Genomic DNA, 57,671 nt, shown 5'->3' on the forward strand with positions numbered 1-57,671 from the left:
TTGGTCAAGAACTGGCAGCTTAAATACGCGAATATTAGCTAAAATTACAGCCAGAATGAGTGAAAATCCTAACCCCCACGTGGCCATCTCCATGGTGGTGCCAAGATACTTGAGCAGTATCGGCAGCAGCTCCAACATGTAATTAAAATCAAATCCCATACAACTTACCTGGAGATAAGAAAAGGTGGAATACTAAGTTCCACCTTGTCATTGAGTTAATAAGGACGCGAGAAACCGCTCAACGCCCCAAAAGAAGAGAATGGTTACTTTGTGATATCGACATCAAACCATTTCAGTGAAATTTTCTCTACTGTTCCGTCGGCTCGCATAGCGGCAAGGGCTTTATTCACTTCGGCTTGTAGCTTGCGACCTTTTTTGTCATCAATGAATGGCCATGCGTTTTCGATTTCTTCAAACGTTTTGCCTGCTGGTTTGAGCGATAACTTGGTTTTCTTTATCAGTGCTAATGCTGACAAACGGTCCATGATGAAGGCATCTACTCGGCCTAATGCAACATCTTGTTCGATGCCCGTGTCGTACGTTTTGATGTTGATCTTACCGTCTTTGTCGTAATTGCGAAGCAATTGCTCAAAGTTAGAGCCTAAGTTAACGGCAACCGTTTTACCTGCTAGGTCTTCTATCTTTTTGATGCTGTCGTTGTCCTTGTGTACGGTGATTTGTGCACCATCTACCACGTACGGGTCGGCGAATAGGTACCTTGCTTTACGCGCATCGGTCATGGTGATTTGGTTAGAGATGGTATCAATACGCCCCGTTTCTAGTAGACCGAATAGACCAGAGAAGCTCGCGGTGACGTATTCGATTTTGTAATTGTTACGTTTACCTATTTCATCCCACATATCTACTTCAAAACCTTGAAGTTTATCTTGCTTTACAAAGGTAAACGGGAAATAGCGGCCAGACATCCCCACTTTTACTTCGGTCTTCACAGTGTCGGCTATCGCTTGAGTCGTCGCAGCAGACAAAGCAATCGCTGCGATGGCAACCTTAATCCAGTTTTTCATAATACATCTCCATACTTTTATGGATGGAGATACTACTGTCAGCGAGCTCAATTAAATAAATAACCAAGTGCGATAACCTAGACCTCAAAGTAATAAGATCTTATTTGTTGGCCAGAAAAGGCAATATCTAGGAATAAATGATGCAAAAACGCTCGGAGAGAGCAGAAATGATAAGCGAAAAATAGTAACGAGCAGAAATTCATGCACAGAGTTATCACCAATCGCTTGATCTGATCGGTTTGGTCAAAATGTGGATCATTATGTGGGTAAATTAGGGGTAAGGTGTGTTGATCTCACTAAGTCGAGCCGAAATATTGTGAATAACTTGGATCTTATTCACTTGATCGTCGATCAATTACTGGTGATCTTGGTTATCAACAGGTAAAATTGCCAGTCATTCCGATAATATAAATACTCAGTGGGGGCACCGTGTCATCTTCGCTTTGGTTGCAATGTTTGCAGCAGCTTCAAGAAGAGCTACCAGCTACAGAATTCAGTATGTGGGTTCGTCCGTTACAAGCGGAGCTCAATGACAATACTCTCACTTTGTTCGCGCCAAACCGCTTCGTTTTAGATTGGGTTCGCGACAAATATTTGAATAGCATCAATCGTTTACTGCAAGAGCATTGTGGCCACGATTTACCTAACCTGCGCTTTGAAGTAGGCAGCCGTCCAGTCGCAGCACCAAAACCGGCTCCGACACGTACGCCGGCAGATGTGGCAGCAGAGTCATCCGCGCCTGCGCAACTGCAAGCTCGTAAGCCAGTACACAAAACGTGGGATGACGACGCACAAGCGATCGCGAACATCAACCACCGCTCAAATGTGAACCCAAAACACAAGTTCAACAACTTCGTTGAAGGTAAGTCGAACCAATTGGGCCTTGCCGCTGCACGTCAAGTATCAGATAACCCTGGTGCGGCTTACAACCCACTATTTCTATACGGTGGCACGGGCTTAGGTAAAACCCACCTTTTGCACGCAGTAGGTAACGCGATTGTGGATAACAATCCAAACGCAAAAGTGGTGTACATGCACTCTGAGCGCTTCGTGCAAGATATGGTGAAAGCACTGCAAAACAACGCGATTGAAGAGTTTAAACGCTACTACCGCAGTGTTGATGCGCTACTTATTGATGACATTCAATTCTTTGCCAATAAAGAACGTTCACAAGAAGAGTTTTTCCATACCTTCAATGCACTGTTAGAGGGTAATCAGCAGATCATTCTCACATCTGACCGTTATCCAAAAGAGATCAGCGGGGTAGAAGATCGGCTGAAATCACGTTTTGGTTGGGGTTTAACGGTTGCGATTGAGCCGCCTGAGCTAGAAACTCGTGTAGCGATCTTGATGAAGAAAGCAGAGGCACACCAAATTCATCTAGCGGATGAAGTGGCGTTTTTTATTGCCAAGCGTTTACGATCCAACGTTCGTGAATTGGAAGGTGCACTGAACCGCGTTATTGCGAATGCAAACTTTACTGGCCGTCCGATTACGATTGATTTTGTTCGTGAAGCACTGCGTGATCTGCTTGCCTTGCAAGAAAAGCTGGTGACGATCGACAATATTCAAAAGACAGTCGCTGAATATTACAAGATTAAAGTTGCTGACCTACTGTCTAAACGTCGCTCACGCTCGGTTGCGCGTCCTCGTCAGTTGGCGATGGCATTGGCAAAAGAGTTGACCAACCACAGCCTGCCGGAAATTGGCGATGCATTTGGTGGTCGTGACCATACCACGGTGCTGCATGCATGCCGCAAAATTCAGCAATTGCGCGAAGAGAGCCACGATATTAAAGAAGATTACTCTAACTTGATTCGTACCCTGTCTTCGTAATCGGTTAGAATGACAGTATTCTAAGTAAACCATTAACTGATCTGACAGCGTAAAGAGCCAAGCATGAAATTTACCATTGAACGTAGTCATTTAATCAAACCGCTACAACAGGTTTCGGGTGCATTAGGTGGCCGACCAACTCTACCAATTTTGGGCAACCTACTGCTGAAGGTAGAAGATAACGTGTTATCCATGACGGCGACCGATTTGGAAGTGGAATTGGTGAGCAAAGTGACGCTAGAAGGAGATTTTGAAGCGGGTAGTATTACCGTTCCTTCTCGTAAGTTTCTTGATATCTGCCGTGGTTTACCCGATGACTCTATCATCACTTTCGTACTAGAAGGCGACCGTGTGCAAGTGCGTTCCAGTCGTAGCCGCTTCTCACTCTCGACACTGCCTGCGAACGACTTCCCCAATATTGAAGATTGGCAAAGTGAAGTGGAAGTATCATTGACTCAGTCTGACTTACGTTCGCTGGTAGAAAAAACCCAATTCTCAATGGCGAACCAAGATGTTCGTTATTACCTAAATGGCATGTTGTTTGAAATCGACGGTTCGACACTTCGTAGTGTGGCAACCGATGGTCACCGTATGGCGGTATCACAAACTCAGTTGGGTGCGGACTTCGCTCAGAAGCAAATCATTGTGCCACGGAAAGGGATACAAGAGTTGGTGAAGCTCATGGATGCGCCGGAGCAGCCTGTTGTGCTACAAATCGGCAGTTCAAATGTGCGTGCGGAAGTGAACAACTTCATCTTTACTTCAAAGCTTGTTGATGGTCGTTTCCCAGATTATCGCCGCGTATTACCGCAAAGTACCAACAAGACGTTGGAAACAGGCTGTGATGAATTACGTCAGGCTTTCTCACGCGCTGCGATTCTTTCTAACGAAAAGTTCCGTGGTGTTCGTGTGAATCTTGCGGGCAGTGAAATGCGCATTACTGCCAACAACCCAGAGCAAGAGGAAGCGGAAGAGATACTCGATGTAACCTTTGAAGGGGACGCTATCGAGATCGGTTTTAACGTAAGCTACGTGCTTGATGTTCTAAATACCCTGCGTTGCGACAAAGTGCGTGTGTCGATGTCGGATGCCAACGCCAGTGCGTTGATTGAAAACGCCGATGACGACAGTGCAATGTATGTGGTAATGCCAATTCGTTTATAAGTTATCTGAATGCCACTTTCTCGTCTCATCATTCAGCAGTTTAGAAACATTAAAGCCTGTGATATTGACCTATCAGCAGGCTTTAACTTTCTTATAGGGCCAAACGGTAGCGGTAAAACCAGTATTTTAGAAGCGGTTTATTTACTCGGACATGGGCGCTCTTTTAAAAGCTCTCTGACAGGGCGAGTTATCCAAAATGAGTGTGATGAACTGTTTGTCCACGGCCGTTTTTTGAACTCTGATCAATTTGAGCTACCTATTGGCATTAATAAGCAGCGTGATGGCTCAACAGAGGTTAAAATAGGCGGTCAATCTGGGCAAAAACTGGCACAACTGGCTCAGGTGTTACCTCTGCAGTTGATTCACCCAGAAGGGTTTGATTTACTCACGGATGGTCCAAAGCATCGTCGTGCTTTTATAGACTGGGGCGTTTTTCACACTGAACCTGCTTTTTATGATGCATGGGGACGCTTCAAGCGCCTAAACAAGCAACGCAACGCGCTGCTAAAAACCGCTAGGAGTTATCGCGAGCTGAGTTATTGGGATCAAGAGATGGCTCGTTTGGCTGAAAACATCAGTCAATGGCGGGCACTGTACATTGAACAGATGAAAACGGTCGCGGAAACCATCTGCCAGACATTTTTGCCAGAATTTGAGATCCAATTAAAGTATTATCGTGGATGGGACAAAGATACGCCTTATCATGAGATACTAGAAAAGAATTTCGAGCGTGATCAGTCGTTGGGCTACACCTTTAGTGGGCCGAATAAGGCTGATCTGCGCATTAAAGTGAACGGAACGCCAGTTGAAGACGTTCTATCACGCGGTCAATTAAAGCTTATGGTGTGTGCATTGCGTGTTGCGCAGGGACAACACTTGACTGAAATGACCGGAAAACAATGTATTTACCTAATTGACGACTTTGCGTCGGAATTAGACAGCCAACGTCGTAAGCGTCTTGCTGATTGCTTAAAAGAGACGGGCGCACAAGTATTTGTAAGCTCTATCACTGACAACCAAATCGCCGACATGTTGGACGATACGGGTAAATTGTTTCATGTGGAACATGGCAGGATAGAGTCAAACTAGAAGAGAGAAACTCATGTCTGAAAATTACGATTCATCGAGTATTAAGGTACTAAAGGGTCTGGATGCGGTTCGTAAGCGTCCAGGTATGTACATTGGCGACACGGACGACGGCACCGGTCTGCACCACATGGTCTTTGAGGTGGTGGATAACTCAATTGATGAAGCGTTGGCAGGTCACTGTAAAGACATCGTTGTGACAATTCATGAGGATAACTCGGTTTCAGTTACGGATGATGGTCGTGGCATTCCAACAGAAATGCACTCAGAAGAAAAAGTATCGGCAGCTGAAGTTATCATGACAGTACTTCACGCTGGTGGTAAGTTCGATGATAACTCATACAAGGTATCGGGCGGTCTTCACGGTGTAGGTGTTTCGGTAGTCAACGCCCTGTCTGAAAAAGTGGTATTGACGATTCATCGTGGCGGTCATACCCATACACAAACCTACCACCATGGTGACCCTCAAGCGCCGTTGGCGGTTGTGGGTGACACAGACCAAACCGGGACACAAATCCGCTTTTGGCCAAGTGCTGAAACCTTCACAAATATTGAGTTCCATTACGACATCCTAGCAAAACGTCTGCGTGAGCTTTCTTTCCTGAATTCTGGTGTTTCTATCAAGCTAGTTGATGAGCGTGAAGAAGATAAGAGTGACCATTTCATGTATGAAGGTGGTATTCAAGCCTTCGTCGAGCACTTAAATACCAACAAAACACCAATCGTTGAGAAAATCTTCCACTTCGATTTTGAGCGTGAAGATGGCATTGCCGTAGAAGTCGCTATGCAATGGAACGATGGCTTCCAAGAGAATATCTACTGCTTTACCAACAATATCCCACAACGTGACGGTGGTACTCACCTTGCCGGTTTCCGTGCGGCGCTTACGCGTACACTGAATACCTTCATGGATAAAGAGGGTTTCTCTAAGAAAGCGAAAACGGCAACATCAGGCGACGATGCTCGTGAAGGTCTGACCGCGGTTGTGTCGGTTAAAGTGCCAGATCCTAAGTTCTCTAGCCAAACGAAAGACAAGCTGGTTTCTTCGGAAGTTAAATCAGCGGTTGAATCTGCGATGGGTGAGAAACTGTCTGAGTTCCTGATTGAGAACCCAGCAGAAGCCAAGATGGTTTGTTCGAAAATCATCGATGCAGCCCGTGCTCGTGAAGCCGCGCGTAAAGCTCGTGAAATGACTCGTCGTAAAGGCGCACTCGATCTAGCTGGTCTGCCAGGTAAACTTGCCGATTGTCAGGAAAAAGATCCAGCACTCTCTGAACTGTACATAGTGGAGGGTGATTCGGCAGGCGGCTCCGCAAAACAAGGCCGTAACCGTAAGAACCAAGCAATCCTGCCGCTTAAAGGTAAGATTCTTAACGTAGAAAAAGCACGTTTCGACAAAATGCTGTCTTCTCAAGAAGTCGCAACACTGATCACTGCACTAGGCTGTGGTATCGGTCGTGACGAGTACAACCCGGACAAACTGCGTTACCACAACATCATTATCATGACCGATGCTGATGTCGATGGTTCGCACATCCGTACGCTACTGTTGACCTTCTTCTACCGTCAAATGCCAGAGCTTATCGAGCGTGGCTACGTGTACATTGCTCAACCACCGCTTTACAAAGTGAAGAAAGGCAAACAAGAGCAGTACATCAAAGACGAAGACGCGATGACCCAATACCAAGTGGCCTTGGCGCTTGATAATGCATCGTTGCACGTAAACGCACAAGCACCTGCATTGGCAGGGGAAGCGCTAGAGAAATTGGTTAAGCAGTACAACGCGGGCACCAAATTGGCGGATCGCATGAGCCGTCGCTACCCAAGCGCACTTGTTCATGAGTTTGTTTACACGCCGCGTCTAACGGCAGAACAATGTCACGATGCTGCAGCAGTAGAAGCGTGGACCAAGCAGCTCGTTGAGCAGCTAAATGCGAAAGAAGTGGGCGCAAGCCAATACAGCTACGAAGTTGAGCAACACGAAGAGCTAGGTCTAAACCTACCTAAGATCATCGTCCGTACTCACGGTGTGACGCACAACTATGCTTTAAGCATCGATCTACTGAACTCGAAAGAGTACGCTAAGCTAGCGGATCTATCTGAAGCACTAGACGGCTTGCTAGAAGAAGGCGCTTACATCAAACGTGGTGAGCGTACTCAGCCAGTAACAAGTTTTGCATCGGCACTTGAGTGGCTAATCAAAGAATCGCGTCGTGGGCTTAGCCTACAACGCTACAAAGGTCTTGGTGAGATGAACCCAGATCAGCTTTGGGAAACCACCATGGATCCAGAGACCCGTCGCATGATGCAAGTAACGATTGAGGATGCCGTAGGTGCCGACCAATTGTTCACAACGCTAATGGGTGATCAAGTTGAGCCGCGTCGTAACTTCATCGAAGAGAACGCGCTTAAAGTAGCAAACCTAGACGTGTAGTCATATCGGTTCAGTCAAATCATACTACAAACGCCATCTCGCAAGAGGTGGCGTTTTTTATTGGGGGAGAAACGAGATAAAAGAGTCGAGAACGACTGCGCTCTATGGATAGGGGAACGCTTTGAGAGGAACGATCGATTCGGAGAGCTAAAAAATTTTCACTGGAGCCCTTGAAAGCCCATTTTTCGACCTTATATCTAGTTATGAAGAGGGATAGCTGGCTTGCTCAACAAGAGAAGAGTAGCGCCTCAGAATAGCTAAACGAGATCGCTCAGCAGAGGATACTCAGTATTAGCACACAACTTGAACCTAGATTCGACATCATGTCCCCGAACCTAATGAGTAGGTCAGAGGAGTGAATCATCGGATCCCTTAGCTCGGCGCTTTCTTGCATAAAAGTGCCATGTGGATGCCCTTCATCTGAGCTAAGACTATTGCTTAAAAGAGGATAGATTATGCGTAATGTAGATTTCTCACCACTATACCGTAATGCAATTGGCTTCGACCGTCTGTTCAACCTGATGGAAGCAAGTTCGGCGAAGAACACTTCTGGCGGTTACCCTCCATACAACATCGAGCAAAAAGACGAGCACAACTACCGTATTACCATGGCAGTTGCTGGCTTTGCTGAAAATCAGCTTGATTTGACTCAAAACGAAAACATGTTGATCGTGAAGGGCGAGCGTAAAGCAGAAGAAGGCAAAAACTACGTTTACCAAGGTATTGCGGAGCGCGATTTTGAACGTAAATTCCAACTGGCGGATTACGTAAAAGTCGTTGGTGCATCAATGGAAAACGGTCTACTTCATGTTGATTTAGTTCGTGAAATTCCAGAAGCTATGCAACCACGCAAGATTGCTATCGGTGGTAACCTGATTGAAAACAGTTAATCAGCTACTGATGTTTTAGTTAACCACACGGTTATAGAATGAGTAAGAGCGCCTTCCATTATGGAAAAGGGCGCTCTTTTTAGTTTGGGCTTTCAAAGCCTCTATTTCAAAGCCGTAATTTCAAAGAGAACAACGGCTGAGTTTAATCGGTCTATTTACCTTCGTGGTAAGCCTTTTCCACTTCTTCAGCAATAATCGCAATGCCTTGTTGCATCATCTCATCGTCTTGAACGTAGTTCATACGCAAGCATTGATGTGCATGATCCCACTCGTCCTTCTGACCAATAAAGAAGTATTCACCTGGAACAATCAAAACACCACGCGCTTTCAAGCGTTGGTAAAGTTCCATTGTCGTAATTGGCAGTTCATCAAACCATAGCCACAAGAAGATAGCGCCCTCTGGTTTGTGGATACGGAAGCGCTCATCGGTAATCGCTTCTTGAAGCAGTTCAACCGCTCGTTGCGACTTCTGTTTGTAGAACGGCTTAATCACCTCTGAGCTCAGTTTAAGTAAATCACCCTTAGTAATGATGTGGTTTGCCAGCGCTGGGCCAACACTGCCCGGGGCTAGGCTGATGATGCCATTCATATTGGTCAACGCTTGAGTGATTTCTTCACTCGCAATCACAATCCCACAACGCACGCCCGGCAGGCCAAGCTTAGATAAACTCATGCACAGGATGGTGTTTTCATTCCAGAACGGTTCGACATCCTCAAAAATGATGTTTGGGAAAGGCAGTCCGTAAGCATTATCAATGATTAGCGGGATGTTGTTTTCACGTGCTAGCTTGTCCAACTTACGTACTTCTTCGTCTGTCAGTACATTACCCGTTGGGTTAGTTGGACGAGACGCACAGATTGCGGCAACAGAGTCATCGACTTTTAGCTGCTCGAAATCAACGTGGTATTTAAACAGGCCATGATCTAACAACTCGATCTCTGGGTGGTAAGAGACAAAGATATCTTCATCAATTCCTGCGTCACCATAACCGATGTACTCAGGTGCAATAGGTAGTAGCACCTTCTTGTGTGAACCGTCTTGCTGCTTGCCTGCCAGTAAATTGAACAAGTAGAAGAAGCCACTTTGGCTGCCATTAGTTAGGCTGATGTTCTTCTCAGAAATATCCCAGCCGTAAGTTTCACGGAATAACTGAGCCAAGGCTTTAACAAACGCATCTTTTCCCTGCGGGCCATCGTAGTTGGCTAGGGCGGCGACGAGTTCCCCACTGGCGATCATTTCCTCACTGGCTTGGCGAAAGTAATCGAGCATGGCAGGAATGGCAGCAGGGTTTCCCCCACCGAGCATAATGGCACCTGGTGTGCGAAGGCCATCATTCAAATCGTCCATTAACTGCGTGATACCTGAATACTGATTAAACTTTTCACCAAACTTTGAGAACTGCATTTTTCGTAATACCTAATTCATTGTGATTGCTTTGTGTCTTAATACCAGTCTTTGACTGATCAATAGGGTAATCCTTGACCTTACCTTAATGTCCATACGACGCAAAGTGTGAATTAAGCCGAAAAAGAAAAAAGTATGTCATCAGACCAGAGCTAAGAGATAAAAAGGCCAAAAGAGCAACAAAAAAGGGAAGCAGACGCTTCCCTTTTACTTATTTCTTAATCACTTCGAAGAGTAATGAATTACTTTTGAAGTAACGAAATGTCTGCAATTTGTAGGAACAGATTACGCAGGTTGTTTAGCAGTGTTAGACGGTTTTTCTTAAGTGCTTCGTCGTCTGCCATGACCATGACGTTATCAAAGAACGCATCAACGGGTTCACGTAGGTCAGCGAGCTTGCTTAGGGCTTCTTGGTAGTTACCCGTTGCAAATGCTGGCTCTAGCGCTTCTGTCATTACTTCAACGCTTTCTGCTAGTGCTTTCTCTGCGTTTTCTTGAAGCAGTGCTAGGTCGATGTCTGCAGCGAGTTCACCGTCGAATTTCGCTAAGATGTTACCAACACGCTTGTTCGCTGCTGCTAGAGACTCTGCCGCTTCCAGTTCACGGAAGTGAGAAACGGCTTTAACGCGTTGGTCGAAGTCGGCTGGCTTGGTTGGACGGCGCGCGAGTACTGCTTGAATGATATCTATACTGAAGCCTTCGTCTTGGTACCAAGCACGGAAGCGACCCAGCATGAACTCGATAACCTCTTGTTCAACATTGTCGTTGGTTAGGCGACTGGTACCATCTTCTTGGGCAAACAGAGATTTTGCTTTCGCGACTAGGTCAACAAGATCTAGGTGGTAGCCGTATTCAACGATGATACGCAGTACACCCAAAGATGCGCGGCGTAGTGCGAATGGGTCGCTGCCTTTAGGCGCTTGACCAATACCGAAGATACCGACGATAGTGTCTAGCTTATCAGCCATTGCAACCGCTGTTGAAACGCCGTTCGATGGCAGTTTATCACCTGCGAAACGAGGCATGTATTGCTCGTTCAATGCGACTGCAACTTCTTCTGCTTCCCCGTCGTGGCGAGCGTAATGCATGCCCATCACACCTTGAGTGTCGGTGAATTCGAATACCATTGAGGTCATCAGGTCACATTTTGCTAGCAGGCCGGCACGCTTTGATTTCTCGACGTCAGCACCGATTTGCTCAGCGATGTAGCCGGCAAGTTCTGTGATACGGTCTGTTTTGTCTTTGATCGTACCCAGTTGCTTTTGGAAAATCGCTTGCTCCAGTTCCGGCAGGCGGTCGATAAGCGGGCGCTTACGGTCGGTATTGAAGAAGAATTCTGCGTCTGCAAGACGAGGGCGAACCACTTTCTCGTTACCTTCGATGACGTAACGAGGCTCTTTTGATTCGATGTTCGACACGAAGATGAAGTTAGGAAGTAGCTTCCTGTTTTTATCGCCATTCTCATGTGAATAAACTGGGAAGTATTTTTGGTCACCTTTCATGGTGTAAACCAACGCTTCAGAAGGCACTTTTAGGTACTCTTCTTCGAACTTCGCTGTCAGTACGACAGGCCACTCAACCAGAGACGTGACTTCCTCGACTAGATCATCTTCTAGGTCAGCAATACCACCAACCGCTGCCGCCGCTTTTTGTGCGTCAGCAAGGATGATGGCTTTACGCGCTTCGTAATCGGCCATGACTTTACCGCGCTCTTCGAGGAGCGTAGGGTATTGCTCAGCAGAGTCGATAGTGAACTCTTGCTCACCCATGAAGCGGTGACCACGGATGGTGCGCGCAGAGGCAACACCAAGGATCTCACCTTCGATTAGGTCGCTGCCCATTAGCATGGTTAGTGTCTTAACTGGGCGGATAAATTGCGTCGTTTTGTTACCCCAGCGCATTGGTTTTGCGATAGGTAGGTTTGCTAGTGCTTTCGCCGCAAGTTCAACGACAATCTCAGACGTTGGTTTGCCTTTCACTTCTTGTTTAAACAGTAGCCATTCGCCTTTGTCGGTAACCATGCGATCTGCTTGGTCAACCGTGATACCACAACCGCGTGCCCAGCCTTGAGCTGCTTTGGTTGGGTTGCCTTCTGCGTCAAACGCTGCAGAAACTGCAGGGCCACGCTTTTCAACGATTTTGTCAGACTGGCTATCCGCGAGTGCTGCGACTTTAAGTGCAAGACGACGAGGTGCTGCGAACCATTTCACGCCTTCGTGAGCAAGCTCAGCGCCTTTTAGTTCCGCTTCGAAGTTTGCTGCGAATGCTTCCGCTAGCGTGCGAAGTTGCGTTGGTGGTAGCTCTTCTGTACCCAGCTCGATTAAAAATTCTTTTGCCATGTTTCTTTACCCCTTACGCTTGTTCTTTTTTACACATCGGGAAGCCAAGTGCTTCACGCGATGCGTAGTATGCTTCTGCAACGGCTTTCGTCAGATTGCGGATGCGCAGGATGTAACGTTGGCGTTCAGTTACTGAGATCGCTTTACGGGCGTCGAGTAAGTTGAATGCATGGCCTGCTTTAAGGATGCGCTCGTAAGCAGGTAGCGGCAGTGGCTTTTCAAGCTCAAGCAGCTCTTTACACTCTTTCTCACACTGTTCGAAGAAACCAAATAGGAAATCCACGTCTGCGTGCTCGAAGTTGTAAGTCGATTGCTCTACTTCGTTTTGGTGGAAGATATCACCGTAAGTCACTTTGCTGCCGTCTGGTGCGATGTTCCAAACTAGGTCGTATACAGAGTCTACTTCTTGAATGTACATGGCTAGACGTTCGATACCGTAAGTGATCTCACCAGTGACTGGTTTACACTCCAGACCGCCAACTTGCTGGAAGTAAGTAAATTGAGTCACTTCCATGCCGTTTAGCCAAACTTCCCAGCCTAAACCCCATGCGCCTAGTGTTGGGTTTTCCCAGTTGTCTTCTACGAAACGGATGTCGTGAACAAGAGGATCGACACCAAGAACTTCTAGAGAACCTAGGTACAACTCTTGGATATTGTCTGGCGATGGTTTTAGCGCTACTTGGAATTGGTAGTAGTGCTGAAGACGGTTAGGGTTTTCACCGTAACGGCCATCAGTGGGGCGACGTGAAGGTTGTACGTAAGCTGTAGACATTGGCTCTGGGCCAAGTGCTCGTAAACAGGTCATAGGGTGAGAGGTACCTGCACCAACTTCCATATCCAGTGGTTGAACAATGGTACAACCATTTTGAGCCCAATAATCCTGCAGCGCGAGGATCATTCCCTGGAAGGTTTTGATATCGTATTTTTGCATAAGTCAGGTTCGCGCGATTCTCTTATTTACTCGTGAAGTCGTCTCTCTCGCTGGGATTATCGCCCCCAACAATGGTGATTCAGAGTAATTACGGTTGAATAAATTAACGTTCAAGTATACCCAGATATTGAGCATGGGAGTAGAGCTAATCTTGATTAATTCGTGGACAATTTCTTCCTTGAAGGTTTTTTAGCGCGTTATCTGCGGAATTTTTTCTGTCTGGGTGTTTTCACTGACTTTGACTCTTGAGATGGCCGCAAAAGGTGGCTAGAATTGCGTCTGTCTTTGGGGAGTAGCTTACCCGGTGGAATGTCTGTTTCATCAGGTTCGTTCGTCAACATAATTGGTGCTAAATCACCATGGCGCTCGAGACTCATCAACCTGATGAGTTTAGCAAGACCTTAGACAAATCATCATGAACCGGGGCGGGGCGTGAGATTTGTCTTAGGTTAAATATAATAATCCCGCCTCAATGAGCATGTCGTGAGCGTTTTAGCTATTTCAATTACTACGGTAGCGCTAGCAGAAATTGGCGATAAGACCCAATTGCTATCTCTATTGCTTGCCAGTCGTTACCGCAAGCCTCTTCCTATCATTACTGCAATCCTTTTGGCGACGATTGCCAACCACGCTTTGGCAGCATGGTTGGGGGTGGTGGTGGCTGATTACTTGTCACCAGAGGTCCTAAAATGGGTACTGGTGGTCAGTTTCGTTGCCATGGCAGCTTGGGTACTGATCCCCGATAAACTGGATGATGACGAGCAGATTTCCAACCGAGGTCCATTCATTGCCAGTTTTATTGCTTTTTTTGTTGCTGAGATTGGCGATAAGACTCAGATTGCCACTTCTATCTTGGGGGCGCAGTACGCCGATGCGTTGAGCTGGGTGATCCTTGGCACAACAATGGGGATGCTGCTTGCCAATGTACCTGTGGTTGTTATTGGTAAATTATCCGCCAATAAATTACCTTTGGGTGCTATTCGTAAAGTCACCGCTTTTTTGTTTATTGTCCTTGCAGTAGGCGCTGCATTGTTTTGATTTTATGCATATAAATAGTGATAATTATCAATGACTAGCAAAGCTATGCTCGAGCTCAGAATCTGACTAAAATTCATTCAATACCGTGACGGATGGCATATTAGTGTCATACTTGTCATGGTACTTTAACGGTGTGAATAATAGCGAGAGGGCAAGGTTATGCTTACACGTTACACGGGGATGGCCCCAAAAAGTCAGAGTTATTTATTCACCTTTGGTCTGGCGCTTTGTTTACTTGCGATGGTGCTGACTGATATGTGGCTGCCGATTGTGGCAGGGACCTTTATTCTTACTGGTCTGACAGTCGAGTCTTGGATTCGGGTTGCTCATATTATTCCGATGCACGAAGAGATGCGGGCAATGCGGAAACAATTGAATAAACTGCAATCAGAAGTGCGCACTTTAGAATACGATGAATAAACAAACGGCAGCCCAAAGGCTGCCGTTTTTGATCGTGCCGAGGTTATTCCAAGCCTTTCTTGATCAGGTATTGATAGGGCTGTTGTTCCGTTTGTGCCGCAATCAATTGGTGATCCATAAATCGACAGAAACTCGGGATATCTCTGGTCGTAGATGGGTCGTCTGCGGTCACTAGCAATATTTCACCCTCTTGCATGTTTCGAATTGTCTTCCTGACCATCATCACAGGCTCTGGGCAGCGTAATCCTTCCGCTTCTAATGTTGTGTTCGCCAGTTCAGGATTAAAACTCATAGTGTGATTCTCGTAACTAACTGAGCATTGAATTTTACTTTCGTTGAAAAAATATTCAATAACCACTTGGCAAAGTTGAATTTTTGATTTACCTTGTGTTAACAATTTGGCAACATTTCGGCGGAGGTACGATGTTAACAGCGTTAGACAGACTAACCATTTATTCGGTTTTTTGTTTTATCTCGTTTTGTGCATTGGTCTTAAGGACGCCAAATGATACCTCATTGATGCCTGTTATCGGTATGATTGCAACAATTTTGGGTATTTGGATTGAGATGCGCAAGTGGTCAGATGTATCTGAGCATGAGCATTAATGCTTTTCGAAGCAACCTGAATCCATCGACTCACCAATCACCAAGTTTAACGATACTTCATTCCGACACTATCCCCCATTTTTCTTGGGCTTCCCCGCTGAAAGGCGGGATTTTTTTTGCCTGAAGAGTACAATTTATCTAAATCCCCTAAATTTGATAAGCGACAAACTGTGGAATTAGAAGATATCTATCGTCGAGACCTGAATTTGTTGGTTGCATTACGAGTGTTGATCGAAGAGAGCAGCGTAAGTAAAGCGGCAACACGTCTCAGTTTGAGCCAATCGGCAATGAGTCGAGTATTGGGGCGTCTGCGTGATCTGCTCGGCGACCCATTGTTCACACGCCAAGGGCAACGCTTGATTCCAACGCAAAAGGCGTTAGAAATCGATCGATCTCTGGGTGAGCCGCTGGAATCGCTGCGCCAACTGCTTTCTCCCCGAGAATTTGACCCGCGCAGTTGTGAGCAAACTTTCAATATCGCCACCACTGACTACGCTATGCAAACTATTTTGCCTTTCGCTTTGCCGCGTATCTATCAAGAAGCGCCGAATGTGTCATTGAACTTCTTACCGCTGCAACACGATCGCTTATCTGACCAATTGACTTATGAGGGTGCGGACTTAGCGATTTGTCGCCCTACAGGACCGATTGAACCATTACGCAGTGAAGTGTTAGGGCGAGTTGGGGTGCTGTGTTTGCTCTCCAAGCAACATCCATTAGTCGATAAAGAAATGAGCTTGGAGGATTACCTTTGCTATCCACATGCAATGATTGCTATTAGTGATGGAGTGAAGGCGTTGATTGAACAAGTGTTAATGGAAAAGCCAAAGCGTAAGATGGTGCTCCGTGCTTATCATTTAGAAGCGGCACTGGCGATCGTTGATACACTACCAATCATTATTACTGTTCCTGCTGACTTGGCGTATTTGGTCGCTGAACGCTACGACCTAGTGATTAAGCCATTACCCTTCCATTTTACTCCGCTTGAATATTCGATGATTTGGCATGCGCGCTGTGAGCATTCTCCTGCTCAAGAGTGGCTACGTGCGGTGGTTCGAGAAGAGTGTAGTCGTCTGATTGCTAAACGAATTGAAGACATGAAACTGGATTAACGTGATTTTCGACAGCGGCAATAGCAAAAAGCCGGGCAATCACCCGGCTTCGTTTATTCCATCAAGGATACTTGTTTTCTAGAGCTTGATGACTACGCGACCCGTTACTTGGCCGTTGGTGATGTCTTCAGCGTATTTTGGTGCTTCAGCCAGCTCGACTTCAGTACATGCTTGCTCAAAGTAGCTATCTGGTAGCAGTTCAACCAACTTTTCCCATGCAGCTGTACGTTTCTCAAATGGGCATGAAACAGAGTCAACACCTTGTAGACGAACGTTACGAAGGATGAACGGCATCACTGTTGTTGGTAGATCGAAGCCGCCAGCAAGGCCACAAGCCGCTACTGCACTGTTGTAATCCATTTGCGCCAATACTTTTGCGAGTACTTTGCTGCCTACTGTGTCAACGGCACCTGCCCATACTTGCTTTTCAAGTGGACGAGTGGGCTCTTCAAATTCAACACGGTCGATGATACGGCTAGCCCCCAGTTTTTCTAGTAGTGGGCCATTTTTCTCTACACGACCTGTCACCGCCGCGACTTTATAGCCAAGCTGCGCTAGGAGTGTTACCGCTACTGAGCCTACGCCACCACTTGCACCCGTGACTAGAATCTCACCATTCTCTGGCTTGATGCCAGCATCAAGTAGTGCCTGAACACACAGCATGCCAGTGAAACCAGCAGTACCAACCATCATGGCTTTCTTGCTGTCCAAACCTTTTGGTAATGGCACTAGCCAATCTGCTTTTAGACGAGCACGTTGAGACATACCACCCCAGTGGTTTTCACCTACGCCCCAGCCAGTAAGGACGACTTTGTCGCCTGCTTGGTAGCGGTCGTCTTCAGAGCTAACAACTGTACCTGCTAGATCAATACCTGGCACCATTGGGAAGTTACGGATGATTTTACCCTTACCTGTAATCGCAAGTCCGTCTTTGTAGTTCAACGATGAGTAATCAACGTCAATTAGAACGTCGCCTTCAGGCAGTTGTGTTTCATCGATTTGCTCGATGTTAGCGATAGTACGTTTGTCTTCTTGATTTAGAACTAGAGCATTAAACATAAGGTTCTCCGAATGTGCGGTAACGTGACTCTGGGTCACATGCAGCAAGATATCAACTGCTGCTAAGTGTATGTCTTCTTAGTCTATGAATAAAATGAAACTTGAGCATCAAATATATGCTTTATATGCATGTAAGCAATGCTTACTACAAAAAGGGCGACATAAAATGTCGCCCTTAAGTGTAAGTTTAAAATTGTTTATTATTGGTGTCCTTGAACGTGATTGTTGGATTGATCACGATAACTCGACATGATTCAAACCATTTAAGGTCGTTCAAATACGGTCGCAATCCCCTGACCTAGGCCAATACACATGGTGGCAAGGCCGTATTTCGCATCTTTCGCTTCCATTAGGTTGATAAGCGTGGTTGAGATGCGTGAACCAGAACACCCAAGAGGGTGACCCAAAGCAATGGCACCACCGTTAAGATTGACCTTCTCATCCATTACGTCAAGCAGGCCTAAGTCTTTGGCACACGGTAGAGATTGCGCAGCGAATGCCTCATTTAGCTCGACTAAGTCCATATCTTCCATCGATAGACCTGCACGCTTGAGTGCTTTTTGCGTGGCTGGTACAGGGCCGTAACCCATAATAGAAGGATCGCAGCCTGCAATGGCCATGGCTTTGATGCGTGCACGAATCTTCAAACCAAGTTGGTTGGCTTTCTCTTCACTCATAATCAACATTGCAGAAGCACCATCAGACAGTGCCGATGATGTCCCCGCTGTTACTGTGCCGTTTGCAGGATCGAACACTGGACGCAGTTGAGATAGACCTTCAACGGAGGTTTCAGGGCGAATCACTTCATCGTAATCGAGCGTAAACAGTGTACCGTCAGCGGCATGACCTTCAATTGGCAGAATTTCATTCTTAAACCGACCTTCAAGCGTTGCTGCTTGTGCTCGAGCATGAGAGCGTGCAGCAAACTCATCCTGCTGTTCACGGCTAATACCATGCAGCTTACCAAGCATTTCTGCTGTTAAGCCCATCATGCCAGCGGCTTTGGCGACGGTCTTTGACATACCCGGATGAAAGTCAACGCCATGGTTCATTGGTACGTGTCCCATGTGCTCGACACCACCAATTAGACAGATTTCAGCATCGCCAGTCATGATGGCTCGTGTTCCGTCATGAAGCGCTTGCATTGATGAGCCACACAGGCGGTTAACCGTCACCGCGCCAATTTCAATTGGTAGGCCAGCAAGCAGCGCTGCATTACGTGCAATGTTAAAGCCTTGCTCTAGCGTTTGTTGTACGCAGCCCCAGTAAATATCTTCAATCTCGCTTGGGTTCACTTGCGGGTTGCGTGCAAGAATACCTTTCATCAGACGTGCAGATAGATCTTCAGCCCTTGTATGACGGAAAGCCCCACCTTTAGATCGACCCATTGGAGTGCGCAGGCAATCGACCACGACCACATTTCTTGTTTGATTCGTCATTTTACAATCCTTCCTTAGATAGAGCCTTGCTGTTGTGCGCTGTAAAAGGTTTTCCCATAAACGGGATGGCCTTTCTCTGCCATATCAATCAGCATTTGCGGCACATGGTACATGGCACCTAGCTCTGAATATTGTTTGGCCATTGCAACAAACTCAGCAATGCCGATGCTATCTAGGTAGCGGAATACGCCACCGCGGAATGGAGGGAAACCAAGGCCGTAGACCAGTGCCATATCCGCTTCTTGAGGCGTGGCAATAATGCCTTCTTGCAGACACAGCACTACCTCATTGATCATTGGAATCATCATACGTTGAATGATGGTCTGATCATCAAAGCGTTCTTTGTCATGGAAGGGTTCATCGGCACAAACGTTAGCGAGCACAGGCAAGATTTCTTCAGAGAAGGTTTTCTTCGGTTTGCCTTTTCTATCAAGGGTGTAGCTGTAGAAACCACGGCCATTTTTCTGACCGTATTTGTTTGCTTCGAATAGTGCATCGATCGCATCACGACCTTGTTTACTCATACGCTCAGGGAAACCTTGTGCCATTACGGCTTGTGCGTGGTGAGCAGTATCAATACCAACGACATCGAGCAAGTAAGCAGGCCCCATCGGCCAACCAAACTTGCGTTCCATGATGTTGTCGATTTTCGTAAAGTCTGCGCCATCACGAAGTAGCATACTGAAGCCGCCAAAGTATGGGAACAGAACGCGGTTAACAAAGAACCCTGGGCAGTCGTTGACGACAATTGGTGATTTGCCCATTTTCGCAGCGTACGCGACCACACGATTAATGGTTTCATCAGAGGTGCGCTCGCCACGGATGATCTCTACAAGAGGCATACGATGCACTGGGTTGAAGAAGTGCATGCCACAGAAATTCTCTGGGCGTTTTAGCGATTTTGCCAACAGGTTAATTGGAATTGTCGAGGTGTTTGAGGTGATGACCGTGTCATCACCGACATGCGCTTCCACTTCCGTGAGAACGGCCGCTTTTACTTTTGGGTTCTCAACCACAGCTTCAACAATCACGTCCGACTCTTCAACACCCGCGTAATGCAGGCTTGGAGTGATAGAGGCTAAAATACCGGCCATCTTAAAGCCATCAATTCGACCGCGAGATAAACGCTTATTTAGCAGCTTAGATGCTTCTGTCATGCCAAGGTCTAGTGACGCTTGCGCGATGTCTTTCATTAGGACTGGCACGCCTTTAAGTGCTGATTGATAAGCGATACCGCCACCCATGATACCAGCACCAAGTACGGCTGCACGTTGTGTCCCTTTGCTAGCGGATTTTGCCGCTTTCTTGGCAATGCCTTTGATGTATTGGTCATTTAAGAATAAGCCGATCAATGATTTTGCTTCTTCTGATTTTGCCAGTTTGACGAAGTGCTTTCGTTCTATGTCGAGCGCTTCATTGCGAGCAAAGCGAGCGCCTTCTTCTATGGTTACCACGGCTGTCATTGGTGCCGGGTAGTGAGGGCCTGCTTTTTGTGCTACCAACCCCTTCGCCATGGTAAAGCTCATCATGGACTCTAGCTTACTTAGCGTAAGGGGTGATGTTTTTTGCTGACGACGAGCTTGCCAATCTAGCTTCTCGTTGATTGCTGATGTCAGTGTTTTAAGTGCTGACTCGTAAAGCGCATCGCCATCAACAACCGCGTCCAGAAGACCAATTTTTAATGCTTCATCTGCTCGGCAAGCTTTCCCTTGGGTGATGACTTCCATTGCGCTGTCGGCACCGACAACACGTGGAAGGCGTACGCAACCCCCAAACCCCGGCATAATGCCCAGTTTTGTTTCTGGTAGACCAATGCTGGTGGTCTTGTCACCAATTCTCATGTCAGTCGCCAGCACACACTCACAGCCGCCGCCTAATGTATGACCTTTTAGTACCGAGATGGTTGGCACAGGCAGGTCTTCTAGTTTGTTGAAGGTACGGTTAGCAAATTGCAGCCACTGATCGAGCTCGGCGTCTGTCTTACTAAATAGTCCCAAGAATTCAGTGATATCGGCGCCAACAATGAACGCGTCTTTATCTGATGTAAGCATCAACCCCTTCAGTCCTTGGTGCGCTGATAGGGCATCAAGAGCTTTATCAAGCGATTCGAGTGTCGCTAGGTCGAGCTTATTTACGGATTTTGGAGAGCAGAAGCTAAGTTCCGCAATGCCATTTTGTACTTCCTTTACCTTTAGGGTTTCGGCTTGGTAAATCATTGTCTATCTCCATGACATACAATCTTGGATTGTCTGTATATCGCTTTGATGCGGGCTGAATGTAGTTGTAGGGCAGCAAATCGATATAGAGGAAAGTCGTCTTATTTGTCGTTCTGGTTTGACCAGTGGAGTCAGTTTGGACCCGAGAATGGTGAATTTCAATACATTTTTTAAACAAGTGTTTAACATTGTGCGCTGATGCAGATCTTATGCGACTCGCCATTCCGTCTCGTGCTAGACTTTGAACAAAGAAATAAGTGATCAAACTCTATGAATGACCAGCCTTATCTGATTCCTGCCCAGTCAGCTCAATTTGAAGAAGAGATCAAAAAGAGTGTCTTTATTACGCATTTAGCCCATACACCCAGTATCGATGCGGCAAAGGCATTCGTTGAACAGGTCAAGGCCAAACATCCTGCTGCACGGCATAACTGCTGGGGGTTTGTTGCTGGCCGACCAGAAGACTCGATGAAGTGGGGTTTTAGTGATGATGGCGAACCATCAGGGACGGCAGGTAAACCTATTCTCGCACAGTTGTCTGGCTCTGGTGTGGGAGAGCTCACGGCAGTGGTCACTCGTTACTCTGGCGGCATCAAGCTCGGTACTGGTGGATTGGTCAAAGCATATGGTGGTGGTGTGCAACAAGCGCTCAAGTTGCTTCAAACAATTGAGAAAAAAATAACCACAAAACTCCGACTGGAGTTAGACTATGGGTTTATGCCAATCGCACAGTCACTCATGCCCCAGTTCGGAGCGGTAGAGGTGAAGGCTGAATACAGCGATCAGGTGGTATTAGTGGTGGAAATTGAGCTACGTGAATTGAGCGCATTTACCCAAGCTATCATCAACAAAAGTGGTGCAAAGGCAGTTGTCATCCCACTAGGCGGTAACAATGAAAAATACAAAGCCACAGGGGCAGCTTAGCTAGTCAATCAATCCATGCAATTTCGTTCAATTATTCGAATCGTCGGGCTATTGCTCGCACTTTTTAGTGTCACTATGCTTGCGCCTGCTCTGGTCGCGCTTATCTATAGAGATGGAGCGGGTGTATCTTTTGTCACGACTTTCTTCGTACTTCTTATGTGTGGTGGGATATGTTGGTTCCCAAATCGCAGGTACAAGCACGAGCTAAAAGCGCGTGATGGTTTCCTCATTGTTGTTCTTTTTTGGACCGTACTTGGCAGTGCTGGCTCAATCCCTTTTTTGCTCTCAGATAACCCCAATGTGTCAGTAACGAATGCATTTTTTGAGTCCTTTTCTGCGTTAACCACAACGGGGGCGACGGTGATCGTTGGACTCGATGAGTTACCAAAAGCGATTTTATTCTATCGTCAGCTGCTACAGTGGTTTGGTGGTATGGGTATCATCGTATTGGCGGTTGCCATTCTTCCTGTCCTTGGTATCGGTGGCATGCAGTTGTATCGAGCTGAAATACCGGGTCCGGTAAAAGATACCAAGATGACTCCGCGTATTGCGGAAACAGCAAAGGCTTTGTGGTACATCTATTTAAGTTTAACCATTGCATGTGCCTTGGCATTTTGGTTAGCGGGCATGACGCCTTTCGATGCTATCAGTCACAGCTTCTCAACCATTGCGATTGGTGGCTTCTCTACCCACGATGCCAGCATGGGTTATTTTGATAACTATGCCATCAATATGATTACTGTCGTCTTCTTACTGATTTCGGCATGTAACTATACTCTGCACTTTGCGGCGTTTGCGTCTGGTGGTGTGCACCCAAAATACTACTGGAAAGACCCTGAGTTCCGTGCGTTTATCTTGATACAATTTATCCTGTTTTTAGTGTGCTTCTTATTACTCTTGAATCATCATTCGTATGAGTCACTATATGACGCCTTTGATCAAGCACTATTCCAGACGGTATCCATATCTACTACGGCTGGTTTCACAACCACAGGTTTTGCCGATTGGCCATTGTTCTTACCAGTGTTGTTATTGTTCTCCTCTTTTATCGGCGGCTGTGCTGGTTCGACGGGTGGGGGCATGAAGGTGATCCGTATTTTGTTATTGACCTTACAAGGAGCGCGTGAGCTGAAGCGTTTGGTTCACCCTAGAGCGGTTTACACCATCAAAGTGGGGGGCAGCGCACTACCGCAACGTGTTGTTGACGCAGTTTGGGGGTTCTTCTCTGCTTATGCATTGGTTTTTGTGATTTGCATGTTGTGCTTAATTGCGACCGGGATGGATGAACTCAGTGCGTTCTCGGCGGTGGCTGCAACGCTGAACAATCTTGGCCCCGGCTTAGGTGAAGTTGCGCTTCACTTTGGTGATGTGAATGACAAAGCAAAGTGGGTGTTGATTGTTTCTATGCTGTTTGGTCGTTTGGAAATCTTTACCTTACTTATACTACTTACGCCGACGTTTTGGCGCAGTTAAGGGGAAATCGTGGCAAAAGTATTATTTCTATATTCTTCCCGTGAAGGGCAGACGAAAAAAATTCTCCACTATATAGACGAGCAACTGACAGACTTCGATTGCGAAATGGTGGATTTGCACAATGCAGAGACGATTGATTTTAGCCAATTCGACAGAGTATTGATCGGAGCCTCTATTCGTTATGGTCATTTTAACAATAAGCTGTATCAGTTTATTGAGCGGAACCTAAACCAACTTGAGCAGAGTAAAGTGGCGTTTTTTTGCGTTAATCTGACCGCTCGAAAAGAAGAACAAGGAAAAGACACGCCTGAGGGTAGCGCTTACATTCGCAAGTTTCTGATTAAGTCACCTTGGAAACCAAGCCTAATTGGTGTGTTTGCTGGCGCACTTTATTACCCTCGTTACAGTTGGTTCGACAAAACCATGATTAAGTTCATTATGTCGATGACAGGTGGTGAGACAGACACAACCAAAGAAGTGGAATACACCAATTGGCAAAAGGTGGCTCTTTTCGCAGATAAATTCAAAGAACTGTAGAAATAACCTGCTCTTTTGGACGCTTTTGATGCAAGTTTATCCGAACGATAAAAAAATCAAAAAAAACGCTAAAAAGCACTTGCCAATGTGATCGCAATCTCTATAATGCCACCTCGCTGACACGGCAACGCTTCGAAGCTTAAGTTTCTAAAGCAAACCGCCAAATTAGCGAGCCAATTAGCCAAGCGGAAACGCTAGAATAAAGTTTGAAAAAAGTGATTGACACTAAACTTTAACTCGCTAAAATGGCCGTCCTGTTTGAGCAAAGCTCAACAGGAAAGCTCTTTAACAATATAGACCTATCAATCTGTGTGGGCACTCGTTGATGATAATCCAATTAGAAGCTTAGGCTTCGAATTCGATTTCAATGAACTGAGTGACCAAACGAGTCGAAAGACTTGGCACAGTCAATTCATTATCGTTCTGTTCTTATTTATTTAAGAAGAGGGGGATAATAGCTTTAGAATTACTTCTTACTTTCGAGTAAGGATGAGTTTTGAAGTCAGTATTCATTGAGTCACAAAAACTTTAAATTGAAGAGTTTGATCATGGCTCAGATTGAACGCTGGCGGCAGGCCTAACACATGCAAGTCGAGCGGAAACGAGTTATCTGAACCTTCGGGGAACGATAGCGGCGTCGAGCGGCGGACGGGTGAGTAATGCCTAGGAAATTGCCCTGATGTGGGGGATAACCATTGGAAACGATGGCTAATACCGCATAACGCCTTCGGGCCAAAGAGGGGGACCTTCGGGCCTCTCGCGTCAGGATATGCCTAGGTGGGATTAGCTAGTTGGTGAGGTAAAGGCTCACCAAGGCGACGATCCCTAGCTGGTCTGAGAGGATGATCAGCCACACTGGAACTGAGACACGGTCCAGACTCCTACGGGAGGCAGCAGTGGGGAATATTGCACAATGGGCGCAAGCCTGATGCAGCCATGCCGCGTGTGTGAAGAAGGCCTTCGGGTTGTAAAGCACTTTCAGTCGTGAGGAAGACGGTACAGTTAATAGCTGTATTGTTTGACGTTAGCGACAGAAGAAGCACCGGCTAACTCCGTGCCAGCAGCCGCGGTAATACGGAGGGTGCGAGCGTTAATCGGAATTACTGGGCGTAAAGCGCATGCAGGTGGTTTGTTAAGTCAGATGTGAAAGCCCGGGGCTCAACCTCGGAATAGCATTTGAAACTGGCAGACTAGAGTACTGTAGAGGGGGGTAGAATTTCAGGTGTAGCGGTGAAATGCGTAGAGATCTGAAGGAATACCGGTGGCGAAGGCGGCCCCCTGGACAGATACTGACACTCAGATGCGAAAGCGTGGGGAGCAAACAGGATTAGATACCCTGGTAGTCCACGCCGTAAACGATGTCTACTTGGAGGTTGTGGCCTTGAGCCGTGGCTTTCGGAGCTAACGCGTTAAGTAGACCGCCTGGGGAGTACGGTCGCAAGATTAAAACTCAAATGAATTGACGGGGGCCCGCACAAGCGGTGGAGCATGTGGTTTAATTCGATGCAACGCGAAGAACCTTACCTACTCTTGACATCCAGAGAAGCCAGCGGAGACGCAGGTGTGCCTTCGGGAGCTCTGAGACAGGTGCTGCATGGCTGTCGTCAGCTCGTGTTGTGAAATGTTGGGTTAAGTCCCGCAACGAGCGCAACCCTTATCCTTGTTTGCCAGCGAGTAATGTCGGGAACTCCAGGGAGACTGCCGGTGATAAACCGGAGGAAGGTGGGGACGACGTCAAGTCATCATGGCCCTTACGAGTAGGGCTACACACGTGCTACAATGGCGCATACAGAGGGCAGCCAACTTGCGAAAGTGAGCGAATCCCAAAAAGTGCGTCGTACTCCGGATTGGAGTCTGCAACTCGACTCCATGAAGTCGGAATCGCTAGTAATCGTGGATCAGAATGCCACGGTGAATACGTTCCCGGGCCTTGTACACACCGCCCGTCACACCATGGGAGTGGGCTGCAAAAGAAGTAGGTAGTTTAACCTTCGGGAGGACGCTTACCACTTTGTGGTTCATGACTGGGGTGAAGTCGTAACAAGGTAGCGCTAGGGGAACCTGGCGCTGGATCACCTCCTTATACGAAATGGATAGTTTGCTTTTACTTTTAAAAAGTGAAGACAAATGAGTCACGATGAGTGTCCACACAGATTGATATGGTTTATATTTCAGAGCAAAAATTGGTTCTGCATAAAGTGCTGAAACGATTTATGTGGGGCTATAGCTCAGCTGGGAGAGCGCTTCGCTGGCAGCGAAGAGGTCATCGGTTCGATCCCGATTAGCTCCACCACTAGCTATATTGTTTCCGCTTTTTGCAAAACATTCTACAGTGTCCCGTTCGTCTAGAGGCCTAGGACACCGCCCTTTCACGGCGGTAACAGGGGTTCGACTCCCCTATCGCCCACCATCTTTAAACATTCTCTCTTGAGAGTTTTTAAAAATGGTTACTTCATTAGAAGTGATTCGCTCTTTAACAATTTGGAAAGCTGACAAATCAAATTTATTCCTAGTGAATAAGATTTGATTGTAAAGTTCTCAAAGTATTCTTAATTGAATACTCCAACTGTTTGTTTTCATTTTTTAAAAATGAAAGTAAACGAACACATTCAAGTGTTCTTGGGTTTTGTCTTACTGTTTAAGTAAAACAAAACATATTTGAGTCCGGCAAAATCGAATGCTATCTCGCTCATTCAAATAATGAGATAGCGACTTTGGTTGTTTAACAGCAATTCGAAACTTCTTCGGGTTGTATGGTTAAGTGACTAAGCGTACACGGTGGATGCCTTGGCAGTCAGAGGCGATGAAGGACGTATTAACTTGCGATAAGCCCAGATTAGGTAGTAAAAACCGCTTGAGTCTGGGATTTCCGAATGGGGAAACCCACGTGCATAAGCACGTATCGTTATGTGAATACATAGCATAACGAGGCGAACCGGGGGAACTGAAACATCTAAGTACCCCGAGGAAAAGAAATCAACCGAGATTCCGAAAGTAGCGGCGAGCGAAATTGGACTAGCCCTTAAGCTATTTATGCGTCAGGTGAAACTTCTGGAAAGTTGTGCGATACAGGGTGATAGCCCCGTAACCGGCAACGCATTTATAGTGAAATCGAGTAAGGCGGGACACGTGATATCCTGTCTGAATATGGGGGGACCATCCTCCAAGGCTAAATACTACTGACTGACCGATAGTGAACCAGTACCGTGAGGGAAAGGCGAAAAGAACCCCTGTGAGGGGAGTGAAATAGAACCTGAAACCGTGTACGTACAAGCAGTAGGAGCTCACTTGTTGGGTGACTGCGTACCTTTTGTATAATGGGTCAGCGACTTATATTCAGTGGCAAGGTTAACCATCTAGGGGAGCCGTAGGGAAACCGAGTCTTAACTGGGCGTTCAGTCTCTGGATATAGACCCGAAACCAGGTGATCTAGCCATGGGCAGGTTGAAGGTTGAGTAACATCAACTGGAGGACCGAACCGACTAATGTTGAAAAATTAGCGGATGACTTGTGGCTAGGGGTGAAAGGCCAATCAAACCTGGAGATAGCTGGTTCTCCCCGAAAGCTATTTAGGTAGCGCCTCGGACGAATACTACTGGGGGTAGAGCACTGTTAAGGCTAGGGGGTCATCCCGACTTACCAACCCTTTGCAAACTCCGAATACCAGTAAGTACTATCCGGGAGACACACGGCGGGTGCTAACGTCCGTCGTGGAGAGGGAAACAACCCAGACCGCCAGCTAAGGTCCCAAATTATTACTAAGTGGGAAACGATGTGGGAAGGCTCAGACAGCCAGGATGTTGGCTTAGAAGCAGCCATCATTTAAAGAAAGCGTAATAGCTCACTGGTCGAGTCGGCCTGCGCGGAAGATGTAACGGGGCTAAGTAGTAAACCGAAGCTGCGGCAATGCACTTTTGTGCATTGGGTAGGGGAGCGTTCTGTAAGCGGTTGAAGGTGTGTGGTAACGCATGCTGGACGTATCAGAAGTGCGAATGCTGACATGAGTAACGATAAAGGGGGTGAAAAACCCCCTCGCCGGAAGACCAAGGGTTCCTGTCCAACGTTAATCGGGGCAGGGTAAGTCGACCCCTAAGGCGAGGCCGAAAGGCGTAGTCGATGGGAAACGGGTTAATATTCCCGTACTTCTTACAATTGCGATGGGGGGACGGAGAAGGCTAGGTGGGCCTGGCGACGGTTGTCCAGGTTCAAGTGCGTAGGCTTAAGAGTTAGGTAAATCCGGCTCTTTCTAAGGCTGAGACACGACGTCGAGCTACTACGGTAGTGAAGTCATTGATGCCATGCTTCCAGGAAAAGCCTCTAAGCTTCAGATTGTAAGGAATCGTACCCCAAACCGACACAGGTGGTCGGGTAGAGAATACCAAGGCGCTTGAGAGAACTCGGGTGAAGGAACTAGGCAAAATGGTACCGTAACTTCGGGAGAAGGTACGCTCTCGACGGTGAAATCCCTTGCGGATGGAGCTATTGAGAGTCGCAGATACCAGGTGGCTGCAACTGTTTATTAAAAACACAGCACTGTGCAAAATCGTAAGATGACGTATACGGTGTGACGCCTGCCCGGTGCCGGAAGGTTAATTGATGGGGTTAGACTTCGGTCGAAGCTCTTGATCGAAGCCCCGGTAAACGGCGGCCGTAACTATAACGGTCCTAAGGTAGCGAAATTCCTTGTCGGGTAAGTTCCGACCTGCACGAATGGCGTAATGATGGCCACGCTGTCTCCACCCGAGACTCAGTGAAATTGAAATCGCTGTGAAGATGCAGTGTACCCGCGGCTAGACGGAAAGACCCCGTGAACCTTTACTACAGCTTGGCACTGAACATTGACCCTACATGTGTAGGATAGGTGGGAGGCTTTGAAGCGCAGTCGCTAGATTGCGTGGAGCCGTCCTTGAAATACCACCCTTGTAGTGTTGATGTTCTAACGTCGACCCCTTATCGGGGTTGCGGACAGTGCCTGGTGGGTAGTTTGACTGGGGCGGTCTCCTCCCAAAGCGTAACGGAGGAGCACGAAGGTGGGCTAATCACGGTTGGACATCGTGAGGTTAGTGCAATGGCATAAGCCCGCTTGACTGCGAGAATGACAATTCGAGCAGGTGCGAAAGCAGGTCATAGTGATCCGGTGGTTCTGAATGGAAGGGCCATCGCTCAACGGATAAAAGGTACTCCGGGGATAACAGGCTGATACCGCCCAAGAGTTCATATCGACGGCGGTGTTTGGCACCTCGATGTCGGCTCATCACATCCTGGGGCTGAAGTCGGTCCCAAGGGTATGGCTGTTCGCCATTTAAAGTGGTACGCGAGCTGGGTTTAGAACGTCGTGAGACAGTTCGGTCCCTATCTGCCGTGGGCGTTGGAAGATTGAAGGGGGCTGCTCCTAGTACGAGAGGACCGGAGTGGACGAACCTCTGGTGTTCGGGTTGTCATGCCAATGGCATTGCCCGGTAGCTAAGTTCGGAATCGATAACCGCTGAAAGCATCTAAGCGGGAAGCGAGCCCTGAGATGAGTCTTCCCTGATACTTTAAGTATCCTAAAGGGTTGTTCGAGACTAGAACGTTGATAGGCAGGGTGTGTAAGCGTTGTGAGGCGTTGAGCTAACCTGTACTAATTGCCCGTGAGGCTTAACCATACAACACCCAAGAGGTTTTGATGGACTCAAAGCAAGAACAGATTGAATGTGTGAGAACGAAAACAGCTTTCCGAATGATTGTTTTTAGGTTGAATTAGACCTGAAGACAAAAAGAATTTGCTTGGCGACCATAGCGATTTGGACCCACCTGATTTCCATTCCGAACTCAGAAGTGAAACGAATTAGCGTCGATGGTAGTGTGGGGCTTCCCCATGTGAGAGTAGAACATCGCCAGGCTTTAATAACGCTTTTAGATTAAACTAAAAGCAAAACTGAGACTTAGCATTATTTAAGTAAGACTAGGCTTAGTAACAATTTGCGGAGAGATGGCTGAGTGGTCGAAAGCACCGGTCTTGAAAACCGGCAACCGTTAATAGCGGTTCTAGGGTTCAAATCCCTATCTCTCCGCCACTATTCAAAAGCCTCGCTAGAAATAGCGAGGCTTTTTTCATGTCTGGCGTTTACAAATAGGTTAAGCTATTTGATACCAATCTGGAAAGTGAACTGGTCAGGGTAACCGACTCTCTTTGATACACCCTTGTTGCCTATTGCGATTTGTCAAAAAGCGATAATAGCGCTACAGCGAGATATATTTACCTTCAGCAACTTCCCATAATGCTTTAACCAATGGGTTTTCTAGTTGACTTTTAATGCAGCAAACACCGAGTTCAAATGGTTTGATTGGGAGAACCTTAAGTCGATTTATCTTTTCCCTGACAGGGCTGTTGTTGATTACCACGTCTGGCGCGATACCGACACCACAACCTAGAGCGACCATACTGACGATGGCTTCGTGTCCCGCTACCTGTGCGTAGATGTTTGGTTTTATCTTCATGTGTTTAAACCAAACATTTGCTCTTTCTCTTGCTGTGCCTTCTTCTGGGACAATAAAAGGTATCGTTGACCAATCCGGACTTTCTTTCTGCAGTTCTTCTACAAAACTGCTGACTCCCACAGGAGCGATCACTGATAGAGGTATTTCGCTGATTGGCTCAAACGCTACTTTGGCAGGCAGTTGATCTGGTTTTGCCGAGATCGCAATATCTGCCTCATCAGCCAATATCTTGTCGACGGCTTGGGCTGGATCGCCAGTAGAGAGTTTAAATTCAATAAATGGATGTTGTATGCGGAACTCAGAAATAAGCTCTGGTAAGTGGCTGTAACTTGCGGTTACTGAGCAAAATAAACGTATCTCACCCTTTAACTCATCTTCAGTTCCTTTGACGTAACTTTGGTATTGTTGCCATTCACTTAAGATCTTCAGCGCAACGGGTAATAGTTTCTTACCTTGTCGTGTTAATTCAACACTTCGGTTATCGCGGAGAAACAGCTGTTGCTGCGTTTCTTCTTCCAATTTCTGGATCTGTCGACTCAGTGCAGAAGGGCTGATATGCATTGCTGCCGCTGTCTTGGCGAAGCTTTTACTATCGCACAGATGAATGAATAGTTGCAGGCTTTTGATGTTCATTAAATCTTCACTTCCATGTTGCATTTATTGCAATAAGTAATTGTGAATATATCACTTTCAGCAACGGAATGTCTGCTTTAGTATGAGTTCATTCGGCAATACTAGTGCCGACCTCTATGGAAGAATGTTAAGGAGCACCCAGATGGCTAACTATTTTAATACCCTAAACTTGCGTCAGCAATTGGACCAACTTGGTCGTTGTCGTTTTATGGACCGCGAAGAATTCGCATCAGAAGCAGATTACCTGAAAGGTAAAAAAGTGGTCATCGTAGGTTGTGGTGCTCAAGGTCTTAACCAAGGCCTGAATATGCGTGATTCTGGTCTAGATGTCGCCTATGCGCTTCGTCAAGCTGCGATTGATGAGCAGCGCCAGTCTTTCAAGAATGCAAAAGACAATGGTTTTGAAGTGGGTAGCTACGAAACGCTTATTCCTCAAGCCGATCTTGTCGTAAACCTTACCCCAGACAAGCAACACACTAACGTGGTAGAGACGGTTATGCCGCTAATGAAAGAGGGGGCAGCACTGGGTTACTCACATGGCTTCAACATTGTGGAAGAAGGGATGCAAATCCGTAAAGACCTAACGGTAGTCATGGTTGCACCTAAGTGTCCAGGTACGGAAGTTCGTGAAGAATACAAGCGTGGTTTCGGTGTACCGACTCTTATCGCTGTTCACCCAGAGAATGACCCTAAAGGCGAAGGTTGGGATATCGCGAAAGCTTGGGCAGCTGCAACCGGTGGTCACCGTGCAGGCTGTCTAGAGTCTTCTTTTGTTGCGGAGGTGAAGTCTGACCTAATGGGTGAGCAAACTATCCTTTGTGGCATGCTACAAGCGGGTTCAATCGTATGCTACGAGAAGATGATTGCTGATGGCATTGATCCAGGCTACGCAGGTAAGCTTCTTCAGTACGGCTGGGAAACCATCACTGAGGCGCTGAAGTTTGGTGGTATTACGCATATGATGGATCGACTCACTAACCCTGCAAAAGTGAGAGCATTTGAACTTTCTGAAGAGCTAAAAGATCTAATGCGTCCGCTATACAACAAACACATGGATGACATCATCACAGGTCACTTCTCTAGCACTATGATGGCTGACTGGGCGAATGATGATGTCAACCTACTCGGTTGGCGCGCAGAAACGGGTGAAACTGCTTTCGAAAACTACCCAGAGGCTAATACAGAAATCTCTGAGCAAGAGTACTTCGACAACGGTATCCTGATGGTTGCTATGGTTCGTGCGGGCGTTGAGCTAGCATTCGAAGCAATGACGGCATCTGGCATCATCGATGAGTCTGCTTACTACGAGTCTCTACACGAGTTACCACTGATCGCGAACACCATCGCACGTAAGCGTCTATACGAGATGAACGTGGTTATCTCAGACACTGCGGAGTACGGTAACTACCTGTTCGCTAACGTAGCAACACCGCTTCTACGTGAGAAGTTTATGCCAGCAGTAAATACCGACGTAATCGGTAAGGGGTTAGGTGAAACTTCTAACCAAGTAGATAACGCAACGCTTATCGCTGTGAATGATGCTATCCGTAACCACCCAGTGGAGTACATTGGTGAAGAGCTGCGTGGCTACATGACGGATATGAAGAACATCGCGGTAGGCGGCTAATCTTCTTAGCTAAGGAGCTTAATTTGTTTGTCGGTAATACTCGCTAACTCAGTGTTACCTTTGATAAATCAAGTGCTTGGATTTGAATGCACAATCTGCGTAATTGCATTAAAGCAAAGCAGTAAGAACCCCAGACAGACAGGGGTCGACAAATACAAAAGAAAACACAACATCTAATTAAAAGGCTTGGTCGCCGTTGACCAAGCCTTTTTGTTTTTATGAAAACGACTTTTTCCTTCAAACTGTGGGGGTAGCTTCGCTGTTAAAATCGGAAATGTTCGTTGGGATAGAATGGAAAGAAACAGAAGCACAGTAAGTGTTGACGAAATTTGCCCTTAAGAAGGCAAAATTGGAGCGAATCCCGAATCCCGAATCCCGAATCCCGAATCCCAAAAAACAAAAAGGGTTGACGAGTACACGCCAACCCTCAAGAATTTTCTCGCTTCTCGCTTCTCGCTTCTCGCTTCTCGCTTCTCGCTTCTCGCTTCTCGCTTCTCGCTTCTCGCTTCTCGCTTCTCGCTTCTCGCTTCTCGCTTCTCGCTTATTTATCAGCGAGCTTTTCTTCAAGCTCAGACAATTTCTTTTCCATTTCTGTCAGCTTTTGACGAGTGCGCAATAGAACTTGAGTTTGTACGTCGAATTCTTCGCGGCTAACAACGTCTAGCTTGTTTAGCTGACCTTGGATTACTTGGCGAACTTTTTGGTCAACATCCGTACCGAGATCTTTTACTGGTTGCGGCATTGATTCGTGAATTTGTTTAGCGATTTGCTCTAATTTCTTTGGGTCAAACATAGTGGCTAAAACTCCTTTTGATTTGCCCACATTCTATGTAAATGATACGGGAAAGTCGCCATTTAGATGGCAAAAAAGAGAGCAGTAATAAAAAAGGTCACCGAAGTGACCTTTTTCTTAGTGCTTTAAGTTTACTTGTTATCAGCTAATTCGCGGTGAGCGGCTTTCGCTTCATCGACTCGAGCTAGCTTTTCCAAGTCTTTGTCTTCAACAAATACTGGTAGTGGCTTGTGCTGCTCTGCTAGGTAGCTGTAAATCACAGGTAATACGAACAGAGTAAACAGGGTACCGATCGCTAGGCCAGCAACGATCACGATACCAATGCTGAAACGCTGTGCGGCGCCTGCCCCTGTTGCGTACATCAGTGGGATCAGACCTGCAATCATCGCTGCTGTAGTCATTAGGATTGGACGCAGGCGAACTTTCGCCGCTTCCGTTACCGCATCAATACGAGACAGTTTATTGTGCAACTGCTCTTCTTTTGCTACCTCACAGATCAAGATACCGTGTTTGGTGATGAGGCCAACCAGAGTAATCAAACCAACCTGCGAGTAAATGTTCATCGATGCCGTACCCCAAGCCAGCGCAATTAATGCACCACATACCGCCAGCGGTACCGATACCATGATAACGAGTGGATCGCGGACAGATTCAAACTGGATCGCCAGTACTAGGAAGATGATTGCCAGTGCCAGACCGAATGTTGCGTATAACGCGCTACCTTCAGTCACGAACTGACGAGCCTCACCCATGTAGTCATGGTTGTAGCCTGATGGCAGTTTGTTCTGTGCTGTGTCTTCGAACCAGTTGATAGCATCACCCATCGCCACGCCCGGAGTAGGAACTGCGCCAACCGTTGCCGAGTTTAACTGGTTGAAATGGGGCAGTGAGCGAGGCTCTGCGACAACATCAATAGTGATTAAGCTGCCCAGTGGGACTGCTTTGCCATCAACCGAACGCACGTAGTAGTTGTTCATCGATTCCGGGTTTAGGCGCCACTTACGTTCAACTTGAGGAATAACCTCGTACGAACGGCCATTTAGGTCGATACGGTTTACGTAACCATCCGCCATCATAGTACTCAGTGTGATACCAATGTCTTGCATGGTCACACCGTAAGCCCCCGCTTTGTCTTTGTCGATACTGATCTTCATCGTTGCTGAATCGTAGTTAAGATCCAGATCCGAGTAGACGAACATTGGGCTAGTCGACACGTCAGACAGGATGTCACTTGCGATAGTGAACAGGCTTTCGAAGCTGTTCGGCGTGGTGATAACAAACTGAATTGGCAAGCCGGAACCAGCACCAGGAAGCTCTGGCATCTGGAATGCAGTGACTGACATGCCCGGAACCTGAGAAATTAATCCGCCGACACGAGTGGTGACGTCTGCTTGACTGGTTTCACGCTCACTCCAAGGTTTCAGTGTTGCTAAGCCAAACGCTTGATTTGAGTTTGGTACACCATTAAACACCTGAGCGTATTCCACTTCTGGCTGATCAGACAGAATTTTATTGACGTCACTCATGGTGTGTTCGATGTAATCCAAGTTTGCATTCGATGGCGCTGTACCCATCAGAACAACAACGCCCTTATCTTCTGAAGGGGCTAATTCACTTGGAATGAACTTAAACAGGATTGGCAGTACAGCGAACACTATGATCGCAAAAGCGATAATAACTGGACGGTGCGCCATGACAGTGGTCAGCATTTTTTCGTAGCGGTTGGTCATACCATCCAATACGTGATGCACTTTTTGCTCAAACTTGCTTGGCTCTGCATTTGCCTTAAGCATTTTTGAGCACATCATTGGTGACAGAGTCAGAGCAATAATACCAGATACAAATACCGCACCAGCAAGGGTTAACGCGAACTCTTTAAATAGCGAGCCCGTGATACCGCCCATTAGCGCTATCGGGGCGTATACCGCGCCGAGTGTCAGCGTCATGGCGATGACTGGAATGGCAATTTCACGGGTACCTATGATGGCGGCACGGAAAGGCGATTCCCCTTCTTTGATGTGACGGTCGACGTTCTCAAGCACCACGATTGCGTCATCGACCACGAGACCGATAGCAAGAACCATTGCCAGAAGCGTCATCAAGTTCCATGAGAAGCCCATCGCTTGCATCACCATCGCAACACCAATCAATGATAGTGGGATAGTAATGATAGGGATGATCACGGCACGAAGTGACCCTAAGAACAGTGTGATAACGACAAGTACTATGATGGCTGCTTCAAGAATGGTTTTCACCACTTCGTGGATTGATTCATTGATCGCAATGGTCGAATCGTACATCACGTTCATGTCGATATTGCTTGGCAAGTTCCGATCAAGCTGAGGCAGCAGCTCTAGAACGTCTGCAGCAATGTTGATTGGGTTTGCACTCGGAGCAGCGTTAATCGCAGCAACCACTGCCTCTTGGCCGTTCGCATTGGCTCGGTAAATATCGTGACTCTTCTCTAGGCTGACTTTTGCAATATCGCCAAGACGAATAACATCGCCTTCACCCGTTTTTACAACCAGCGCTTCGAGTTCAGCAACGTTGGATACTTGAGTATCTGCGCTACCGTTATAAAGTACGAATTCCCCTGTCGCTTGTCCCGTCGCCGACTGATAGTTGTTGGCGTTAAGTACCGTCATCACGTCGGTGGCTGTTAGTTTCAGTGCCCCCATTTTGGCCGGATCTAGCCATACGCGCAGTGCGTACTTCATACCGCCATATAGATCCACCTTAGAAACGCCGTTTACTGTGAATAGCTGTGGGTTGATCACACGCTCTAGATAGTCAGTGATCTGACTTGAAGACAACTCATCACTGGTGAAGCCGATGTACAGCACCGCAGTAGTCGAGCCTGTCGACATGGTTACTGTTGGGTCTTCTGCTTCTTTAGGTAGTTGTGATCGAACCGAGTTGGTCTTCGCTAGAATGTCTGATAGCGCTGAGTTTGGGTCGGTGTTCAACTTCATGTTGACGGTGATGGTTGACTTACCAAGCACCGAGGATGACGTCATATAGTCAATATTATCGGCCTGTGCGACGGCTTGCTCCAAAGGCTGAGTAATAAAGCCCTGGATAAGATCGGCACTTGCACCGTAATAACTAGTGGTTACGGTAACCACTGTGTTTGTCATTTCAGGGTATTCACGGACTTGCATCTTAAATACGGCTTGCAAACCAAGCAACGCAATCAAAAAGCTGATCGATACCGCTAAAACAGGACGTTTAATAAAAACATCAGTAAAACGCATGGTGCCTCCAACTAGAGCATTGGTGTTTCAGCAGGTGGTGAAAGTGCAGCATCTTCAACGATGTTTACTTTCGCGTGGTTGCTTAAACGGACTTGACCTGACGTAACCACAATATCCCCTGGTTTCACGCCTTCTAGGATATGTGCGATGTCTTTAGTACGCTCACCCACTTTTACGACTTGTTGCTTAACTCGTTTTTCGCCGTCTTCTTCAGTCATGATGTACACGTTGTCGCCGTACAGCGTGAACGTGATAGCCGTTTGTGGCAGCGTTACTTGGTTCTCTAGTTTAGGTAGAATGATGTTTGCACGCGCGAACATGCCGCTACGAAGTTGCCCATCACTGTTAGGTATGTCTGCTTGCACCTGGATCAGGCCACTTTGAACGTTAACCGCTGGCTCAATTGCCGAGATAGAACCTTTGAATGGCTTGTCTGGATAAGCATCGACGAAAATATCGACGTCTTGGTTAAGTGCAATGCGAGAGATGTCTGTTTGAGAAACAGTAAAACGTAGGCGCATCACGCTGGTGTCCTCAAGACGAACGATGTCGGTACCCGTTTGTAAGTACTGGCCAAGATAAACATTACGGATACCAACGACGCCAGCAAAAGGTGCTTTGATTTCACGACGGTCAATTGTGGCTTTGAGGCTTTCAATATCCGCTTTCAGTGAAAAATAGTTTGCTTCGGCTTCGTCGTACGCTTCTTTAGACACTGAGCCCTTCTTAAAGAGACCTTGGTAGCGTTTATATTTAGCTCTGGCTGCAGGCAGTCTGGCTTGTGAGCTCTGAAGGTTTGCCTTTTCAACATCAGAATCTAGATGTATCAGAGATTGATCGGCTTCTACTTGAGTACCAGATTCAAATGAAATCTTATCGATAACACCATTAGTCTCGTTGGCAATAGTGACGCCTTGGTTAGGCTCAATAAAGCCAATGGCTTCAATGACAGGTACCCAATCAACCGATTTTACTTCTGTCACGGTGACAGGAAACTCTGGCTCCGGACGATTCGCCATGTATTCAGCAATTTTTTGCTGCTTAAATAAGTTAAAACCTATCACGCTTCCGAACAGGAGAATGGTGATAAGTACCATAAAGAAAGTCCACTTTTTCATTCTATTTAGAACTCCAAGTTAGTGTTTAATAATTGCGTCCCAACTGGCTTCAATGGCTGCATTCACAGCATCATCATCCAGTTGATAAATCCCTTGGGCATGTTTTCTTGCAAGTGCAACACTTGCTTCAAAACTTAACCCCGATAAAACCTCATTCGCGAGAGGTTTAAAAAGTCCTTCCGCTTTTCCTTGATCGAAAAGGCGGTCGACGTGAATGAATAACTGCCGCTCAAGCTCCCTTGTGTTGGCTTGCGTTGTACGTGGGAGTGCGTCGTATTGAAGGTGATTACTCAAAGTATTTACATTTGCTCCGGCTAAGTGCCAGATATTCATCCACATGGTTCCAAAGCGTTGCTTTAAAGGCATGCTGTCGTCGACATTAGCCTGCACCGCTTGTGCAACTCGTGTCGTTACGCTAAGACGCACTTCTTTGAGTAAGTGTTCTTTATCGGAGAAATAGCGATAAATGGTTCCGGCAGCGACACCTGCTTCGTCGGCGAGCTTCTGCATTGAAAGCCCCTGAAATCCTGATTCAGCAATAAGACGTTCAGCCGCGACAACGATCTGTTCGCGTTTGTCGTTACGAATTTGATTAGTAGCCATAGTTCTATAAGCGCAATGAATGAACGTTCATTCATTATAGCGTAAATATTGGGCGTTTACGTTATGCAATAGTGAAGTCTTTGTGTAAAAGTTACGTGAAAATCGGCGTAGCTTTCGTACGGTCACCCCTTTATCATAGGCGCCACAATTTCGATCCGCAGAGAATTTTTATGAAGCTGAACCCTAGACAAGACGAAGCCGTTAAGTATGTTTCAGGCCCATGTTTGGTGCTTGCTGGGGCGGGCTCGGGCAAAACTCGTGTTATTACCAATAAAATTGCTTACTTGGTTCAGCAGTGTGGTTACAAGGCACGCAATATTGCGGCGGTCACTTTTACCAATAAAGCCGCGCGTGAGATGAAAGAACGTGTTGGTCAAACACTAGGTAAAGCGGAATCAAAAGGCTTGATGGTCTCTACTTTTCATACCTTAGGCTTGAGCATCATCAAGCGTGAGTACAAACATCTTGGCTTAAAAGCGGGCTTTTCTCTGTTCGATGATCAAGACCAATTAGCCTTACTTAAAGAGCTGACAGAAAAACAACTCGATGGCGACAAAGATCTGTTGCGTCAGTTACTCAGTTGTATCTCTAACTGGAAGAACGACATGTTAACACCGGAGCAAGCTAAAGCGCTGGCTCAAGGTGAGCAACAACAACTGTTTGCGTTCTGCTTTGAGATGTACCAAAAGCAGATGAAGGCGTACAACGCGCTTGATTTTGATGATCTTATTTCTTTGCCTGTACAATTGCTGCGCAATAATCAAGAAGTGCGCCAGCGTTGGCAAAATCGCATTCGTTACTTATTGGTGGATGAATACCAAGATACCAATACCAGCCAATACGATTTGGTAAAGCTGATTGTAGGTGAGCGTGGTCGCTTGACCGTGGTAGGTGATGACGACCAGTCTATCTACTCATGGCGTGGTGCTAAACCGCAAAACTTGGTGTTGCTGGGTGAAGACTATCCTAACCTTCGTTTGATTAAGTTGGAGCAAAACTATCGTTCGACCAGCCGCATCCTGCGTGCAGCCAACATCTTGATTGCCAATAACCCACACGTGTATGAGAAATCACTGTTTTCGGAAATTCCTGACGGTGAAAAACTCAAAGTGTTGCTGGCAAAGAATGAAGAGCATGAAGCAGAACGTGTAACGGGTGAATTGATTGCGCACAAATTTCTCAATCGCACTGCATATAAAGATTATGCGATTCTCTATCGTGGCAACCACCAATCCCGTTTGATTGAAAAATCACTGATGCAAAACCGCGTACCATACAAGCTGTCCGGCGGTACGTCTTTCTTTGCTCGTGCAGAGATCAAAGACATCATGGCGTACCTGCGAGTATTGGTGAATCCTGATGATGACAACGCATTCTTACGTATAGTGAATACACCACGTCGTGAAATCGGTCCGGTCACACTAGAGAAGTTAGGCAGCTACGCCAACATGCGTGGTAAGAGCTTGTTTGAAGTCAGCTTCGAAATGGGTTTGGAGCAATTCCTTACCGGTCGAGGTTTAGAGAACCTGCGCCGCTTTACTCAATGGCTGGTAGCGATCGCCGATCAGGCTGAACGTGGTGATACGGTTGAAGCGGTACGTTCGTTGGTGCGTGATATTCATTACGAAGATTGGTTATATGAGACGTCAGCCAGCCCGAAGGCGGCAGAAATGCGCATGAAGAATGTCTCTGACCTTTACTCTTGGATTGTGGCTGATCTAGAGGGCGATAACTACGATCAAGAAGAAAAGACGCTAAAAGAGGTGGTTCAACGGCTTACTCTCCGCGACATGATGGAGCGAGGTGAAGAAGATGAGGACAGCGATGCCGTTCAGTTGATGACGCTGCACGCTTCAAAAGGCTTGGAGTTCCCGTTCGTTTATTTGATTGGTTCGGAAGAGGGGATTTTGCCGCATCAGACCAGCATTGATGAAGACAACGTTGAAGAAGAACGTCGCTTGATGTATGTAGGTATTACGCGCGCGCAGCGTGAACTGACTTTTACCATGTGTAAAGAACGTCGACAGTATGGCGAGTTGATCAAACCGACGCAAAGCCGCTTTCTGGATGAACTGCCATTTGATGACGTTGAGTGGGAAGCAAACAAAAAACCAGTATCGGCGGAAGAGCGCATGGCAAAAGGTCAGGCACACATCGCCAATCTTCGAGCCATGTTTAAGAAATAGAGCAGCCTTGCTCCAACTTGCTAAAAATAAAAAGGCTTGCCATGTGGCAAGCCTTTTTCGTTGATATCGTTACTATAGACCTTCAATCATGTGGTTGATGGCTGCGATGATCTCGTCATCAGAGCAGTCCATACATGTGCCTTTTGCTGGCATCGCGTTGAAGCCTTGGATTGCGTGGTTGGCTAATACGTCTTTGCCTTGTGCAATACGTGGTGCCCAATCGCCCGCATCACCTGTTTTTGGTGCGCCATTCACGCCTGATGCGTGACAAGCAATACAGAAAGTGCCGTAAACGGCCGCGCCATCGCGTGGACCAGTTGGTTCTGCTTTTACTGGTTCTGCACCTGCAAGATAAACGTTCCCGACAGGCTTGATGCGTTCTGCGATCGCATCGTATTCCGTTTGGCCAATGTTAGAAGCCAAAGCAGCCGTAGAGAAAGTTAAGGCAGCGAACAAAACGCTAATCATTCGTCGAGACATATCCATTAAACCCACTTCACATTCCGAGGTAAGTGACTTACCTATTTATATAGTTAGAGTATTTAGAGCCGTTGAGGAAGGTTTACGCGATTGCTTCTATCGTGAGCAAAAAACCTCATCTAACAGTCTAGAGTGATTGAACAACCAAGTTGCGGCTGTTAAATCAATGTAAATAATGGGTGATTATATCCCGATAACTTGTTGCAATAAACAACAAGTTATCCATGACAGGGTGTGAATCACATCATCAATTGACTTTTAAGACGGATAACTGTCGAAAAAGAGACCAAACGAGAAAAAAAGTAAAAAAAGTACTAGACGGCATAGTGTGATATCCGTATTATTCCTCTCCGCCGATGGGGCATGCGCCCGTAGCTCAGTTGGATAGAGCGTTGGCCTCCGGAGCCAAAGGTCGAAGGTTCGAATCCTTTCGGGCGTGCCATTCCGGAATACAAATCAACGGCAAAAACGTAGTGGTGGCTATAGCTCAGTTGGTAGAGCCCTGGATTGTGATTCCGGTGGTCGCGAGTTCGAATCTCGTTAGCCACCCCATTATTTGGTAACGTACTACATCACGTTTCCAATTTTGATTCAAATATCCCAAGAGTCAAAATAAAACTCGTCGGTGAATAGCGCAGCTTGGTAGCGCATCTGGTTTGGGACCAGAGGGTCGGGGGTTCGAATCCCTCTTCACCGACCATTATTTAGTTTATGGCTCCAATCGGGCGGTAAGCAAAAAAATTGATGGTGGCTATAGCTCAGTTGGTAGAGCCCTGGATTGTGATTCCGGTGGTCGCGAGTTCGAATCTCGTTAGCCACCCCATTAATTAAGGTGACTTCTTAGTTGAAGTATCCAGTCTGATTTGAGAGAATCAGCGAATACAGTTCGGTGAATAGCGCAGCTTGGTAGCGCATCTGGTTTGGGACCAGAGGGTCGGGGGTTCGAATCCCTCTTCACCGACCACTATTAGAAAGCCTGCTTCTTAGCAGGCTTTCGTCGTTTTAGAGCTTTGTGCATTGTACCCTCAAAAATCTGCATTCCATTTCAATTCAAGTAAAAATGTACAGCTCTGGGCCCTTTTGACCACCTATGATCCAAATGCTTTTTGAGCTGAAAAAAGAAACCCCAGCACGGAGGCTGGGGCGAAATCAGACATCTATTGAGTGAGCGTTTTTAGGATTTCATTCAGCTCAATTGTCTCTCTCACTTCATAGTGTGGTTCGATATCGGTTGGGTTTTCTGTACCTGTTGCATTTACCCACACGCTCAGCATACCCATATTGTTGGCACCCGCGATGTCGGCGGGTAGAGAGTCGCCTATATGAATCGCTTCTTCTGGTGATGCCCCTACTAGGTTGAGGGCTTTATGGAAGATGCTTGCAGCTGGTTTCTCTTCTGGCTCTTCGCCACCCACGATAATGTGATCGACCCATTCACTCATTTGTGTTGCTTTGAGTTTTGGGTGCTGTGAGAAGACAGGGCCGTTAGTGATCACCACCAACTTGTAGTGTTGGCGCAGCTCGGTCAGCATCTCTTTCACCCCAGGAAAGAAGGTGAAGGCCTGCATACGTGCAGAATCAAAGACGTTCTGTGCTTGCTGCGCTTGCTCTGCGTCGATTTCGATACCTTGTTCCGCGAGAATCACTTGGATTAAACCGCAGCGGAAAGCATTCTCATCGGGAAGTAGGGCAATAAGCTGAGGGAATTCCGCATTGAGCTTTTTGTATACGCCTTGTAAGTAGCGTTGCACTAAGGCCACTGAGTCATTGACTTGGGGGTATGTTTGAGCCACCCAAGTGGCAAATTCTTGTCCCGCTACTTTATCGGCTTGAGAAGTGCCGCATAAAGTCTCATCCATATCAAAAAATATCGCTTTAAGCACGTCGGCTCCTTCATTCACTACTCGATATTTTATTATCTCTTATCTCACTTAAAATAACAGCGGAAAGTCACCCGCTCGACGCGCGTTTATGTCGTCTCCACTGGCTAATGAGCCTGGGTGTTCTGCTGTACCAAAATAATTTTAGTCATAAAACCGCATAAAAGACGCATAATCAATGCAAGGTAATCGATTGCATTTTGCCCGCTTTTTTACCTTGTCGTTTCTCTTGAACTGTAGGTATTTTTGTTTTTTATGTATGCGAACTCGTTTGTAAGTAACATTTTATTTCGAAACAACCGAATAAGAACGAAATATTGTTTGGTAAATGTTAATTGTATTGCTTGAATAGCTGTGGGCTGTCATTCATCGCTTCTCCAGTAAAGCCAGAGTATTTTCCTGTTTTTATCAGTATATTGCGCACAATGTGGTGCGTTATGAAAATGGTTAAATACCTTCTGGTGCATTTCTATTCGCTCATTGTGCGTGTAAATAATGTTTTTGCGGGCGAATATACTTTAATTGTTGCTTTTTTGTGTAATTTTTGCCAAATTATTTCCGCATTAATATTTCAGAGTATTATTCTGAATTTGAACGGATTCATTCAGGTGGCGAATAGTGCTTTGGGCGCAATTCAAGACCACAGACAAGGAAGTAGAGGTCTGCAATGTCACTATTAGAGGTGAAAAACCTTCGTATTGAGTATCCATCCCGTCACGGTGTCCACGCGGCCGTGAAAGCGCTTTCTTTCCATATTGATCGTGGCGAAATAGTGGGTGTTGTTGGCGAATCAGGTGCGGGTAAATCCACCGTTGGTAACGCAGTGATTGATTTGCTGAGCCCTCCGGGTCGTGTTGCTAGTGGCGATGTCTACCTCGATGGCGAAAAAATTTCTGGTCTGACACCAGAAGCGATGCGTAAAGTTCGTGGTTCTAAGATTGGCTTTATCTTCCAAGACCCAATGACCTCGCTAAACCCGCTATTCACGGTTGAGCAGCAACTGAAAGAAACCATCCACGCCAACCTTAAGATGTCGGATGATGAGGCGTATCAACGTGCACTTTCTTTAATGCAGCAGGTTGGCATTCCTCAACCGGAAAATCGCCTCAAACAATACCCACACCAATTTTCTGGTGGCATGCGACAGCGTGTGGTCATTGCTATCGCTTTGGCTGGAGAGCCAGACCTGATCATCGCTGATGAGCCAACCACTGCTCTTGATGTGTCTATTCAAGATCAAATCCTGAGTCTTATCCGCGAACTGTGCATCAAGAACAACGTTGGCTGTATGTTGGTGACCCATGACATGGGCGTGGTTTCCAACGTAACTGATCGGGTTGCGGTAATGTACCGCGGTGATTTGGTGGAATTTGGTCCAACCGCTAAGGTTTTGGGTGATCCTGACCATCCGTACACACGCAGTTTGATATCAGCGGTTCCTCGTTCTGATATCAAGCTCGAGCGCTTCCCATTAGTGAGTTACATCGAGGAAGCCACAGAGCTCAAAGAGCTAGATATTAAGAATCACTGGTTGGGGCAAAGCCAGGATGAGCGTGATTACGCTGGGCCTTTACTCGACGTCAAGAACGTAAACCTGCGTTTTGTGACCAAAGATTCTTTGTTTGAAAGCCGCCGTGAGTATGTACAAGCCTCAAACAATGTCAGCTTCGAAGTGCATGAAGGTGAGACGTTTGGTTTGGTTGGTGAGTCTGGCTCAGGCAAATCGACCATTGCACGTGTGATTGCCGGTCTGTATGCACCAAATTCAGGCCAAGTGAGCTTTGAAGGCATCGATTTAACCGCGTTAAAATCTGAAAAAGAGCGTCGCCCACTGCGTCGTCAGATGCAAATGGTGTTCCAAAACCCATACACTTCGATGAACCCGCGGATGAAGATATTTGACATCATCGCGGAGCCAATCCGTTTTCATAAGCTCACCAAAAATGAAGCGGAAACCCGTCAGATAGTCAATGATCTGCTTGAACACGTCGGCTTAGGCAAAATGGCGGGCGTGAAATACCCTCATGAATTCTCCGGTGGTCAGCGTCAGCGTATTTCGATTGCGCGCGCATTGGCGACTCGCCCTCGACTTCTGATTTGTGACGAGCCGACATCCGCATTGGATGTCTCGGTACAGGCTCAGATTCTCAACTTACTCAAAGATCTACAAGATGAGCTAAATCTGACTATGCTGTTTATCAGTCATGATTTACCGGTGATTCGTCAAATGTGTGATCGAGTGGGTGTGATGCAGATGGGTAGGCTGTTAGAGGTGGCGCCAACCGAGCAACTATTTACCGCACCGCAGCACGAGTACAGTAAGCAACTTATTTCCCTTATGCCTGAGTTTACTGGCTTAAGAGAAAACATAAAAACGGCGTAAGTCGTCGACCTTTCCTGACGTAAGCAGAGTCAGGTGTTTAACAGGTACAAATACACAACTAGGGATAGAAATCCCGCATAAGGAGTTATGCAATGAAAACCATGAAAAGCAAGTTAGCAGTGGCTTTAATGGCAGCTGGCCTAAGTTTTGGTGCAGCGGCAGCAGATATTACCGTCGCTTATGATGCAGACCCAGTGTCACTTGACCCGCATGAGCAACTGTCTGGCGGCACACTGCAAATGTCTCACATGGTATTTGATCCGCTTATTCGTTTTGACCAGAAGATGGGATTTGAGCCACGACTAGCCGAGTCTTGGAAGCGTATTGATGACGAGACGATGCAATTTAATATTCGTCAAGGCGTTAAGTTCCACTCAGGTAATGTACTAACAGCAGATGACGTCGTATGGACGTTTAACCGCCTGAAAAGCTCTCCTGATTTCAAAGGTATTTTCGGCCCTATCGTTTCATTCACCAAAACTGGCGATTACACCGTTGAAGTGAAAACAGAGGGGGTTTATCCGCTAGTAGAAAACGTAATGACATACTTCTTCCCAATGGACAGCAAGTTCTACTCCGGGAAGACAGAAGATGGTAGAGATAAAGCGGAGCTAGTTAAACACGGTAACTCTTACGCATCGACCAACGTTTCTGGTACGGGCCCCTTCATTATCACTCAGCGCGAGCAAGGCGTAAAAGTAACGTTTGAGCGTTTCAATGACTACTGGGACAAGGAGTCTGACGGTAACGTAGACAAGCTGACGCTGGTTCCAATCAAAGAAGACGCAACACGTGTTGCAGCTCTGCTTTCTGGTGACGTTGACATGATTGCACCTGTTGCGCCGAACGACTACCAGCGAATTAAAAAAGCGGATGGTGTCGACCTTTACACTATGCCGGGTACGCGTGTCATTACGTTCCAAATGAATCAAAACAGCAACCCTGCTCTGAAGGACGTACGTGTTCGTCAAGCGATTACCTACGCGATAAACAACGAAGGTATTACTCAGAAAGTAATGAAGGGAGCGGCAACGGCTGCGGGTCAACAGAGCCCAGTGGGTTTCGTTGGTCATAATGACGCCCTCAAGCCTCGCTACGATCTCAATAAAGCGAAAGCGCTGATGAAAGAAGCGGGTTACGAGAAAGGCTTCAAGCTGACAATGATGGCACCAAACAACCGTTACGTGAATGACGACAAGATAGCTCAAGCTTCTGCAGCAATGCTATCTAAGATCGGTATTCAGGTTGATCTAAAGACCATGCCTAAAGCTCAATACTGGCCTGAATTCGATAAGTGTGCCGCAGATATGCTGATGATTGGCTGGCATCCAGATACTGAGGATTCAGGTAACTTTACTGAGTTCCTAGCGATGACGCGTAACGTTGACACAGGTAAAGGTCAGTACAACTGCGGCGGCTACTCAAATGCTGAAGTTGACAAGCTAATTGTAGAAACGAATACAATGACGGACTTAACCAAGCGTAGTGATTTGCTCAAGAAAGTCGAGGAGATTCTATATAACGAAGCGGCATTCGTTCCTCTACACTGGCAAGATCCATCATGGGCTGCGAAAGGTAACGTTGAGATTGGTCCAATTATCAACGGCATGAACTTCCCATACTTCGGCGACCTCGTGGTTAAATAATCACCAGTGAGTTAGACCAAGTATTCTTGCTTGAGTGCTTGGTCGAATTTTGGTGCTTAGCTTTGTTTCAGTCGGGCTAAGTACCATTTTTAAGGCTGAAATCTATGGAAAGTTTAAGGGGCAAGGAATGTTTTCGTTTCTGGTTAAGCGCCTGTTTCAGGCACTGATAGTGATGTTTGTGATCAGTCTAGTGGCGTTTGCCATTCAGGATAACCTAGGTGACCCATTACGAGAGTTGGTTGGTCAGTCGGTTTCAGAAGCTGAGCGCCAAGCACTGCGTGATGATCTGGGTTTGAATGATCCCTTCATTACAAAATACACACGCTTTGTCGGCAACGCTCTACAAGGTGATTTAGGTACGTCTTACTTCTTCAAGCGCCCGGCGGTTGAAGTGATTCTTGACAAGCTAGTCGCGACACTTGAGCTGGTATTTGGAGCCACGCTTATTATTGTGTTCTGCTCGATCCCTCTTGGCGTTTACTCAGCCATTCATCCAAAAAGCTTTTTCACTAAAATTATAATGGCAGGCAGCAGTATTGGTATTTCAATTCCGGTGTTTTTGACCGCTATTATGCTGATGTATGTCTTTTCAATCGAGTTAGGCTGGTTACCCTCTTATGGTCGAGGTGAAACAGCGAATGTACTTGGCTGGGAGTCTGGGTTCTTTACTCTTGATGGTTTGGCTCACCTCATTCTGCCGTGCATTGCGCTGGCCTCTATTATGCTACCGTTATTTATCCGCCTAGTGCGTTCCGAGATGCTTGAAGTGTTGAGCTCTGAGTACATTAAGTTCGGTAAAGCAAAAGGTTTAGCGCTCAATAAAATTTATTACCAACATGCATTGAAGAATACGTTACTGCCAGTACTGACGGTAGGTGGTGTTCAGATTGGTACTATGGTGGCTTATACCATCCTGACTGAAACCGTTTTCCAGTGGCCAGGTACCGGCTTTCTTTTTCTTGAAGCAATCAATCGCGTCGATACACCGCTGATCACGGCTTACGTTATCTTTGTTGGTCTGATTTTCGTGGTAACCAATACGATTGTTGACTTGCTGTACGGCATCATTAACCCAACAGTGAACTTAACAGGAAAAGGAGCTTAACTATGAGCCAATCAAATGTAACGGCCGCTCCTGAAGTTGTACCTTCTACGTGGCAACGTTTTAAAAATTCGGACTTCTTGTACTACTTTAAGCGCGATAAAGTTGCCATGACCAGTTTTACTGTGTTCATGCTGTTCTTAATCATGGCACTTGCGGCCCCCGTTTTATCACCGACTGACCCATACGATTTATCATCGATTGATATTATGGACTCAGAGCTTCCTCCTTCATGGATGGAAGAGGGTGATGCGAGGTTCTTGCTTGGTACCGATGAGCAAGGCCGGGATATCTTATCGACCATTCTTTATGGCTCTCGATTATCTCTGACCATAGGCTTTCTTGCGGTTGGGCTTCAGTTGGTGCTGGGTATCATTATTGGTCTTTCTGCGGGTTACTTCGGTGGCCGTATTGATAGCTTTTTGATGCGCTTTGCTGACGTTCAGTTGTCGTTCTCTACTATGATGGTGGCGATCATCGTCTCGGCTATCTTCAAAGCCAGTTTTGGCAGCGATTTTTACAGCCAATATGCGGTAGTCATGCTGGTGGTGATCATCGGTGTGGCAGAGTGGCCGCAATATGCGCGAACTATTCGTGCTTCGGTGCTGGCAGAAAAGCAAAAAGAATACGTTGAAGCGGCACGAGTGATGGGCTTTAAAGCACCGCGTATCATGTTCCGCCATATTCTGCCGAACTGCCTGTCACCAATCTTGGTTATTTCTACGGTACAGGTCGCGAACGCAATCATGTCGGAAGCGGCACTGTCATTTCTCGGTTTAGGTTTGCCAGTCGATCAGCCATCGCTGGGCGCACTCATCAGTATTGGCTTTAACTATATCTTCTCTGGTGCCTGGTGGATAACGGCTTTCCCGGGGGTCGTCTTGGTGACGCTGGTACTGGTTATCAACCTGTTGGGTGACTGGTTGCGTGATGTATTTAACCCGAAAATCTACAAGGGCTAATCCTCTATAGGTGCTAACCCGCCACTAAATAGGCCTATGTAGGTTGCCTATTTGATAGATTTCTTTTTAAACTAAGAGTCGGATGAAATTCCGGCTCTTTTTTTGCTTATTCCCTTTTATTCATGTTTTATTGACGTTTTGTCGCGATAATTTCATCACCTACTGTTCAGAGTGAAGCGTATGGAAATGAAGAAGGCACACAAGCTCTCGCGTCTCACCCAATTAGGCTTGAGCCTAGGGTTGTTGGTGGCGGGCGCACAATTTGCCAGCCCAGTCTTGGCGGAAGACTTCCTTTGCCAAGCCTCTCAGGCGAGTAATAAAGAGTTACCAGTACTTGAACGCGCTTGCCCAATTGGGAGAGGAGTGTGGGGAAAGAAAGTGCCGCAAGGTGGCAATCAATTCTTCTGGATCCAATGTGGTCTGTTGCCAAAGCCGATGTCTTTAGCCAAAGCCAAACCTATCTACAGCAAGATCACCACTGATGTCTGGGTGAAACCGGAACAAAAGGGTTATCGTTGTCTTATTGGTCCTTATACTGAATTTGCCAAGGCTTCACAGGACTTACAGCGAGTCAAAACGCTATCAACCTACAAAGATGCCTTTATTCGTGCAGTTGGCAAAGGCAGCACTGCCCCAGTGAAACAGACGAAGCCGAAACCGCCAGTGGCGACACCAAAACCAGTCGCACCTGCGGTATCAGCTTCTCGTCCTGATACCAGTGCGTTTAAGAGCAAAGGTAAGACATCGCCGAAGCAGGCTCCTCAAATGCCTGCAAGAGCTAGCAAAGAGTCAAAGCCCGCTCAGCCGATGAGGAGTAACGATAATGTACAGGTACGTTTGAAAACAATCCTACAAGGTAAAACCTTTGTCGTGCCGTACTTAGCTGACAATGACAATCAGTTCTACATGGAGTTTGGTAAGCCCTGGAACCGCCTAAACTACGCGAGTTCTAAGCAAGTATGCCGACAGCTCAGTATGGATGTGGTGAGTGTTTCTGAGTTCAAACTGCTGCGCGCATCCGGAGTGATGGAGAAAAACAATTGGCCATTACAGTTGCCGTATTGGGGTAAAGGTAAGAAGGGGTTATTTACTGACCGAGCGTCGAATCAGCTCACGGGCTCGTCATTACTGAATGTGATTTGCGTGAAGTAAGTTAAGGTCACATGCCTTATTTTGATGGGGTTTTGTGTTGCTATTGCTCTGCGGTTTATTGATCATCGTCTTCACCTATTTATTTCTGATCATTCGTTTCTAAAAAGGACACGGCATGCCACACCAACTTGATGCGCTGGATCTTAATTTAATGCGCTTACTCAAAGCCGTGGTGGACAACCGCAGCATCAAGTTAGCGGCGATGCAGCTTGGTATTTCTCAACCCAGTGCCAGCCGCGGGGTGATGAAATTGAAAGGCGTGTTTGATGACCCGCTGTTTGTGCGTAAAGCCCATGGGGTTGAGCCTTCCCCGATGGCCATTCGCTTGGCAGCTGAGTTCGATAATATGCTGTCGCCGATAGAAAAAGTGGTGCAGGAGTTTACGGAATTTGATCCGCTTGAATACCAAGGTCAAATTGCGATTGTGACTGACCCTTATCTCATGGACGAACAGGGGCAGCGCTTGTTGCGCGGCTGTCATAAAGCCTTTCCTCAAGCCTCATTTGCCTTCTCAAGCTGGAATACCTACTCCCAAGCTGAGATGTTAGAAGGCGAACACGATTACTGTATTCTCGACCAAGAGACTGAACTGTCCAAAGACATTTATATACGCCCTCTGTTTGTCGAAAAGCGCGTGATTCTGGCGCGTAAAGACCATCCAAGCTTGTCACAAGCCAGTAATGATTGGGATACCGTGTCGAAACTGCCGCTGGTCTCTTTACCTGCGCCCGCATCTTATAACCCGCTGTGTACGGTGGAATCGGAATATCGACGCATGGGTTACGAGCCTGTTGTGTTGCTCAAGTCCTACAACTTACGAGTGGCTTGCCAAATGCTGCTTGAGACCGATGCCATTATGTACGCAAGCCAAAGCACCGCGCACTTGATGCACGAACTCGCCTCGTACCCAATGCCACTGGTCAACCGTGAGTTCAGCCAATTTGTTGTTTCGGGAGGTTATTTACAAACGTATCGCAATCACCCATTACATCGCCATTTGCATCAAGTCGTCCAGCAAACCCTCAATACACCATTAACGTGATCAGTTAGACAAAGTGTTCTTCTAGATATTCAAAAATGAATATCTCAATTACCTATCTGGATCGTGGAAGAGAGGCTAACCTGACCCAAATATTCAGGAGAAGCGGCTCTTTTTATCGTTTAAATTTTTGGAATGTCTGATTGTTAAGGGGCATTCACCATTCTCCATTATGCAGTTTTTTAATTTCTTGGGAGGATGAATCATGCTCATTGCACGTCTATTTCTGTTGCTCGCCATCATCGCCGAAGTTGCTGGTACCAGTACTATGTCGTTTATTGGTGAAAGTAATACGTGGGAAGGCTATCTGGTGATGTACGCTCTGATCGCTATTTCTTATTATTTCTTGTCGAAAGCGACAAAGAGGATCTCCATTGGTGTGGCGTATGCAATATGGGAAGGTTTGGGCATCGTCTTAATTACGCTGGTTTCTATCGTTTTATTTGATGCTAACTTGAACATTCAACAGCTGTGTGGTTTGGCACTGGCGGTGATTGGTATCGTGTGCGTGACGCTCGGCGAAACCCACGAACAACCTCCACAAAAAAATGAGCAACACTGCTCATCGCATGAGAGGTGTGAATCATGAGTCAATTTTACACGCTTTCCTTTGGATTTGTTGTTATCGCGGCGTTGGTCGACATTATGGCAAACATGGCGCTCACTCGCTCAAAAGGCTTTAAGCACAAAGGATGGGGCATGGCTGCGATTGTGTTGGTGATGCTGGCGTTTACCTTGCTTGCTCAAGCCGTAAAAGAGATTGACCTTGCGATCGCTTATGCCTCTTGGGGGGCGATTGGTATCTTGGGTACTGCGATTGGTGGTGCGGTATTGTTCAAACAAAAACTTAAGCCAATTGGCTGGTTTGGTCTCTTTATTGTGATTGCGGCCGTTGTGGTGATGAAGACGGCTTAATATACTTTGCTCAACCTTTGATATCGTCATTCTGAGTAGCAAGATTACGCTTCATTTTTTAGAGGTGGTCCATGACAACACTTGAACAACGATTAAGAGCAATCAAAATCGTCCCAGTTATCGCAATCAACGATGTAGCACACGCTCTGCCACTGGCAAAAGTGTTGGTAGAAAACGGTTTACCGTGTGCGGAAGTGACATTTCGCACTGACGAGGCGGCTGAGTCGATCCGCATTATGCGTGACGCGTACCCAGAACTGCTGATTGGTGCTGGTACCGTACTGACAACGAAGCAAGTGGACATTGCGATTGACGCTGGTGCGGACTTTATCGTGAGCCCAGGTTTTAACCCAACCACAGTGAAACACTGTCAGCAACGTAACGTGACAATCGTACCGGGCGTGAACAACCCAAGCTTGGTTGAACAAGCGATGGAAATGGGTCTACGCATCCTGAAGTTCTTCCCTGCTGAGCCATCTGGCGGCGTAAACATGATTAAAGCGCTAACCGCGGTTTATCCGGTGGCGTTCATGCCGACTGGTGGTATTAGCCCATCTAACGTGGAAGATTACCTAGCGCTGAAATCGGTTGTCGCTTGTGGCGGTACTTGGATGGTGCCAACCGTAATGATGGACAACGGCGATTGGGAAGGGATTGCAGAATTGGTTCGTGCCGTTAAGGAAAATACGCAAACGGCTTCGAATTAACCCCGAAAATCGGACAACGTGAATAGAAAAAGGGTCATCAAGTAATTGATGACCCTTTTTGTTTATCTGCTCTAATCAACAAAGCGATTCACGCGTGATTAACGCATGGTCACAAACTCTTCTGAGCCCGTTGGGTGAATAGCCACAACAGAGTCGAAGTCTGCTTTGGTGGCGCCCATCTTCATTGCTACGCCGAAGCCTTGAATCATTTCATCAACCGTGAAGCCGATGCCGTGCAGACCAACAACCGTTTCTTCTTCGCCAGCACACACTAGTTTCATCTTACATGGTTGACGGTGCTTAGTGACGGCTGTGTACATCGCAGTAAAGCCAGACGTGTAGACTTTGATGTTGTCTTTGCCGTACTTCTCTTCTGCTTCTTGAGTCGTTAGACCGATAGTACCGATTGGTGGGTGGCTAAATACCACGGTAGGAACCAAATCGTAGTCCATTTTCGCGTTTGGTTTGTTGTTGAACAGACGCTCAGAAAGTTGACGACCCGCTTTTACTGCTACTGGTGTGAGCTCGATACCGCCTTCCATGATGTCACCGACACAGTAGATGCCTTTCACGTTCGTTTCTTGGTATTCGTCTACCTTGATGTAGCCACGATCGTTGGTTGCAACGCCCGTTGATGCTAGGTTGATAGCGTCAGTTGCTGGGTGACGACCGATTGCCCAGATTAGGGTATCGACGTTTTTGCTTTCACCGTTTTCTAGGTGCAGAGTTAGGCTGCCGTCTGCTTCTTTTACCACTTCTTTTGGCACTGAGTGGGTGTGCAACGTTGGGCCTTCGGCGTCCATCACTTCGACTAGCGTTTCGATGATCATTGGATCGAAGCTACGCAGCGGTGATTCTTTACGAACGAATAGGTGTGTTTCTGTGCCAAGTGCATGCAGTACGCCAGCGATTTCTACCGCGATGTAACCTGCACCTATCACTGCAACGCGTTTTGGTTGCTCAGCAAGATCGAAGAAGCCGTTTGAATCGATGCCGTATTCTGCGCCTGGGATGTTTGGAATTGTTGGACGACCACCCACTGCGATCAGGATGTGATCTGCTGTGTAGTGTTCACCGTTTACTTCTACCGTTTTCTCGTCAACGAACTTAGCAAAGCCTTTGATCACATTTACTTTGTTGTTACCAAGAACACGGTCGTAAGATTGGTGGATACGACCGATGTAAGCCTGACGACTCTCAACCAGTTTGCTCCAGTCGAACCCTTTTACATCTACATCGAAGCCGTAGTCTTCTGCGTATAGGTTCATTGCTTCTGCAACTTGCGCGCCGTGCCACATGACTTTCTTAGGCACACAACCAACGTTTACACAGGTACCGCCAAGGTCTTGAGCTTCGATAAGCGCTACTTTAGCACCGTACATTGCCGCACGGTTTGCTGATGCGATACCGCCGCTGCCGCCGCCGATACAGATATAATCAAAATGAGTCGCCATTACTTTCTCCAAGAGCTTATTAATTTTGTCTAACAACTACATTGGGGTGGTGGGTGATGAACTCAACATCCCAACATGAATTGTTACCTGCTCAAGTTTGCCGAAGCTAATTGAGCATGATCCGTTGTCCCTATCATAAATCGAGTCTCGCTATTTCCTAAATGGGAAAAAGTAAGATTGCTTATGACAAATAGCGATGAAAGCATAGCAAAGTGGAATAAGGTGCTATTTCGCCGAGTGTTTTTACGCTTAGGTTTTGAAATTAAGTTGTTTATTCTGGAACAATCCAGTCGACTTTCCAGTGACCTGTTGCTGGTGCGATGGCCTCTTGCAGAAATGGCAGAATTTCTTTCATCTGACTCTCCAGTTTCCACGGTGGGTTAATCACGATCATGCCCGATGCGGTCATGCCACGCTCGTTGGTGTCTGGCGTTACGCCCAATTCGATTTGCAGGATTTTACGAATACCAAGCCCTTCTAACCCCTCAAGCATGTCTTCGATATCACAGCGGTTTACCACTGGGTACCAAATTGCGTAGATACCCGTTGCCCAGCGCTTGTGGCTTTGGAAAATCGCTTGCACGACGTCGCGGTATTCTTTCGCTAGCTCGTATGGTGGGTCAATCAGCACCAAGCCACGACGTTCTTGCGGAGGCAGGCTGCCTTTGAGACGTTGAAAACCATCTTCCTTGTAGATACTTACTTGGCGATCGCGGTGGAACTCTTGCTCTAGTAGCGGGTGATCAGATGGGTGCAGCTCCGTCAGAACCATGCGGTCTTGTGGGCGGATTTGCGCACGTGCAACACGCGGTGAGCCTGGGTAATAGCGCAGCTTCTCACCGTTGTTTAATGTTTTGATTGAATCGATGTAGCTTGCGATGTCTGCAGGCATATTTGGCTTGTCCCAAATGCGCGCGATGCCTTGTTTGTATTCGCCCGTCTTCTCAGACCATTCGTGAGTCAGATCGTAGCGTCCCACACCCGAGTGGGTATCGTGATAAACAAATGGCTTATCTTTCTGCTTTAGTGCATCAAGAATGAGGCTTTGAACGATGTGTTTCACCACGTCAGCGTGGTTGCCAGCGTGGAAGCTGTGACGGTAACTTAACAAAATAAACTCTCGAAACACTCTTTAACCGAGTGTGGTCTGTGATTTTGGCGATATCACGGTATTATACTCAAGTCGCTTGAAGATGTAGAACTTCGATTTAAATCGCTATCCCTGTTTGGGGACGCTATTGAAATTTCTTTAAGTCACCCATACTTAGTATGAGTAAACAAATTAAACCTAGGCGGGATGAGGCAGCCTCAATAGAGCGCGAATCCTAGCTTAGGCATAACAAGACTCAAGGACAGAGTAAGCGCGCTTTGCGCCATTTGGCCATTGTTGCATCGAGAAAGGGAACGGAAATCCCCCCATCCATGTTGTTGGCTTACCTGTGCATTGAGTTCGCCTGTTGTTTTGCAAATACCAATAGGTGCTTTGCAAATGCGAATAGGCAGATACAGAGCCAAAACACAAAAGGAATTATTCATGTCTAATCCACTTCTTACGTTTACGGATCTTCCTCCGTTTTCACAAATCAAACCAGAACACATTAAACCTGCGGTGGAGCAGGCGATTGCAGACTGTCGTGCCAAGATTGACGAGGTACTGAAAGACAACGCAAACCTGAGCTGGGACAGTGTTATCGCACCAATTGAAGAAGCAGATGATCGCTTGAGCCGCATTTGGTCGCCAGTGGGGCACATGAACTCAGTCATGAACAGTGAATCACTGCGTGAAGCGTACGAAAGCTGCTTAGCCATCTTGTCTGAGTACGGCACTTGGGTTGGTCAGCACAAAGGTCTGTACGAGGCGTACAAAGCGATCAAAGCAAGTGAAGAATTTGCAACACTGACGCGTGCACAACAAAAGACCGTTTCGGACTCACTGCGTGACTTCGAGCTTTCAGGCATAGGTCTGCCATCAGACGAGCAACATCGCTACGGTGAAATCAGCAAGCGCATGTCTGAGCTAAGCTCGACATTCTCCAACAATGTGCTGGATGCAACCATGGGTTGGACTAAGCATGTGGCAGACGAAAAAGAACTTGCTGGCATGCCAGAGTCGGCCCTTGCAGCAGCAAAAGCGGCCGCAGAAGCGAAAGAGCTCGATGGTTATTTAATTACGCTTGATATCCCATCTTACTTACCAGTAATGACATACTGTGATAACCAAGATCTACGTAAAGAAGTGTACGAAGCATACGTAACACGCGCCTCTGACCGAGGTCCAAACGCAGGTCAATGGGATAACTCAGAAATCATCACTGAGCAGCTAAAACTGCGTCATGAAATCTCTCGTCTGTTGGGGTTCAACACCTACAGCGAAAAGTCTCTGGCTACCAAAATGGCAGAGAACCCAGCGCAAGTACTCGGTTTTTTGAATGATTTGGCAACCAAAGCGAAACCACAAGGTGAGCGCGAAATCGAAGAGCTACGTCAGTTTGCTATCGCCGAGTTTGGTGTCAGCGAGCTCAACGTATGGGACATCGCGTACTACAGCGAGAAGCAAAAGCAGCACTTGTTCCAAATCTCAGATGAAGAGCTGCGTCCTTATTTCCCTGAATCCAAAGCGGTCAGCGGCCTGTTTGAAGTACTCAATCGTGTGTTCGGTATGACAGTGACCGAGCGCGAAGGTGTGGATACGTGGCACGAATCAGTACGCTTCTTCGACATCTTTGACAGCGAGGGCACACTACGAGGCAGTTTCTATCTTGATCTGTACGCACGTGAGCACAAGCGTGGCGGTGCGTGGATGGATGATTGCCGTGGCCGTCGTATGACGCTATCGGGCGAGTTACAAACACCGGTTGCTTACCTCACGTGCAACTTCAACCGTCCTGTGGGCGACAAGCCAGCACTGTTTACTCACGATGAAGTCGTGACGTTATTCCATGAGTTTGGTCATGGTATCCATCACATGTTGACGCAAGTAGAAACAGGCGCGGTATCGGGTATCAACGGCGTGCCTTGGGATGCGGTTGAGCTACCAAGTCAGTTTCTAGAAAACTGGTGTTGGGAAGAAGATGCGCTAGCGTTCATCTCTGGTCATTACGAAACTGGTGAACCGTTACCAAAAGCAATGCTAGACAAAATGCTCGCAGCGAAGAATTTCCAGTCAGCGATGGGTATCCTTCGTCAGCTCGAATTCGGTTTGTTCGACTTCACTCTTCACACAGAATACGATCCAGAAGTTGGTCCCCGTGTGCTTGAAACCTTGGCTGAAGTAAAAGGAAAAGTTGCAGTTGTGCCAGCAGTGGAGTGGGCGCGTTTCTCAC

42 protein-coding genes, 7 tRNA genes, 3 rRNA genes and 1 pseudogene (1 of these 53 running past the window's edge) are annotated in these 57,671 nt (G+C 46.9%); 34 read left to right on the forward strand and 19 right to left on the reverse strand.

The window, feature by feature from the left end; all coding sequences use genetic code 11:
- Positions 1 to 159: pseudogene (locus tag AND4_RS09770) on the reverse strand (amino acid ABC transporter permease); the annotation flags it as partial.
- A 104-nt stretch (positions 160 to 263) separates the two neighbouring features.
- The gene (locus AND4_RS09775) at positions 264 to 1,025 is read right to left on the reverse strand and encodes an amino acid ABC transporter substrate-binding protein (protein ID WP_009842805.1); all 762 of its coding nucleotides are present in this window, start codon (positions 1,023 to 1,025) and stop codon (positions 264 to 266) included.
- Positions 1,026 to 1,454: 429 nt separating this feature from the next.
- Here AND4_RS09775 and dnaA point away from each other — a divergent pair, with 429 nt between their 5' ends.
- The 5 genes from dnaA (at position 1,455) to AND4_RS09800 (ending at position 8,435) form a co-directional block, all read left to right on the forward strand.
- Positions 1,455 to 2,861, forward strand: coding sequence for a chromosomal replication initiator protein DnaA (gene dnaA / locus AND4_RS09780; RefSeq protein WP_009842806.1), 1,407 nt, complete (start codon positions 1,455 to 1,457; stop codon positions 2,859 to 2,861).
- A 63-nt stretch (positions 2,862 to 2,924) separates the two neighbouring features.
- On the forward strand, positions 2,925 to 4,025 hold the full coding sequence (dnaN, locus tag AND4_RS09785) for a DNA polymerase III subunit beta (RefSeq protein ID WP_009842807.1): 1,101 nt from the start codon (positions 2,925 to 2,927) through the stop codon (positions 4,023 to 4,025).
- A gap of 9 nt (positions 4,026 to 4,034) precedes the next feature.
- Complete coding sequence (recF, locus tag AND4_RS09790) at positions 4,035 to 5,114, forward strand: DNA replication/repair protein RecF (RefSeq protein WP_009842808.1); 1,080 nt, start codon at positions 4,035 to 4,037, stop codon at positions 5,112 to 5,114.
- Positions 5,115 to 5,127: 13 nt separating this feature from the next.
- Entirely contained in the window at positions 5,128 to 7,545 is a 2,418-nt protein-coding gene (gene gyrB / locus AND4_RS09795) for a DNA topoisomerase (ATP-hydrolyzing) subunit B (protein WP_009842809.1), read from the forward strand.
- 455 nt (positions 7,546 to 8,000) lie between these two features.
- Positions 8,001 to 8,435 carry an Hsp20 family protein gene (locus AND4_RS09800; protein ID WP_009842810.1) on the forward strand — a complete coding sequence of 145 codons (435 nt, stop codon included), beginning with the start codon at positions 8,001 to 8,003 and terminating at the stop codon, positions 8,433 to 8,435.
- 151 nt (positions 8,436 to 8,586) lie between these two features.
- Here the strand turns inward: AND4_RS09800 and AND4_RS09805 are convergent, their stop codons facing one another.
- From AND4_RS09805 to glyQ, 3 genes are all read right to left on the reverse strand, one after another.
- Positions 8,587 to 9,840: a valine--pyruvate transaminase gene (locus AND4_RS09805; protein WP_009842811.1), complete on the reverse strand. Its 1,254-nt coding sequence runs from the start codon at positions 9,838 to 9,840 to the stop codon at positions 8,587 to 8,589.
- A gap of 242 nt (positions 9,841 to 10,082) precedes the next feature.
- A complete protein-coding gene (gene glyS, locus AND4_RS09810) occupies positions 10,083 to 12,179 on the reverse strand; it encodes a glycine--tRNA ligase subunit beta (RefSeq protein WP_009842812.1) in 2,097 nt (698 codons plus the stop codon).
- 13 nt (positions 12,180 to 12,192) lie between these two features.
- Positions 12,193 to 13,110, reverse strand: coding sequence for a glycine--tRNA ligase subunit alpha (gene glyQ, locus AND4_RS09815; protein WP_009842813.1), 918 nt, complete (start codon positions 13,108 to 13,110; stop codon positions 12,193 to 12,195).
- A 483-nt stretch (positions 13,111 to 13,593) separates the two neighbouring features.
- Between glyQ and AND4_RS09820 the strand changes: the two genes are divergently transcribed.
- Together AND4_RS09820 and AND4_RS09825 are read left to right on the forward strand one after the other, a co-directional pair.
- Positions 13,594 to 14,148 carry a TMEM165/GDT1 family protein gene (locus AND4_RS09820; RefSeq protein ID WP_009842814.1) on the forward strand — a complete coding sequence of 185 codons (555 nt, stop codon included), beginning with the start codon at positions 13,594 to 13,596 and terminating at the stop codon, positions 14,146 to 14,148.
- A gap of 159 nt (positions 14,149 to 14,307) precedes the next feature.
- Entirely contained in the window at positions 14,308 to 14,568 is a 261-nt protein-coding gene (locus tag AND4_RS09825; protein WP_009842815.1) for a hypothetical protein, read from the forward strand.
- Between the two features lie 43 nt (positions 14,569 to 14,611).
- On the opposite strand, the gene tusA is transcribed toward AND4_RS09825, so the two are convergent.
- Positions 14,612 to 14,860 carry a sulfurtransferase TusA gene (gene tusA, locus AND4_RS09830; RefSeq protein ID WP_009842816.1) on the reverse strand — a complete coding sequence of 83 codons (249 nt, stop codon included), beginning with the start codon at positions 14,858 to 14,860 and terminating at the stop codon, positions 14,612 to 14,614.
- Between the two features lie 131 nt (positions 14,861 to 14,991).
- Between tusA and AND4_RS09835 the strand changes: the two genes are divergently transcribed.
- Positions 14,992 to 15,174 (forward strand): hypothetical protein, encoded by a 183-nt coding sequence (locus AND4_RS09835; RefSeq protein ID WP_009842817.1) that lies wholly within the window; start codon positions 14,992 to 14,994, stop codon positions 15,172 to 15,174.
- A gap of 170 nt (positions 15,175 to 15,344) precedes the next feature.
- The gene (locus AND4_RS09840) at positions 15,345 to 16,286 is read left to right on the forward strand and encodes a LysR family transcriptional regulator (RefSeq protein WP_043991609.1); all 942 of its coding nucleotides are present in this window, start codon (positions 15,345 to 15,347) and stop codon (positions 16,284 to 16,286) included.
- 78 nt (positions 16,287 to 16,364) lie between these two features.
- On the opposite strand, the gene AND4_RS09845 is transcribed toward AND4_RS09840, so the two are convergent.
- The 3 genes from AND4_RS09845 to fadB form a co-directional block, all read right to left on the reverse strand.
- Entirely contained in the window at positions 16,365 to 17,345 is a 981-nt protein-coding gene (locus AND4_RS09845; RefSeq protein ID WP_009842819.1) for an MDR family oxidoreductase, read from the reverse strand.
- Between the two features lie 263 nt (positions 17,346 to 17,608).
- A complete protein-coding gene (fadA, locus tag AND4_RS09850) occupies positions 17,609 to 18,784 on the reverse strand; it encodes an acetyl-CoA C-acyltransferase FadA (protein ID WP_009842820.1) in 1,176 nt (391 codons plus the stop codon).
- 14 nt (positions 18,785 to 18,798) lie between these two features.
- Positions 18,799 to 21,000: a fatty acid oxidation complex subunit alpha FadB gene (gene fadB / locus AND4_RS09855; RefSeq protein ID WP_009842821.1), complete on the reverse strand. Its 2,202-nt coding sequence runs from the start codon at positions 20,998 to 21,000 to the stop codon at positions 18,799 to 18,801.
- A gap of 270 nt (positions 21,001 to 21,270) precedes the next feature.
- Here fadB and AND4_RS09860 point away from each other — a divergent pair, with 270 nt between their 5' ends.
- From AND4_RS09860 to AND4_RS09895, 8 genes are all read left to right on the forward strand, one after another.
- A complete protein-coding gene (locus AND4_RS09860; RefSeq protein ID WP_009842822.1) occupies positions 21,271 to 21,924 on the forward strand; it encodes a YigZ family protein in 654 nt (217 codons plus the stop codon).
- A gap of 15 nt (positions 21,925 to 21,939) precedes the next feature.
- A complete protein-coding gene (locus tag AND4_RS09865) occupies positions 21,940 to 23,397 on the forward strand; it encodes a TrkH family potassium uptake protein (RefSeq protein ID WP_009842823.1) in 1,458 nt (485 codons plus the stop codon).
- Between the two features lie 9 nt (positions 23,398 to 23,406).
- Positions 23,407 to 23,934: a menaquinone-dependent protoporphyrinogen IX dehydrogenase gene (gene hemG / locus AND4_RS09870; protein WP_009842824.1), complete on the forward strand. Its 528-nt coding sequence runs from the start codon at positions 23,407 to 23,409 to the stop codon at positions 23,932 to 23,934.
- 530 nt (positions 23,935 to 24,464) lie between these two features.
- Positions 24,465 to 26,017, forward strand: a 16S ribosomal RNA gene (locus AND4_RS09875).
- A 134-nt stretch (positions 26,018 to 26,151) separates the two neighbouring features.
- Positions 26,152 to 26,227: transfer RNA gene (locus AND4_RS09880), tRNA-Ala, on the forward strand.
- Positions 26,228 to 26,689: 462 nt separating this feature from the next.
- Positions 26,690 to 29,579: ribosomal RNA gene (locus AND4_RS09885) — 23S ribosomal RNA — on the forward strand.
- A 120-nt stretch (positions 29,580 to 29,699) separates the two neighbouring features.
- A 5S ribosomal RNA gene (rrf, locus tag AND4_RS09890) occupies positions 29,700 to 29,816 on the forward strand.
- Together the 16S, 23S and 5S rRNA genes with 2 tRNA genes alongside form the textbook arrangement of a ribosomal RNA operon.
- A gap of 83 nt (positions 29,817 to 29,899) precedes the next feature.
- Positions 29,900 to 29,990: transfer RNA gene (locus AND4_RS09895), tRNA-Ser, on the forward strand.
- Between the two features lie 166 nt (positions 29,991 to 30,156).
- Here AND4_RS09895 and ilvY read toward each other — a convergent pair.
- A complete protein-coding gene (gene ilvY / locus AND4_RS09900) occupies positions 30,157 to 31,047 on the reverse strand; it encodes an HTH-type transcriptional activator IlvY (RefSeq protein ID WP_009842825.1) in 891 nt (296 codons plus the stop codon).
- Between the two features lie 142 nt (positions 31,048 to 31,189).
- Here ilvY and ilvC point away from each other — a divergent pair, with 142 nt between their 5' ends.
- Entirely contained in the window at positions 31,190 to 32,674 is a 1,485-nt protein-coding gene (gene ilvC, locus AND4_RS09905; protein WP_009842826.1) for a ketol-acid reductoisomerase, read from the forward strand.
- A 541-nt stretch (positions 32,675 to 33,215) separates the two neighbouring features.
- Here the strand turns inward: ilvC and AND4_RS09910 are convergent.
- From AND4_RS09910 to AND4_RS09925, 4 genes are all read right to left on the reverse strand, one after another.
- Entirely contained in the window at positions 33,216 to 33,467 is a 252-nt protein-coding gene (locus AND4_RS09910) for an accessory factor UbiK family protein (protein WP_009842827.1), read from the reverse strand.
- A gap of 131 nt (positions 33,468 to 33,598) precedes the next feature.
- Complete coding sequence (gene vmeD, locus AND4_RS09915; RefSeq protein WP_009842829.1) at positions 33,599 to 36,721, reverse strand: multidrug efflux RND transporter permease subunit VmeD; 3,123 nt, start codon at positions 36,719 to 36,721, stop codon at positions 33,599 to 33,601.
- Positions 36,722 to 36,732: 11 nt separating this feature from the next.
- Positions 36,733 to 37,839: an efflux RND transporter periplasmic adaptor subunit gene (locus AND4_RS09920; protein ID WP_009842830.1), complete on the reverse strand. Its 1,107-nt coding sequence runs from the start codon at positions 37,837 to 37,839 to the stop codon at positions 36,733 to 36,735.
- An 18-nt stretch (positions 37,840 to 37,857) separates the two neighbouring features.
- Positions 37,858 to 38,442 (reverse strand): TetR/AcrR family transcriptional regulator, encoded by a 585-nt coding sequence (locus tag AND4_RS09925; RefSeq protein WP_009842831.1) that lies wholly within the window; start codon positions 38,440 to 38,442, stop codon positions 37,858 to 37,860.
- A 170-nt stretch (positions 38,443 to 38,612) separates the two neighbouring features.
- On the opposite strand from AND4_RS09925, the gene rep reads away from it, so the two are divergent.
- The gene (gene rep, locus AND4_RS09930) at positions 38,613 to 40,628 is read left to right on the forward strand and encodes a DNA helicase Rep (protein ID WP_009842832.1); all 2,016 of its coding nucleotides are present in this window, start codon (positions 38,613 to 38,615) and stop codon (positions 40,626 to 40,628) included.
- Positions 40,629 to 40,700: 72 nt separating this feature from the next.
- Here rep and AND4_RS09935 read toward each other — a convergent pair whose 3' ends face one another.
- Positions 40,701 to 41,114, reverse strand: coding sequence for a cytochrome c5 family protein (locus tag AND4_RS09935; protein ID WP_009842833.1), 414 nt, complete (start codon positions 41,112 to 41,114; stop codon positions 40,701 to 40,703).
- Between the two features lie 359 nt (positions 41,115 to 41,473).
- Between AND4_RS09935 and AND4_RS09940 the strand changes: the two genes are divergently transcribed.
- The 5 genes from AND4_RS09940 (at position 41,474) to AND4_RS09960 (ending at position 42,072) form a co-directional block, all read left to right on the forward strand.
- Positions 41,474 to 41,550: transfer RNA gene (locus AND4_RS09940), tRNA-Arg, on the forward strand.
- 34 nt (positions 41,551 to 41,584) lie between these two features.
- Positions 41,585 to 41,660: transfer RNA gene (locus AND4_RS09945), tRNA-His, on the forward strand.
- A gap of 71 nt (positions 41,661 to 41,731) precedes the next feature.
- Positions 41,732 to 41,808 (forward strand) — tRNA-Pro (locus AND4_RS09950).
- 47 nt (positions 41,809 to 41,855) lie between these two features.
- A tRNA-His gene (locus AND4_RS09955) sits at positions 41,856 to 41,931 on the forward strand.
- A 64-nt stretch (positions 41,932 to 41,995) separates the two neighbouring features.
- Positions 41,996 to 42,072 (forward strand) — tRNA-Pro (locus AND4_RS09960).
- 193 nt (positions 42,073 to 42,265) lie between these two features.
- Here the strand turns inward: AND4_RS09960 and AND4_RS09965 are convergent.
- Positions 42,266 to 42,991: an HAD family hydrolase gene (locus AND4_RS09965; RefSeq protein ID WP_009842834.1), complete on the reverse strand. Its 726-nt coding sequence runs from the start codon at positions 42,989 to 42,991 to the stop codon at positions 42,266 to 42,268.
- 664 nt (positions 42,992 to 43,655) lie between these two features.
- On the opposite strand from AND4_RS09965, the gene AND4_RS09975 reads away from it, so the two are divergent.
- The 9 genes from AND4_RS09975 (at position 43,656) to AND4_RS10015 (ending at position 52,894) form a co-directional block, all read left to right on the forward strand.
- A complete protein-coding gene (locus AND4_RS09975) occupies positions 43,656 to 45,371 on the forward strand; it encodes an ABC transporter ATP-binding protein (protein ID WP_009842836.1) in 1,716 nt (571 codons plus the stop codon).
- A gap of 92 nt (positions 45,372 to 45,463) precedes the next feature.
- On the forward strand, positions 45,464 to 47,017 hold the full coding sequence (locus tag AND4_RS09980) for an ABC transporter substrate-binding protein (RefSeq protein ID WP_009842837.1): 1,554 nt from the start codon (positions 45,464 to 45,466) through the stop codon (positions 47,015 to 47,017).
- 127 nt (positions 47,018 to 47,144) lie between these two features.
- Positions 47,145 to 48,122 (forward strand): ABC transporter permease, encoded by a 978-nt coding sequence (locus AND4_RS09985; protein ID WP_009842838.1) that lies wholly within the window; start codon positions 47,145 to 47,147, stop codon positions 48,120 to 48,122.
- Positions 48,123 to 48,124: 2 nt separating this feature from the next.
- Complete coding sequence (locus AND4_RS09990; RefSeq protein ID WP_009842839.1) at positions 48,125 to 49,081, forward strand: ABC transporter permease; 957 nt, start codon at positions 48,125 to 48,127, stop codon at positions 49,079 to 49,081.
- Positions 49,082 to 49,261: 180 nt separating this feature from the next.
- Positions 49,262 to 50,233, forward strand: a complete 972-nt coding sequence (locus tag AND4_RS09995; RefSeq protein ID WP_009842840.1) for an SPOR domain-containing protein — start codon at positions 49,262 to 49,264, stop codon at positions 50,231 to 50,233.
- A 115-nt stretch (positions 50,234 to 50,348) separates the two neighbouring features.
- Positions 50,349 to 51,275 carry a LysR family transcriptional regulator gene (locus AND4_RS10000; RefSeq protein ID WP_009842841.1) on the forward strand — a complete coding sequence of 309 codons (927 nt, stop codon included), beginning with the start codon at positions 50,349 to 50,351 and terminating at the stop codon, positions 51,273 to 51,275.
- A 202-nt stretch (positions 51,276 to 51,477) separates the two neighbouring features.
- Positions 51,478 to 51,861, forward strand: a complete 384-nt coding sequence (locus AND4_RS10005; RefSeq protein ID WP_009842842.1) for an SMR family transporter — start codon at positions 51,478 to 51,480, stop codon at positions 51,859 to 51,861.
- The gene (locus AND4_RS10010) at positions 51,858 to 52,187 is read left to right on the forward strand and encodes an SMR family transporter (protein WP_009842843.1); all 330 of its coding nucleotides are present in this window, start codon (positions 51,858 to 51,860) and stop codon (positions 52,185 to 52,187) included. Before AND4_RS10005 ends, AND4_RS10010 begins: the two co-directional genes overlap by 4 nt.
- 71 nt (positions 52,188 to 52,258) lie before the next feature.
- A complete protein-coding gene (locus AND4_RS10015; protein ID WP_009842844.1) occupies positions 52,259 to 52,894 on the forward strand; it encodes a bifunctional 4-hydroxy-2-oxoglutarate aldolase/2-dehydro-3-deoxy-phosphogluconate aldolase in 636 nt (211 codons plus the stop codon).
- Between the two features lie 98 nt (positions 52,895 to 52,992).
- Here the strand turns inward: AND4_RS10015 and gorA are convergent, their stop codons facing one another.
- The 3 genes from gorA to AND4_RS19505 form a co-directional block, all read right to left on the reverse strand.
- Positions 52,993 to 54,348, reverse strand: a complete 1,356-nt coding sequence (gorA, locus tag AND4_RS10020; protein WP_009842845.1) for a glutathione-disulfide reductase — start codon at positions 54,346 to 54,348, stop codon at positions 52,993 to 52,995.
- Between the two features lie 271 nt (positions 54,349 to 54,619).
- Complete coding sequence (locus AND4_RS10025; RefSeq protein ID WP_009842846.1) at positions 54,620 to 55,459, reverse strand: 23S rRNA (adenine(2030)-N(6))-methyltransferase RlmJ; 840 nt, start codon at positions 55,457 to 55,459, stop codon at positions 54,620 to 54,622.
- 197 nt (positions 55,460 to 55,656) lie between these two features.
- Positions 55,657 to 55,884, reverse strand: coding sequence for a hypothetical protein (locus AND4_RS19505; protein ID WP_083796280.1), 228 nt, complete (start codon positions 55,882 to 55,884; stop codon positions 55,657 to 55,659).
- Between AND4_RS19505 and prlC the strand changes: the two genes are divergently transcribed.
- A protein-coding gene (gene prlC, locus AND4_RS10030) for an oligopeptidase A (protein WP_009842847.1) crosses the window boundary here: on the forward strand, positions 55,883 to 57,671 show its 5' portion. Its footprint extends 254 nt past the window's final position; only the first 1,789 of its 2,043 coding nucleotides appear in the window; the start codon lies at positions 55,883 to 55,885; the stop codon falls past the right edge of the window. The genes AND4_RS19505 and prlC overlap by 2 nt on opposite strands.

The sequence above is a fragment of the Vibrio sp. AND4 genome (assembly GCF_000171815.1).
GTDB lineage: Bacteria > Pseudomonadota > Gammaproteobacteria > Enterobacterales > Vibrionaceae > Vibrio.

Coding starts and splice junctions, on each gene's coding strand:
- AND4_RS09775 (WP_009842805.1), bottom strand. CDS start 1,025: ATGAAAAACTGGATTAAGGTTGCCATCGCAGCGATTGCTTTGTCTGCT.
- dnaN (WP_009842807.1), top strand. CDS start 2,925: ATGAAATTTACCATTGAACGTAGTCATTTAATCAAACCGCTACAACAG.
- recF (WP_009842808.1), top strand. CDS start 4,035: ATGCCACTTTCTCGTCTCATCATTCAGCAGTTTAGAAACATTAAAGCC.
- gyrB (WP_009842809.1), top strand. CDS start 5,128: ATGTCTGAAAATTACGATTCATCGAGTATTAAGGTACTAAAGGGTCTG.
- AND4_RS09800 (WP_009842810.1), top strand. CDS start 8,001: ATGCGTAATGTAGATTTCTCACCACTATACCGTAATGCAATTGGCTTC.
- AND4_RS09805 (WP_009842811.1), bottom strand. CDS start 9,840: ATGCAGTTCTCAAAGTTTGGTGAAAAGTTTAATCAGTATTCAGGTATC.
- glyS (WP_009842812.1), bottom strand. CDS start 12,179: ATGGCAAAAGAATTTTTAATCGAGCTGGGTACAGAAGAGCTACCACCA.
- glyQ (WP_009842813.1), bottom strand. CDS start 13,110: ATGCAAAAATACGATATCAAAACCTTCCAGGGAATGATCCTCGCGCTG.
- AND4_RS09825 (WP_009842815.1), top strand. CDS start 14,308: ATGCTTACACGTTACACGGGGATGGCCCCAAAAAGTCAGAGTTATTTA.
- tusA (WP_009842816.1), bottom strand. CDS start 14,860: ATGAGTTTTAATCCTGAACTGGCGAACACAACATTAGAAGCGGAAGGA.
- AND4_RS09835 (WP_009842817.1), top strand. CDS start 14,992: ATGTTAACAGCGTTAGACAGACTAACCATTTATTCGGTTTTTTGTTTT.
- AND4_RS09845 (WP_009842819.1), bottom strand. CDS start 17,345: ATGTTTAATGCTCTAGTTCTAAATCAAGAAGACAAACGTACTATCGCT.
- fadA (WP_009842820.1), bottom strand. CDS start 18,784: ATGACGAATCAAACAAGAAATGTGGTCGTGGTCGATTGCCTGCGCACT.
- fadB (WP_009842821.1), bottom strand. CDS start 21,000: ATGATTTACCAAGCCGAAACCCTAAAGGTAAAGGAAGTACAAAATGGC.
- AND4_RS09860 (WP_009842822.1), top strand. CDS start 21,271: ATGAATGACCAGCCTTATCTGATTCCTGCCCAGTCAGCTCAATTTGAA.
- AND4_RS09865 (WP_009842823.1), top strand. CDS start 21,940: ATGCAATTTCGTTCAATTATTCGAATCGTCGGGCTATTGCTCGCACTT.
- ilvY (WP_009842825.1), bottom strand. CDS start 31,047: ATGAACATCAAAAGCCTGCAACTATTCATTCATCTGTGCGATAGTAAA.
- ilvC (WP_009842826.1), top strand. CDS start 31,190: ATGGCTAACTATTTTAATACCCTAAACTTGCGTCAGCAATTGGACCAA.
- AND4_RS09910 (WP_009842827.1), bottom strand. CDS start 33,467: ATGTTTGACCCAAAGAAATTAGAGCAAATCGCTAAACAAATTCACGAA.
- vmeD (WP_009842829.1), bottom strand. CDS start 36,721: ATGCGTTTTACTGATGTTTTTATTAAACGTCCTGTTTTAGCGGTATCG.
- AND4_RS09920 (WP_009842830.1), bottom strand. CDS start 37,839: ATGAAAAAGTGGACTTTCTTTATGGTACTTATCACCATTCTCCTGTTC.
- AND4_RS09925 (WP_009842831.1), bottom strand. CDS start 38,442: ATGGCTACTAATCAAATTCGTAACGACAAACGCGAACAGATCGTTGTC.
- rep (WP_009842832.1), top strand. CDS start 38,613: ATGAAGCTGAACCCTAGACAAGACGAAGCCGTTAAGTATGTTTCAGGC.
- AND4_RS09935 (WP_009842833.1), bottom strand. CDS start 41,114: ATGGATATGTCTCGACGAATGATTAGCGTTTTGTTCGCTGCCTTAACT.
- AND4_RS09975 (WP_009842836.1), top strand. CDS start 43,656: ATGTCACTATTAGAGGTGAAAAACCTTCGTATTGAGTATCCATCCCGT.
- AND4_RS09980 (WP_009842837.1), top strand. CDS start 45,464: ATGAAAACCATGAAAAGCAAGTTAGCAGTGGCTTTAATGGCAGCTGGC.
- AND4_RS09985 (WP_009842838.1), top strand. CDS start 47,145: ATGTTTTCGTTTCTGGTTAAGCGCCTGTTTCAGGCACTGATAGTGATG.
- AND4_RS09990 (WP_009842839.1), top strand. CDS start 48,125: ATGAGCCAATCAAATGTAACGGCCGCTCCTGAAGTTGTACCTTCTACG.
- AND4_RS09995 (WP_009842840.1), top strand. CDS start 49,262: ATGGAAATGAAGAAGGCACACAAGCTCTCGCGTCTCACCCAATTAGGC.
- AND4_RS10000 (WP_009842841.1), top strand. CDS start 50,349: ATGCCACACCAACTTGATGCGCTGGATCTTAATTTAATGCGCTTACTC.
- AND4_RS10005 (WP_009842842.1), top strand. CDS start 51,478: ATGCTCATTGCACGTCTATTTCTGTTGCTCGCCATCATCGCCGAAGTT.
- AND4_RS10010 (WP_009842843.1), top strand. CDS start 51,858: ATGAGTCAATTTTACACGCTTTCCTTTGGATTTGTTGTTATCGCGGCG.
- AND4_RS10015 (WP_009842844.1), top strand. CDS start 52,259: ATGACAACACTTGAACAACGATTAAGAGCAATCAAAATCGTCCCAGTT.
- gorA (WP_009842845.1), bottom strand. CDS start 54,348: ATGGCGACTCATTTTGATTATATCTGTATCGGCGGCGGCAGCGGCGGT.
- AND4_RS19505 (WP_083796280.1), bottom strand. CDS start 55,884: ATGAATAATTCCTTTTGTGTTTTGGCTCTGTATCTGCCTATTCGCATT.